Source organism: Arthrobacter sp. SE2 (assembly GCF_058244265.1).
Map to the genome: position 1 here is coordinate 57,672 of NZ_JBZAYA010000001.1, position 57,439 is coordinate 115,110.

Genomic DNA, 57,439 nt, shown 5'->3' on the forward strand with positions numbered 1-57,439 from the left:
GGTCTTCGTCCGGCATGCGCAGGCGCAACACGGCATTGCGGCCCTCGGCCTTGTACTGGGCGAGCTGTTCCTCGGTGACGTGGCGGTCAAAGCCGTCGTACCCGAGCTTCGGATCCCGGCCCGCAGCCCGGTGCCGTGCTTCGATCTCCTCGGGAGTGGAGTACGACTCATAGATGTGACCGCCGGCTTTGAGCTTGGCGATGACGTCCTGGTACATGTCGCTGCGCTGCGACTGGCGGTACGGTTCGTGCGGGCCGCCAACCTCGACGCCCTCGTCCCAGTCGATGCCGAGCCACTTCAACGCGTCAAGCAGTTGGTGGTAGCTCTCCTCGCTGTCGCGGGCCGAGTCCGTGTCCTCGATCCGGAAAACCAGTTTGCCACCGGTGTGCCGTGCGTAGGCCCAGTTGAAGAGGGCCGTACGGATCAACCCAACGTGCGGAGTTCCCGTGGGTGAGGGGCAGAACCGGACGCGGACCGGGGTTTCAGCGTTCACGGCAGGAATGGCGGCAGAGTTCGACGCAGCAACAGTAGTCATAATGGTTCCAACTTTACCCCGTGCCGCCGGACGGAAAGCCCAGTGCCCGTGGGGGCAAAGCGGTTGACGGGGCGGACCGCCAAACCTCTACCGGCGGACCACCGGGTTGGACAAGCGGCCGATGCCTTCGATCTCGATCTCATAGCGGTCGCCCTCCTGGACCAGGCCGACGCCGGCCGGAGTCCCGGTCATGATGACATCCCCCGGAAGCAGGGTGAAAGCCTGCGAAACGATGGACACCAGCTCCCGAACGCTGCGAATCATCTGGTTCGTGCTGCCGTCCTGGCGGAGCTCACCATTGAGCCACCCCTTGATGGCCAGGTCCTCGGGGTCGAGTTCCGTCTCGATCCACGGGCCGAGCGGCGCGGAGGTATCAAAGCCCTTGGCACGCGCCCACTGCAGGTCCGTCTTCTGGACGTCGCGGGCCGTGAGGTCGTTTCCGCAGGTGTAACCGAAAATGACATCGTCCACGCGATCTTCGGGCACATCCTTGCAGATGCGGCCAATGACAACGCAGAGTTCCGCCTCAAAGGAGACTTCCTCCGAGAACTCAGGCAACACGATCGGATCGTTGGGGCCAACGACGGCGGTATTCGGCTTCAGGAACAACAAGGGGTGCTGCGGAACTTCGTTACCGAGTTCCCGGGCGTGCTCGGCGAAGTTCCGTCCGACGCCGATGACCTTGCTGCGCGGAATGATGGGTGCCAGCAAGCGCACGTCCTCCAGCTTGTGGCGGACCGAGGTCCGCTCAACGCCGTTGAAGAAGGGGTCGCCGTGGATGACAGTGATGACTTCACTGCCGGGCTCACCTTCGACGACGCCGTAGACGGGATCAGAATCAACAACAAACCGGGCGATACGCATGGTTTCTAGCGTACCGTCCGCCGGCGGCCACCACGCGCGCACTGTGGTGGACGTCCGCTAGCCTCGCAGATAGTCCAATTGCGCCGCCACCGAAGTTTCAGCGGCCCACCGCACGGAAGGATCGACGTCGGGATACACCGCGTCGGTGACGGCCTGGACCCCGGCTTGGGGCCCGAGCCGCGCGAGTGCTTCGCGGATCTGGTCCAGTCGCATCTCCCTGTGGGCCCGGTACTCGCGGCATACGACGTCGACGGCCGGCAGCACGGGACCGTGAGCGGGCAACAGTGTTGCGGGGCCGAGGCCTTCGAGAGTGTCGAGGCTGGGGAGGTAATCCCCCAGCCGTCCATCGGGATAGTCCAGGACCGTGGTTCCGCGTCCCAGGATGGTGTCGCCCGTCAGCACGGAGCCATCTGGTCCGTCGCCGGGAAGGTGGAAGCAGACTGAATCCGAAGTATGGCCCGGCGTGGCAAGCACGCGGATCTCAACACCTGCAGCCTCGATGACCTCGCCACCCCGCAACGGTTCGCCTCCGTGGCAGTGCGCCGGATCCGCCGCGCGGACAGGTGCGCCGGTGATTTCGTGAAAGCGCGCAGAGGCCTCGGTATGGTCCTTGTGGCGATGGGTGATGAGAACGAGCTCTACGGATCCCGCGGCGGCCAGGGCCGCGAGGTGCGATTCGTCCAGCGGCCCGGGATCGACGACGACGACTGCGGGAGCGTCCGGCGCGGCAATGACGTACGAGTTGGTACCGTCGAGGCTCATCGGACCCGGATTGGGAGCGAGCAACGATCGGGTGAGGGGACTGCTGTTCTGGAAAGTGGCGTCATTGACCGGATTCACTTCTCCATCTTGGCACACGCCAATGAGCCGGACCCGGCAACGGGAAACCCGGTTCCAAGAGGCAGGAACGGCACACGACGTAGCATGGTGCCAAGGAACTGGGACGGATACATGTGGACAGTTGCGGAGGAGTCGAATGCGGAGTCAAACCCGACGAAGAAAACCTCTCTTGATGACGATGGCGATCGCCGCCGTCTGCCTCTCCGTCTTCGCAGTCCTCAGCGCTTGTTCCTCCGACACTGGACCCCGATCCGCCGTGGGCCAGTCCACCGTGGTGATCATCGGAGACTCCCTCAGCACAGGTCACGGCACCTCCCCTGACAATGCCTGGCCTCATCTAGTGGAGAACGATCCCGGCTTTCAACAGTTCCAAGCGACCATCGTCAATGCCGCGCATGACGGCAGCGGCTATGTCAGTGTCGGCGAGGACGGATCGACCTTCGGTTCCCAGGTGGACACAGCGGTAACCGACGAGACCCGCTTGGTGCTGTTCTTTGGGTCCGAAAATGACATGGGCACCTCCCCCGGAGAAACCGAGGCTGCGGCCGCACGGGCGTTCGCCTCAGTCAAGGCCCGAGCTCCGCAAGCCGACATCCTGGTGATAGGGCCGCCGTCGTATACACGCACACCCGAGGCGGAAAGGCTCGACATCCGCGACCAGGACAAAGCCGCTGCCCTGAAAGCCGGGGCCGATTTCATCGATCCGATCGACCTCGGCTGGATCATGGACGATGCCTCGGACCTCATTGGTCCCGACGGCGATCACCCGTCCGCGGCCGGCCAGCAGTATCTGCAGGCCAAAATGGAAGCGCTCATCGGACCGAGGATCCAGCAAGCCAGCCCCGGGAGCACCCCGTTCGCCGGTTAAACTGCGACGGCGACCCGCCCACCAAAGTGGGAGGCCGCCGTCGGGCGCTCTGCTGAACCTTAGGCCAGGCGGGTGAGCCAGCCGTGCTTGTCCTCGACCGTTCCGGTCTGGATGCCGAGCAACTGCTGGCGGATGGCCATGGTGGTTTCGCCCGCTTTGGCGTCCTCGGAGCCGATGAACTCGGTCTTGTCCTTGAGCACGCCGATGGGCGTGATGACAGCCGCGGTTCCGCAAGCGAAGACCTCGGCGATGTCGCCGGAGGCCACGCCGTCGCGCCACTCGGCGAGCGTGATCTTGCGCTCGGTAACCTCGCGGCCCATGTCCTTCGCCACCTGGATGACGGAAGAACGGGTCACGCCTTCCAGGATGGTTCCCGTGAGTGCCGGGGTGACGAGTGAGCCGTCCTTCATGACGAAGAAGACGTTCATGCCGCCCAGTTCCTCGACGGCGTCGTCGTTGAAGTGGTCCAGGAAGAGGACCTGCTTGCAGCCGTTCTCCTCGGCTTCCATCTGGGCAATCAGGGATGCGGCGTAGTTTCCACCGCACTTGGCTGCACCGGTTCCGCCACGGCCGGCGCGCGCGTATTCACGGGAGATCCAGATGGATACCGGCTTGAGTTCGCCGCCGAAGTAGTTGCCGGCCGGAGAAGCGATGACCCGGAAGGAGACCTCGCGGGCAGCGCGGACACCCAGGAACGCCTCCGTCGCGATCATGAACGGGCGCAAGTACAGGGCCTCGCCGTCGCCGGACGGAACCCATTCCTTGTCCGCCTGCACGAGTTCGCGGATGGCGCCGAGGAAGTATTCCTCGGGCAGTTCCGGGAGAGCCAAACGACGGGCCGACTTGTTCAGCCGGGCGGCATTGGCCTCGGGACGGAACGTCCAAACGGAACCGTCGGCATGGCGGTATGCCTTCAGCCCTTCAAAGATCTCCTGGCCGTAGTGCAGCACTGCCGCCGAAGGATCAAGGGAAATCGGTCCGTAGGCCTCGACGCGGGCACTGTGCCAGCCGCCCTTGCCCTCGGTGTCAACGCTGTAGTCGACAATGACGGTGTTGTCGGTGAAGTAGTCGCCAAATCCCGGGTTTGCCAGGATAGCTGCACGCTCCTCAGCAGACTTCGGGGTCTCCGAGAGCTGCTGGCTGAATTCGACGCCGTGGGCAGTCTGAGTCATGTTTCCTCCAGTCGGCTACCAGGCAGAGCGAACCATCTCTTGGAGGATATGGTTCAGCGACGGACCACGGCAGCAGGTAAATAATTCAAGTAAAGCTTACGCCCGGGTACAGACCCTAAAGTGCGGCGGCGATGGCGTCGCCGATGGCCGCGGTACTGCGGCTCTCGCCATTGCGGCTTTCGATGTCAGCGACGACGGCGGCCTCGATCCTGCGGGCGGCGGTCGTGTAGCCGAGGTGGTCCAGCAACAAGGCCGCGGACAAGATGGCGGCGGTCGGATCCGCTTTTTGCTGTCCGGCGATATCCGGGGCGGAGCCGTGGACGGGTTCGAACATGGAGGGCGCGGTGCGGTCCATGTTGATGTTGCCCGAGGCTGCCAGACCGATGCCGCCGGTGATGGCCGCTGCAAGGTCTGTGATGATGTCTCCGAAGAGGTTGTCAGTGACGATCACGTCAAAGCGGGAAGGGTCGGTCACCATGAAGATCGTCGCGGCGTCGATGTGCAGGTAGTCGTGGGTGACCTCGGGGAATTCCTTGGCCACGGCCTCGACGGTGCGCTTCCACAAGTGGCCTGCGAAGACCAGGACGTTGTGCTTGTGCACGAGGGTAACGTGCTTGCGGGGACGCTCGCTGGCGCGGCGGAAGGCGTCCCGGACGACGCGCTCGACGCCGTGGGCCGTGTTGAGCGACACTTCGGTGGCAACCTCATGGGGGGTGCCACCGCGCAACGTACCGCCGTTGCCGACGTACGGACCCTCGGTGCCTTCGCGGACCACGATGAAATCGATGTTGCCAGGGTTGGCCAGCGGGCTGCCCACCGTGCCATAGAGCCGCGAGGGGCGCAGGTTCACAAAGTGGTCCAGGCTGAAGCGGAGCTTCAGCAGCATCTCGCGTTCAATGATCCCGGAAGGAATGCGGGTGTCCCCCGGGGCCGCACCGACAGCGCCGAAGAGGATGGCATCGCGGGTGCGCAGATCGGCCAGGACCTCATCGGGGAGCGTTTCGCCGGTTTCAAGCCAGTGCTGGGCTCCGAGCTTGTATTCAGTCTGTTCCAAGGTGACGCCTTCTTCGGCGACAACTTTTTCCAGGACCTTGAGGGCTTCGGCAATAACTTCGGGGCCAATGCCGTCGCCGGGAATGACAGCCAGGTTGATCGTTGCGGCGGGTTGCGTTGCGCTCATGTTTTCAGACTGCCAATGCATCCATATGTTGGTCAAAATCGTCTCAGCATTTGAGCGCCCGGAGGTCTGTGAGGAGCGCCTCCGCAAGGAGCTACCGGCCTGGAACAGGTGAAGCGACCACGGCCACATTTTTGCCCCAGAGATCCTGCGTATAGCAGCTGATCAGGACCAGTCGATTGGGCACCGCTGTCCAGACGGGACTGTCTTTCAAAGTCGATTTTGTGTACGTCGTGACGGAATCGACCTTGTATGTCATCGTTCCCGTTGCCGTGACGACTTTGAGTTCATCCCCGGGGGCCGCTGCATAACTGAGCTGGTTGAACGGCGCGTCGAGCCCTTCCCAGCTATGCCCGATCACGTAGGTGGTGTTCGTCGAGCCGGCTCCAGGGGCTCCGAACGGAGTGAGCCAATATCCATCCATCGTCTCCGGCGGCTCAATGCTCTGCCCGCCGGCAGGGTCTGGTCGCAGCGGGTGGACCACCACATCCAGGCCAACCGCCGGGTAGGTAATCTGCAACGGGGCCGACGCCGCGGGGAGAGGCGTTCCCGGCGCAGTGGCAGGAGCCACCACCGTTGCACGGCTCGGCTCGGGCCTGATCGCGGGGGCCGCCGTCGAAAGCGCCCTCTGCCCTGCGTCGAAAGTGGCCGGACTCCCTGGGGCGGATGCACCGTAAACCAGCCATGACGCTAGCAGTCCCACGACACAAATCGCCACCAGGAGAAGATCCCTGGAACTGATGAGTAGTGTGCGGGTTCCGGCTGAGCGAGGCTGCCGCGTGTAACGGTGACTTGCCATGACCACTCCCGGAGACGGCGAAGAAGGTGGATGGGTGCCGCACATTGTCTGGCGGCACCCATCGTGGTTTGTCTAGCGGTGGGCCCCTCTCGCCCTCGCACCGCTCCTCACGACGACGAACGCGGCCACTGCACTAAAGAGGCCAGTCAAGCCGACAAGCCAACCGGGGATACCCGCGTCCGCCTTTCCGCCGACGGCCGTCTGCACGTTGTAGCCCACGTTGGTGATCGGGGCGTCCGGTGTGGTTGCGGCGCCGGCCACTGCTGGCGCAGCGGGGGTGGCCGCTGCGGGAACGGGCGCTTGCGGCGTAGCGACGGGTGGAACCACGGGCGTGACGGCCGGTGGCACCACTGGCTCCAGCTGCTCCACAGGACCGCCCGGACTCGACGGCGGGCTCGACACGGGCGGGGTGACCACCGGACTCGACGGCGGACTCGTCACCGGCGGGGTGACCACAGGATCCACCGCCGGACTCGTCACCGGCGGGGTGACCACCGGACTCGACGGCGGACTCGTCACCGGCGGGGTGACCACCGGATCCACCGGCGGACTCGTCACCGGCGGGGTGACCACCTTGCAGCCGGCGTTAAGGATGGCGATGTTTTCCGAGGTGAGGTTTTGCCCCTTGGGCATAAGGTCGCCCGCGTTGGCAGGAACGATGTCGTTAGTGTCGGCGACATGCCCGGACAGCGCCGACAAGCTTATCGTCAGCGCGACGTACGGGTTCGCGGCCGAATGAGTGGCGTGGCAGATAGTGATCTTGTCTGAGGGAGCAGCATTCGCCGACACCGTGGCACCCAACAATCCCAGGCCCACGACCCCCAAGGTCGCAATAGCTCGTTTCATCTCGGTCCCTCCAACCACATCAGGTTCGAGCTGACCAAACCTTGCGGAGTAACCGTCTTCGAGACCCAGGAAAGACAAGTACGGGAGACCTCAACCAGCGAGATGAATCTTGACAGTTACTCCCCAGAAAGTGTCATCAGTTCGCTTGCTTTTCAGGCTAGGTTTCCGTCTACTAATTAACGCGAGTGGCGGGTACGCGTTTACAGCTAGGATCCAGGCGGCTTTGTCCCGGCCGCTACCTGCTCCGGCTGGATCTACACTCGCCGGCGGGAAGGTACCACTTGGAAGTCCAGCGACCCGTCGGATCCGTGGCCGGACACCGATCGGTCGTGCGACGGGAAAAGGAACACCCCCTCACCCGGTGAGGTGAAGGGGTGTAACGCACGGCTTAAGTGAGCGGGCGTCCGCCCAAAAGGCCACATAGGTGAGCGGGCGTCTAGGACTCGGCGGGCTCCTCGTAACGCGGGAAAACCGGGGCCGGGGCCGGGAGTTCCGTGCCGGGGACGATCGGCGTCGCGATGGCCGCGAACTGGCGGGCCTCCCCTTCCAGCTGTCCCAGGACCTCGAGCAGCTTGGCCGCCGACGTCGGCATCACCGGCTGGGCGAGGATCGCCACGATGCGGACAACCTCCAGGGTGACGTACAGGACGGTGTTCATGCGCTCGACGTCGGTCTTGCGCAGCACCCACGGGGCCTGCTCGGCGAAGTACGCGTTGGTGTCGCCCAGCACGGCCCAGATTGCCTCGAGGGCACGGCTGAATTCCTGCTTCTCGAAAGCAGCGCGGGCCACGTCCAGCAGTCCGCTGGCCTGAGCCAGCAGAGCGGTGTCCGCCGCAGAGAAATCACCGGGAACCGGAACCTTGCCTTCGCAGTTCTTCGCCACCATGGACAGCGAACGCTGTGCCAGGTTGCCGAAGTTGTTGGCGAGGTCTGCGTTCATGCGGCCCACGATCGCCTCATGGTTGTAGCTGCCGTCGGCACCGAAGGGCACTTCGCGGAGGAAGAAGAAGCGCACCTGGTCCAGGCCGTACTGCTCCACGAAGTCCTTCGGGGCCACCACGTTGCCGAGGGACTTGGACATCTTGACGCCATTGTTGGTCAGGAAGCCATGGATCATGACGCGCTTCGGCAGTTCCAGGCCGGCGCTCATCAGGAAGGCGGGCCAGAAGATCGCATGGAACCGTGAGATGTCCTTGCCAATGACGTGGACGTCCGCGGGCCAGAACTTTCGGAACGCCTCCGATTCGGCGTCCGGGTAACCGACCCCCGTCAGATAATTGGTCAGGGCATCGACCCACACGTACATGACGTGTTTGTCGTTCCCCGGCACCGGGACGCCCCAGTCGAAAGTCGTGCGGCTGATGGACAAGTCCTGAAGGCCCTGCTTGACGAAGCTGATGACCTCGTTGAAGCGGTACTGGGGAGCGCCGAATTCCGGTTGCCCCTCGTACAACGCCAGCAACCTGTCCTGGTAGGCGGACAAGCGGAAGAAGTAGCTCTCCTCCGCGGTCCAACTCACCTCGGTGTCGGTACCGCGCGAGTAGCGGACGCCGTCGTCCTTCAGTACGGTTTCGTCCTCGGTGTAGTAAGCCTCGTCGCGGACCGAGTACCAGCCCTCGTACTTGGACAGGTAAATGTCCCCTTTGGCTTCCATCTTCTTCCAGATGGCCTGGGAAGCGGCGTAGTGGTCGGCGTCCGTGGTGCGGATGAACCGGTCGTAGGAGATGCCCAAGGCCGAATGGGCGGCCTTGTAGATTTCGGCATTCCGGTCCACGAGTTCCTTGGGCGTGACGCCTTCCTTCTCCGCCGCCTGGGCGATCTTCATGCCGTGCTCGTCCGTACCGGTCAGGAACATCACGTCATAGCCGTCGAGGCGCTTGAACCGGGCCATCGCATCGGTGGCGATGTACTCGTAGGCATGCCCGATATGCGGCTCGCCGTTCGGGTACGTAATGGCGGTGGTGATGTAGAACGGGGGTTTATCTGGAGACGTCACTCTACGAAGTTACCTTCTCTTGGAGATGGAAAGACCGGACCGGCCGCATGTGACGGCCGGTCCGGAAGCATCGGCTACTAGTTCAATTCAGTCAGCGTATCGCTGAGCCTGACAAGCTCGTGGTCGTGCGACGCCACCAGCACGGCGATGCCGTCGCTGGTGGTGTCCTTCAGGATGCTGATGATGCGGTTTGCCGAAGTGCGGTCCAGGCTGGCCGTTGGCTCGTCCACCACCAGGACACGGGTGCCCAGGATCAGGGCCCGGGCGATCGCGACACGCTGGCGCTCACCGCCGGACAGCTGCGCCGGACGGTGGCGCATGCGCCTGCCCAGCCCCACCAGGTCCAGCAGGTCCTTGGCCATTTCGGTGCGCTGCTCCACTTCGCCGTCGGGAACGGCCGGCAACAGCACGTTCTCCAACGCGCTCATGCCGTCGATCAAGGCGCCGCCCTGGTCCACGTACCCGATCAGGGCGCGGCGACGGTCGGCGATTTCGTCGTCGCCCATCTTCTCAAGGGAATCGCCCTCCCAGAGGACGCGGCCCGACGTCGGAAGCGTGAGTCCCGCTCCCACCGTCAGGATGCTGGTCTTGCCTGAGCCGCTTCGCCCGGCGACGCAGTGCATCTCACCGGCGTGCAGGGTCAGGCTGAAGTCCTCGACGACGGTGACGGGCTCCGCGCCACCCTTGTCACCGCCGTAGCGGATGGTGATGTTGCTCAACTGCAGGGGCATACCGTGGTCAGCGGCGCGCACGATGGTGTTGGCGCGGGTCTGGAACGACTCGTCGGTGGATTCCGTGGTCGCGGTCAGATCGGGTTCGAGGTTGTCAGTCATTTGACCACTTTCGTTGCAATGGGAATCCAGCAAATTACGGCCACCACTCCGGCCAAAGCGGCCCAAAGTGCGGCATAAGGAGCGAGCAACAGGCCCAGGCCCAGCGCCCCCACGACGCCCAGGATCAGGGCCACTGCTCCGACCAAGGCATTTTCGAAGAACCGGACCTGCCCCAGCATGTCCGGGTTCCAGCCCATGGCCCGGAGAGTGCCGAGCTGCTCCCGCCTGGCCTGGAGTTCGAACCGACCCGTGACCAAGGTCAGTACGAGGCCCACGAGCACTCCGGAGACTGCCAGGATGACGCTCGGCAGGGCTACGGTAGCTGAGGCGAGACCGCTGAGGGCGCTCGCTCCAGCTGCGCGCGGGATGTCAATGAGCAATGCGATCAGGGCACCGACGGCCGCCCCGAACACTCCCACAGCCACAGCCAGCGCGACTGAGCTGAAGCGGTGGGTGACCAGTTGGCGGTACGCAAACGTCAGCGGCGAATCCACCGGGATCAGGCGTTCATCGTGTTGGGGTTCCTGGTCAACGATGTCGCGGTGCCGCAATTGCTGGGCCGCGATGTAAGCGGCGGCGCAGTAAATGAGCAACACGGACGCGGAAACAATGACCGTGGCCAGGTTCCAGCTCAGAAGGCTCAGCGCAATGCCTGCCACGGCGACGATCCCCGCACCGATGCCGAACTCCTCGAGGACCCAACTTCGGATTTTCCTCTGGGTCCAGCCCATGGCGCGGAGGATCCCCGCCTCGTTGCGTCGCTGGCGGATATAGCTGACTGTGGAAGCGCCGGTCAGGAGAGTGGCCCCGCACAGCGTCAGGAAGAGAAGGGTGATGTTGGTGCCGGTCAGGGAACCGGAAACGGCATCGGCGGCATCCTGTCGAACCCACGACTGCTGGACGGTGCCCAGCGCAGATTCCTTGCCGGCGTCGTCCTTGGAGTATCCCGGGACGAAGATGTTGGCGTCTTCACGCGCGGAGCCGGCCACCACTGTGGCTTGCAGACCCATGTCGCGGATCTGGGCTGCGAGCTTGTCGACCTCCGGTTGGGCTTGTTTCCAGTTGCCCGGTGCGCTGGCGCGGACCCGGACGGCATCGATCACATTGGCGTTGGAATCGTAACCGCGCGCTGCGGCAAGGCCGTAGTAGTCGGTAATGGCACCGGCAGACTGGCTGACGAGGCCAGTATCGCTTAGCGAGGGCTTGAGGCCCTTGGCGGCGGTGTCATTGCCCGAAGCGTCCTTCTGGAGCGTCATCGGGGCCGGGTCGTAGCCACCCAAGGGCAGCTTGTTGACGTCGCCGGCCGCTTTCTGGATCTGGGCAGGATCAAACGTCCCGTAGACCATCGGCAGCGGGGTAGCGGGCTTCGATCCCGTGGCAAGGTTCTCCCGGTAGGAGCGCTCGTCGACCGGCTTGCGCTGGCTCTGGTCCACGATCGCGCCAAAGGCCGACTTCTCAGGCAGCTTGTTGACGGTAACCCAGTCCCCCGGTGTGGCGGACTTGGCGACGGCTCCATTCGCAGAGGTTTCGCCGTCCTTGTACTTGGGTGCGGCTGCGAAGTCCGTGCTCCACTGGGCCGGCTGGTACAGGCCTTGGCTGAAGTTGCCCATGTTACCGAGCAACTGACTGTGGTCGGTGGACCCGGGCCATGACAGGGCGAACGGCGACTTTGACACGAACGGCAGGTAGTCCTTGTCCAAGGAACGTGAGACAGTGCCGACGTCGTTGACGACCTTGCCCGAATCATCGATTTCCTGGATTTTGACCGAGTACTTCAGGTCCAGCGAGGTTCCCTGCCGGACGATCAAAGGAATGGCCTGCGAGGCATCCGTGATCTGGCCGGAGAGCTTTGCCTGCTGGTACTGGGTCATGAGGGGTGCCCAGTATTTGAGCTTGACGCCCATGAAATCCGGGCCTTGTTCGAGTTCCTGCTGCGTAGGACTCTTGGCGAAGAGTTGTTCGAAGTAACGGCCGATTGCACCGGCATTGCGGGTGTCGGCCGGCGGCGCCTTTTGCAGCGGTGCGAGGAAGTCTCCGGCCGAGCCCAAGAGGGCGCGTTCAGCGGTCGGATCGACGGCGACGACCGACTCGGTGACCTGCGGAGCCATGGGCAGCGCCACCGACAGATTAAAGAGGTTGTGTTCTGAGCCACCGGCAGGAGCGGGGAACTTAATGCCGGTCTCCCCCGCGGGACCGGCGATGCGGATGCTCTTGCCTCCGGCAGTCTGCTGCTCCACGACCTGCCCCTTGCCGAGCGTGCCTTCAGCGCTGGTCTGGAAGAGGGTTTGCTGGGACACCCCGTCGGAGCTCACGGCAGTGGCGGTGAGGCGGTACTTCTTGGGCTGCGCGGGGAGGACGGACTCCGGCGCGGGCCAGCTCTTGGAGTCCGTTCCGGTCGGATCTCCCGCGGTGGCTCCACCAGCCAGCCCCGCGTTGTAGCCAAGGTAATCCATAGCATCAAGCCGCGGAGTTTCCAGGTTCTGCGTCACCCGGGACACGAGGCTGATGGGCGCGGCTACCGACGCACCGCTCAGCCCCCGGATCTTCTCGAGTTGCGGGAAGCTGATGCCGCCCTGGCCGTTCGCGATGTCCGGCTGGAGGAGTGCCCCGCCGTCCTTGGTATTCGCGGACTTGGCCTGGACCAGGATGTCGTACAGGCCGCGTGAGTTCTCATCCACTGTCCGGTTCAGCGCGGCCTGCGACTGGCTCTGGATGAATACGGACAAACACATGGCGACGATCAAAATGGCCGCGGTCAACAGAAGCACACGGCTTCTGATGAACCTCTGGACGGCGTTCATAGGGCTCCCTGAGTCCTGGATTGCGGGTGTGCACACTGCTCTCCCTGGAACCATGCCGAGAGGCAATAGGAATCCACCGGGTGCGTGCAAAAGTTATTGGCCGGCCTGCCGCCGGTTCCGAATTTCGGACCAAGCCATTGTAGGCAGACCGGCCAATGATATGTGGCCGATGTGAAGTGCGGCACACTTTTCTAGCTCAAACGGTGAGGATGCTAGTCCTCCAGATCCACTTCGCGAACCATGTCTGCACCGATGCCGGCCTTGATTGCTTCGAGGACCTGCTGCGGCACCGAAGTGTCGATCGTCAGCAGCGCCAAGACCTGGCCGCCTTCGCTCTGGCGTGCCACCTGCATGCCACCGATATTGATGTTGTTCATGCCCAGGATGTGGCCGATGGTGCCGATGACACCGGGACGGTCCGCGTAGGAAACAACCACCAAGTGTTCGCTGATCGGGATTTCGACGTCGTAGCCGTTGACGCCCACGAGCTTCTGGACCTGCTTGGGTCCGGTGAGCGTGCCGGCCACGGAAATCTGTGAGCCGTCACTGAGTGCCCCGCGGATGGTCAGGACGTTGCGGTAGTCCTCGGCTTCCGGCGTCGTGATCAGGCGGGTGTTGATGCCGCGCTGCTCCGCGATGACGGGCGCGTTGACGTAGGAGACCTGCTCGGTCACGACGTCGGCGAACACGCCCTTGAGCGCCGCCAGTTCGAGGACCTTCACGTCCAGGCTCGCGATTTCGCCCGCGACCTCGACGTCGATCTGCGTCAGGGATGCGTGGGTCAGGGCCGTGAAGATCCGGCCGAGCTTCTCGATCAGCGGGATTCCGGGGCGAATCTCGGAAGCGATCACGCCACCGGCGACGTTGACTGCATCCGGAACGAGTTCGCCGGCGAGGGCGAGGCGCACGGACTTCGCCACGGAGACGCCGGCTTTTTCCTGGGCTTCATCGGTGGAGGCACCAAGGTGAGGCGTCACGATGACGTTGTCCATGCCGAAGAAGGGAAGGTCGGTGCTCGGCTCCTTGACGAACACGTCGACGGCGGCGCCGGCGATCTGACCGTCTTCCAAAGCCTCGTGGAGGGCTTCTTCGTCGATCAGGCCGCCACGGGCGACATTGACAACGTAGGCCGTTTCCTTCATCTTCTTGAAGGCGTCGGCGCCCAGCATACCCACGGTTTCCGGGGTCTTGGGCATGTGGATGGTGATGAAGTCCGACTTCTCCAGCAGCTCGTCCAGGGTGACGAGCTTGACGCCGAGCTGGGCGGCGCGTGCCGAGGTGATGTAGGGGTCGTAGGCGAGGATCTCGGTCTCGAAGCCTTGCAGCCGGGCAGCCACGAGCGCCCCGATGCGTCCGAGGCCGATGATGCCGATCTTCTTCTCGAAAAGTTCGATGCCCGTGTACTTGGAGCGCTTCCACTCGCCGCCCTTCAGGGCGGAACTGGCCTGCGGGATGTGGCGGGCGAGGCTGAGGATATGGCCGACCGTAAGCTCGGCAGCGGACACAATGTTCGACGTCGGGGCGTTGACCACCATGACGCCGGCCTGGGTGGCGGCCTTGATATCCACGTTGTCCAGGCCGACGCCGGCACGCGCGATGATCTTGAGGTTCTTGGCTGCGGCAATTGCCTCGGCGTCCACCTGGGTGGCCGAACGCACGAGGATGGCGTCGACGTCGACGATTGCGGAGAGCAGCTGGGAGCGGTCCGCGCCGTCGGTTTGGCGGATCTCGAAGTCCGGACCAAGGGCCTCGATCGTGGCGGGGGAAAGTTCCTCAGCGAGGAGTACTACTGGTTTGGTGCTAGTCACCGGTGACCTCTTTAGCTCTCTTTTTCAGGTGGGGTTTTGGTGAAACGATTCTTTGACGACGAAGGCCGGACCCGGTATACCGGGTCCGGCCTCCATGCCGGGCGGCTTCATTTCGAGCCTATCCCGAACGGCGTTCTGTGTTGAATTGCTACGGCTCCTGCCGCGGCTTCAACGAGTGCCTTGACTAGCGGGCTGCGGAGCCTTCGACGTAGTCCTCGTCCTGCTGCTGCCAGGAGAACAGGGAACGCAGCTCGCGGCCGACACCCTCGATCGGGTGCTGCTCTGCCTTGGCCCGCAGTTCCTTGAACTCGACTGCGCCGTTGTCCTGGTCGTCGATGAAACGCTTGGCAAAGGCACCGGACTGGATGTCGGCGAGGACGCCGGCCATGTTTTCCTTGACCCGGGGGTCGATGACGCGCGGGCCGGAGACGTAGTCGCCGTACTCTGCTGTGTCGGAAACGCTCCAGCGCTGCTTGGCGATGCCGCCCTCCCACATGAGGTCAACGATGAGCTTGAGCTCGTGAAGAACCTCGAAGTAGGCGATCTGCGGCTGGTAGCCGGCTTCGGTCAGGGTCTCGAAGCCGTACTGGATCAGCTGGGAGACACCGCCGCACAGGACAGCCTGCTCGCCGAAGAGGTCGGTTTCGGTCTCTTCGGTGAAGGTGGTCTTGATGACGCCGGCGCGGGTGCCGCCGATTGCCTTCGCGTAGGACTTGGCCAGTTCCCAAGCGGAACCGGAAGCATCCTGCTCGACGGCGATGATGTCCGGGATACCGCGGCCGGCTTCGAACTCGCGGCGGACCGTGTGGCCGGGAGCCTTCGGGGCGATCAGGATGACGTCAACGCCCTCGGGCGCCTCGATGTAGCCGAAGCGGATGTTGAAGCCGTGGGCGAAGGCAAGGGCCTTGCCGGCGGTCAGCTTGTCCTTGATGGAGTCGTTGTAGATCGCGCGCTGGTGCTGGTCCGGTGCCAGGATCATGATGACGTCGGCCCATTCGGCGGCGTCGGCAACGTTCTTGACCGTGAAGCCTGCGTCCGCGGCCTTGGCGATCGACTTCGAGCCTTCCTTGAGCGCGATGACAACCTCGACGCCGGAGTCGCGCAGGTTCAGCGCGTGGGCGTGGCCCTGGGAACCGTAGCCGACAATGGCAACCTTGCGACCCTGGATGATCGACAGGTCTGCGTCGTCGTCGTAGAACATTTCAGTCACTTGCGTAACTCCTCTTGAGTGGTTTTGTAGATATTGTCTGTGGTTCGGTATCGGGCTACTACGCAGTACCTAGGACAGTGCCTTAAGCGCTGCGCAAAGCCCTGTCACTCATGGAGCGGGATCCCCGCCCAACGGCCAAGGTGCCGGACTGCACTATTTCGCGGATGCCGAACGGCTCAAGCACTGAAAGCAGCGCTGCGAGCTTTTCCGGGGTACCGGTTGCCTCAATGACCACCGAGTCTGTGGAAACGTCAACCACTGAGGCACGGAACAAGTCTGCAGCTTGGGTGACCTGCAGGCGTGTCGCGGCATCCGCACGTACCTTGACCAGGATGTGGTCACGTTGCACGGAAGATTCTGGGGTCAGCTCGACAATCTTGATCACGTTGATCAGTTTGTTGAGCTGTTTGGTGACCTGCTCGATGAGGTCGCCATCGGCGTCGACGACGACGGTCATCCGGGAAATCCCGGAGACCTCCGTGGGGCCGACGGCCAGGGAGTTGATGTTGAAGGCGCGCCGGGCGAAGAGGCTGGCCACGCGGGTCAGCACGCCGGGCTTGTCTTCGACCAGAACGGACAGTGTGTGGCGGCTCATGGCTAGTCCTCCTCTTCCCATTCCGGGGTCATGTTGCGGGCAACCTGGATCTGGTCATTCGAGACTCCGGAGGGGACCATCGGCCACACCATGGAATTCGGGCTGACCACGAAGTCGATGACCACGGGACGGTCATTGATTTCCAAGGCCTTCTGGATGGTTGCGTCGATGTCCTCGTCCCGCTCGCAACGGAACGCGGCACAGCCGTAGGCGTCTGCCAGTTTGACGAAGTCCGGGATACGGACGGTGTCGTGGCCGGTGTTCAGGTCGGTGTTGGAGTAGCGGCCTTCATAGAAGAGGGTCTGCCACTGGCGCACCATGCCCAGCGAGGAGTTGTTGATGATGGCAACCTTGATGGGAATTTTGTTGATGGCGCAGGTGGCCAGTTCCTGGTTGGTCATCTGGAAGCAGCCGTCGCCGTCGATCGCCCAGACCACGCGGTCGGGTTCGCCGACCTTGGCGCCCATGGCTGCCGGCACGGCATAACCCATGGTGCCGGCGCCGCCGGAGTTCAGCCAGGCGTGGGGACGCTCGTACTTGATGAACTGGGCGGCCCACATCTGGTGCTGGCCAACGCCTGCAACGTAGATGCCTTCAGGACCCGTGAGCGCACCAATGCGTTCGATGACCCGCTGGGGGGCACTGAGTCCGTCTTCCGGTTCGGTCCAACCCAGGGGGTAGGTATCGCGGAGGTTGTTGAGGAACGCCCACCAACTGTCGAGGTCCGGGGTGCCGGATTGTTCGAAAGCGGCCCTGACGGCTTCGCTCAGTTCCGGAATGATCTCCTTGACGGAGCCCACGATCGGAACGTCAGCCGTGCGGTTCTTGGAAATCTCCGCGGGGTCGATGTCCGCGTGGATGATCTTGGCGTGCGGAGCGAAGGTGCTGAGGACGCCCGTCACCCGGTCATCGAAGCGCGCACCAAGGGTGATCAGCAGATCGGACTGCTGCAGTGCGGTGACCGCGGAAACCGTGCCGTGCATGCCCGGCATGCCGACGTGCTGCGGGTGGGAATCCGGGAACGCGCCGCGGGCCATGAGGGTGGTCACCACGGGTGCGCCGGTCAGCTCTGCGAGTTCGCGCAGTTCGGCCGAAGCGTGCGCCTTGACCACACCGCCACCGACATACAGGACAGGCTTGCTTGCCGCAGCAATCAGCCGGGCAGCCTCGCGCACCTGCTTGTTGTGGCCACGGACCACCGGCCGATAGCCCGGCAAATCAATCTTGGGCGGCCAGGAGAAGGTCATGGTGCCCTGCTGGGCGTTCTTGGCGATATCCACCAGTACCGGACCGGGACGCCCGGTGCTGGCAAGGTAGAAAGCTTCGGCCATGACATGCGGGATGTCATTGGGATCCGTCACAAGGAAGGAATGCTTGGTGATCGGCATGGTGATGCCGACGATGTCTGCTTCCTGGAAGGCATCCGTGCCAATGACAGATGCCGATACCTGGCCGGTAATGGCCACGAGGGGTACGGAGTCCATGTGGGCATCCATGATGGCGGTAACGAGGTTGGTGGCACCGGGGCCCGAGGTGGCGATGCAGACGCCAACCCGTCCGGTAACCATGGCGTAGCCTTGCGCTGCGTGGCCGGCTCCCTGTTCGTGACGGACCAGGACGTGATTCATCTTGGAGGCCATCAAAGGGTCATAGGTGGGGAGGATCGCGCCACCGGGCAAACCAAAAATATCGTCCACGCCGAGTTCTTCGAGCGAGCGGACAATAGCTTCCGAGCCGGTCATCACCGTTGGGGGTACAACGTTGTTCGGCCCGAGTACAGGAGAGAGAGTTGCAGCATTGTCGACGACGGCGTCAGCCGTGCGGTCGACCTTTTCCGGAGCCTTGGGGGCTCCAGCGGACTTTGCAGCCATCAGCGAGGGGCTGATCGGCGATCCTTTGCTCATCGGACTCTTCCTTTGGGGATCTTCAATTAGTGAAAGTTACTGCTTGGGTACTGCGTTCATGCGGGTTCTTGCTCAATGCGCCGTCCCCTGCGGGAAATAAAAAAACCCCTCAGCCTTGCGGCTCTTCGAGGGGTTGCGCGTGACGGTTCGTTACCAGTCGGGCTAGGAGGCCACGCGCTTGGTAAGTACGACAGTGCCCACGGTGGCGCCGACAGTAACGAATGCGATCATGCGTTCAGTGTTCCCTCTCAGTGAGATAGGTGTCAAACGATAAAGATGTCATCTCACTATGTGGACCCCATTGTCCACGGGTTGGTCCTACCTGACCACCCAACTGACTAGCAGTTGTTGTCGTTATGAGGCGTCAAAACGACAACAACTGCGAGCCAGTTGGGCCGGAACCCGGAATCACCCGCAGTAGGCGCCTGTGGAGGCGCTGTGCACCAGCTTGGCGTACTTCGCGAGGACGCCCTTGGTGAACTTGGCCGGGAGGGGCTCCCAGCCAACCTTGCGGGACTCGAGTTCGGCTTCGTCCACCAGGAGGTCGAACGAACGGGCAGCAATGTCCACGCGGATCTTGTCGCCGTCCTTGACGAAGGCGATAGGACCGCCGTCGACGGCTTCAGGCGCAACGTGCCCGATGCAGAGACCCGTGGTTCCGCCCGAGAAGCGACCGTCGGTCAGCAGGAGCACGTCCTTGCCGAGGCCCGCGCCCTTGATGGCGCCGGTGATGGCGAGCATCTCACGCATGCCCGGGCCACCCTTGGGTCCTTCGTAACGGATCACGACGACGTCCCCGGCCTTGATCTCACCCTTGTCCAAAGCGTCGAGGGCACCCTGCTCGCGTTCGAACACGCGGGCGGTTCCTTCGAAGACATCGGCATCGAAGCCGGCGCTCTTCACGACGGCACCTTCCGGGGCCATGGAACCGTGCAGGATGGTGATGCCGCCGGTCTTGTGGATCGGGTTGTCCAGGGCACGCAGGATCTTGCCGTCGAGGTCCGGCGGGTTGATGGAAGCCAGGTTCTCCGCAAGGGTCTTGCCCGTGACCGTCAGGCAGTCGCCGTGCAGCAGGCCGGCGTCGAGCAGCGCCTTCATGATGACCGGCACCCCGCCGATCTTGTCGACGTCGGTCATGACGTAGCGGCCGAAGGGCTTGAGGTCGCCCAGGTGCGGAATCTTGTCGCCGATGCGGTTGAAGTCGTCCAGGGTCAGTTCGACCTCGGCTTCCCGGGCGATCGCGAGCAGGTGCAGGACGGCGTTGGTGGAACCGCCGAAGGCCATGGTGACGGCGATGGCGTTCTCGAACGCCTTCTTGGTCATGATGTCCCGGGCGGTGATGCCGAGGCGCAGCAGGTTGACCACTGCCTCGCCGGACTTGCGGGCAAAGTCATCACGACGGCGGTCTGCCGAGGGCGGGGCAGCCGAGCCCGGCAGGGACATGCCGAGCGCTTCGCCAATGCACGCCATGGTGTTGGCCGTGTACATACCGCCGCAGGCACCTTCACCGGGACAGATCGCACGTTCGATGCGGTCCAGGTCGCCCCTGCTCATCTTTCCGGCAGCGCACGCGCCCACGGCTTCGAAGGCGTCAATGAGGGTGACTTCCTTCTCCGAGCCATCCTCGAGCTTGACCCAGCCCGGCATGATGGAACCGGCGTAAAGGAAGACGCTGGCGAGGTCCAGACGGGCGGCCGCCATGAGCATGCCCGGGAGGGACTTGTCGCAACCGGCCAGCAAAACGGAGCCGTCGATGCGTTCGGCCTGCATGACCGTTTCAACGGAGTCGGCGATGACTTCGCGCGAAACAAGGGAAAAGTGCATCCCCTCGTGCCCCATGGAAATACCGTCCGAAACGGAAATGGTGCCGAACTGCATGGGGAAACCGCCGCCGGCGTGAACGCCTTCCTTGGCACCCTGGGCGAGGCGGTTCAGCGAAAGGTTGCAGGGCGTAATTTCGTTCCACGAGCTCGCGACGCCGATTTGGGGCTTGGCGAAGTCGTCATCGCCCATGCCTACGGCCCGGAACATGCCTCGCGCGGGGGCGGCATGGATGCCGTCCGTTACGACCCGGCTGCGTGGCTTGATGTCCGGCTGGTTGTCTGTCGCAATTGGGGTGTGGTCACTCATGGGCACGAGTCTATGACTCTTGGGCTGTGGCCAACGAACATGTTTGGCGGGTTAAGGCGAATTTAGGGCTATTTCATTCAATATTTCATTCAAATAATGGACAGTCGTCTCGATATGTGAGACATCAGTCTCATCGTCGACCGCAGTTCCACCCGACAGGACCACGGGAGCGCTGAACGCCGCGAATCGATTGACTAACCTAGACAGCCCCGTGACACGGACGTAACGTCAAATCACGACCACTGCGCCACTCGAACAGACATGCGCCAATTGAACAGACAGAAGGGCTCCTCCCATGGAATGGTTGATCGCTGTCATCATCATCGTGTTGATCGTCGCGATTGTCTGGTGGCTCCTGAGCCGCAATAGAGCGAAGTCTTCCCCGGGCGCCATGGCCCCGGCCTCGCCGTCACCGACTGCTGCCTCTCCACAGATGGACGTCACAGCCGCCGCCCTGACAGGCTCCGCCCCTTTGGTCGCCGCAACTGCGACCGCCCATCAAGACGTGGCCGGGTCGCAGGCGGCCGCACCCGAAGCCGAGCCGGAGCCGGAAGCGGAACCTGAGGCGGGGGGCCTCGACGTCGACGATTGGGAGCGACCTTCCCCTCCCCGCGACACCGGAATGGCCGCCCCGGAAGAGTCCCCCGCGGCCGGAACCTCGGCGGAGGAGCCCATGTTCGAGGAGCCCACGCTCTCGGAACCCGTGCTGTCCGAGGACGCGGTTTCGGAGGCCACCGGGCCGGTTGCTGCCGAGCCCGAACTTGAAGGGGGCGTGACGGCCGACGACGTTACGGCGGCCGACGCCGGACCCTCCGTTCCCGCGGCTGCCGGCGTTCCGGCCTCGTCGACTACGGAACCAGCAACCCCCGAACAGTTGGCCGACAGCGCCGAGTGGGAAGCTACCTGGAGCGAAGGCGGCGCACCCGTACCCCCCGCTCCGATCCACCACCGCGAATACACGGACGCCCATGCACCGACGCTTCCCGGTGCGGAATCAGCCGCGGCGGAGGCAGTCGACTCTGCTGCGGAAATGCAAGAAGACCGGGCCGAAACTCCCGATGCGGTCCCGGCGCCTATTGAGTCAGCCACCCTGGACCAGGATTCCACCGGCGCGCCGCCGCTGGGCGGGCATCTCGCCGCCGAGCAGCCGTACGGTGAAGGCTCGGCTGCGGCCGGCGCTGACGGGAGCGGCCCCGATGGCTACACGGTCAAAGGCAACGCGGACACCATGACCTACCACGATGAAGACAGCCCGTCCTACGACGAAGTCAAGGCCGAGGTCTGGTTTGTTTCCAGCGCCCACGCAGAGGCTGCCGGTTTCCGGCCGCCCCGCAGGAACCGCCGCTGAGGGCCCCAAGGACCTGAGGATTCGCGGCGGCAAGCGGCCCTGCAACCAGGACAAGCAATGAACCACACAAAGGCGGGATCGGGGAGCGTTTTCCGGTCCCGCCTTGCGCTTGCCCGGGCTCTGATAGCGGTGGCCTTCCTCGTGGCTTTGCTGCTAGGCGCCTGCACAGGGAGTGCTCCCGGCCCGGGGCCCACCCAAGGCAACGGACCGGAGCTGCTTCGGAAGCTTGACCTGAATCTGACACTCCCGTGGTCCATCGTGTTCCTCGGCGACGGAACTGCCATCATCTCCGAACGCGACACCAAGCTCATCAAATCGGTCCGGAACGACCGGGCCACGACGGTAGGCGAGTTTCCCGGCGTCGTACCCCAGGGCGAAGGCGGACTGCTGGGGCTGGCACTCTCCCCGACGTTCGCCAGCGACCGCTTGCTCTACGCCTATTTCACCGCCGAATCGGACAACAGAATTTCGCGCACCCGCCTGGAGCAGGCCGCGGACGGGCGGCTGAGCCTCGGTACACCGGAAGTTATCTTCTCAGGCATCCCCAAAGCCTCGACCCACAACGGCGGCCGCATCCGCTTCGGCCCCGACGGGTTCCTCTATGTCGGCACGGGAGACGCGCAGCACCCCGAGCGGGCGCAGGACCGTAATGCGCTCGGCGGGAAGATCCTGCGGCTTACCCCCGAGGGGAAAGCCGCGCCGGGCAACCCGTTTGGCAACCCCGTTTACAGCTACGGGCACCGCAATGTGCAAGGGCTCGCCTGGGACAGCTCCGGCAGGCTGTGGGCGAGCGAATTCGGCCCTGACGTCAACGACGAACTCAACCTCATCGAGTCGGGCGGCAACTACGGCTGGCCGGAAGTGACCGGGGCGCCCGGCCGCGCCGGCTACATCGACGCCAAAGTGGTCTGGCCGTCGACGGCGGATGCCTCGCCGAGCGGGCTGGAGATCGTGAACGGAACGGCGTTCACGTGCGCGCTGCGCGGGCAGCGTTTGTGGGCGGTACCGCTCAACGGAGAAACGGCGGGGAATCCCGTGGCATACCTCACGGCGGACTACGGGCGACTCAGGGACATTTCGCTTGCGCCGGACGGCACGCTTTGGGTCCTTAGCAACAACCAAAACCCTGACTTTGCGCTGGTCCTGAAGCCTCCCCGCCAGTGACGCGCAGGAGGCCCGGGCCGATTTCACACTTCGGCAACTGTCGTGTAGAGTTACATGTCGTTGCGGAGATCAACGAGGGAAGAAAAGCCCTCCGTTGATCGAAATCGACAAATGCACCTCTAGCTCAATTGGCAGAGCAATTGACTCTTAATCAATGGGTTCCGGGTTCAAGTCCCGGGGGGTGCACCAAAGGGAAGGACCCTTGAGCGGCAGCAGCCGCTCAAGGGTTATTTCTTTGCGTTGCGAGCAACAAACAATTGCACCTCTAGCTCAATTGGCAGAGCAATTGACTCTTAATCAATGGGTTCCGGGTTCAAGTCCCGGGGGGTGCACCAAAGGGAAGATCCCTGGATGGCTGAATGGCCGTCCAGGGATCTTTTTGCTTTTCCGCCGGCTCCGCCGCGAGCCGGACTTTACCGGACCAGCTTCACCGGACCGGGCCCCAGAAGCTTAGTTGGAGGCTTCGCCCGGCGCCGCGCCTGAATCCGCTGCGGCCACAATGTCGTTTACGACTGCCGAGGAATGATTGTTCGCCAGTTCGCGTACCAGCGACTGGAGCTCCCGCCGCAGTTTGGCAGTGTCCACGGGCACAGGTGCAAGCACTTCGCGTTCCAATTGCGTGGCGAGCCCGAGGGTGTGCTCCCCCGCCTCGGTCAAACTGACCACTTGGCTCCGGCGGTCGGACACGCTGCGCGCACGGCTGACGTGGCCGTGGGCCTCCAGCCGGGTGAGCGTCTTCCCCATTGTCTGAGCCTGAACCCGGACGATCTGTGCGAGCGTCGACTGCGTGGTCGGTCCGTTGACGGCAAGTACTTCCATGACAATGACCCCGGCATGGGTCAGGTCCATACCGCGTAGTTTCTCGTTCCAGGCATGCTCCACGAGTCGCGCGGCCGTGGAGAGCAGGCGCCCGGTGGGCCACCGTTCCATATCAGGCATAAGGGCCAGTATATAGACCGCTGCGCGCAGATCAGGACCGACGTTCAATTCGTGAAGCGGCCAGCCCGTCACTAAGCTAAGTGATCGCGAACGCTAGCAAGGAGCACAAATGGCCGAACGACTCATTCCAGGCGGCACTGCCCCGGACTTCACCCTCAAGGATCACACTGGTCGCGAGGTCAGCCTGGCCTCGTACCGCGGCCGCAATACCGTTATTTATTTCTACCCCGCGGCTTCCACGCCGGCATGTGCCAAGCAAGCCTGCGACTTCCGCGATTCGCTCGCAACCCTTCAGGCTGCCGGTTACGAGGTCCTTGGCATCTCTCCGGACACGGTGAAGGACCTGGAAAAGTTTGTGGCCGAAGAATCACTAACCTTCCCCCTGCTGTCCGACGAAGGGCATCATGTGGCTGAGGCCTACGCGGCTTGGGGCGAAAAGAAGAACTACGGGCGCACCTACCAAGGGCTGATCCGCTCAACGATCGTGGTGGACCCCGACGGCAAGGTGGCCGTGGCCCAGTACAACGTGCGGGCCACCGGCCATGTCGCCAAACTCCGCAGGGACCTCAAACTCGACAAGTAGCCACCGCATCGCCGCATAGGCGCGGCTGGAATGGGTGGCGCGAAACCGCGGGTACAATGGAGGCCGGTATATGACCCGAGCGGGCATCCCTGGATGCCGCTCCGGATACCAACACCAGCGCGAGTGGTGAAATTGGCAGACACGCAGGATTTAGGTTCCTGTGCCTTCGGGCGTGGGGGTTCAAGTCCCCCCTTGCGCACATTCAGGAAGTGCCCCGGTCCTTGGCCGGGGCACTTCCGGTTTCCAGCCGGGACTCAGGGCCCTGAACTAGACTGGACCGCGGTCCGGCTGCCGCGGGCCTCAGCCCGTCCAACTGCCTTGAGGGGACAAGAGTGGTAAGCAGCAAGCTTCGCCGAGTCACGCTACAAATCGGCGCAGGCCTTCTGGCCGTGGCCTTGACCTCGTGCACGGTAAGTCCCGGACCGGCACCGTCGACATCTGCCGCGGGCGGCACCTCGGCAGAGCCGAGCAAGACCTTCAACTTTGGCACCCCGTCGATGCCGCTTGGGCTCGATCCCGCCGTGACGAACGACTCCGAGTCGTATCGCGTCACCCGGCAAGTGATGGAAGGCCTCGTAGGGGTCGACGCGTCCACCGGCCAGCCAACTCCCCTGCTGGCCACCTCTTGGTCGCAAGGGAATGACGGACTTAGCTACGACTTCAAGTTGCGGTCAAAGGTCACCTTCCACGATGGAACCGTCTTTGACGCCGCGGCCGTCTGCAGCAATTTCAACCGTTGGTTCAACTTCCCGGCGGCCGTGCGTCAGCAGGCACCGGGCATCGCATTCAAGAGCGTCTTCAAATCCTTCTCGGACGAACCTTCCCTTTCGCTCTTCAAGAACTGCAAGGTTGTCTCTCCCGACCACGTCCAAATCAATCTGGCCAAGCCCTTCACGGGCTTCCTTCAGGCCTTGACGCTGCCGGCGTTCGCGATGTCGTCCCCGAAAGCGATGACAGACGGCAAGGCCGACGTCCTGGACAAGAAACTGTCCGGTCAGCCGGCATCGGCCTACGCCTCCCACCCCGTGGGCACGGGCCCTTACGTTTTCTCGTCATGGACCCAGAACCGCATCACGCTCAACAGCTACAAGGGCTACTGGGGCGACCGCGGAGAGATAGCCACGGTCAACTTCATTCCGTTTGACTATCCGCAGGCCCGGCTCTCGGCGTTGCTCGCAGGAACCATCGACGGATATGACCTTGTCACCGCCGGCACCTTCGACCAATTGGTCAAGAAGGGCATGCAAATCGTCCAACGGGATCCGTTCTCCGTGATGTACCTGGGGATGAACGAATCCGTGGCGCCCCTCCAGAACCTTGGCGTGCGCCAGGCAATCGAGATGGCCATCGACAAAGACACCCTCATCCACAAGTTCTTCATCGACAACACCTCGCCGGCGACCCAGTTCGTTCCCCCCAAGCTGAGCGGCTTCAACAACAACGCACCGTCCCTGGGATACGACCCGGACAAAGCCAAGCAACTGCTCGCGAAGTCCGGCTACAAAGGCGAGGAACTCAAGTTCTACTACCCGCTCAATGTCACGCGCGCCTACCTTCCCACTCCGGAGAAGATCTACGCGGAGATCAGTGCGGAGCTCACCGCCATCGGGCTGAACATCAAGCCGGTACCCGTGAACTGGGACGACGGCTACCTCCAGAAGGTCCAGTCCCCCGGTGACCATGCGCTCCATTTGCTCGGCTGGAATGGCGCCTACTCGGACCCGGACAACTTCGTGGGCACGCTCTTCGGCGAAAACAACGGCGAGTTCGGCTACAGCGATCCACAGGTGTTCTCAAAGATCGACCGGGCCCGGGGACTCCCCGACGGCGCTGACCGCAACTCCCAGTATCAGACCATCAATGCCCAGATCGCTGCCACCGTCCCTGCGGTACCCATCGCCTTCCCCATCTCGGCGTTGGCCCTTTCCGACCGCGTCGAGAAGTACCCGGCGTCGCCTGTCTTAAACGAAGTTTTTACAAACGTTCGCCTGAAGTCTTGACGTCCCGCCGCAATTTCAGTTATGCGCCCACGCGGGGATATTCTGTGACAGCCAGTGCCGCCGCTATCGGAGATTGATCGTGACCTTCATTTCCAAGACACACCACGCTGACGTCGTCCTTATTGGGGGCGGGATCATGAGCGCAACCCTGGGTGCGTTCATCAAGCAACTCGAACCCAGCTGGACCATCTCCCTCTTTGAGCGACTCGACGAAGCCGGCCTGGAAAGCTCCGGACCGTGGAACAACGCGGGAACCGGGCACGCAGCGCTGTGTGAGCTTAATTACTCACCTGCAGCGAAGGACGGCTCCGTTGACCCGTCCAAGGCCCTCCACATCAACGAGCAATTCCAGCTCTCCCGGCAGTTCTGGTCCCACCTCGTGGACAACAAGTTGATCGGCTCCCCCAAGGGCTTCATCAACACCGTCCCGCATATGAGCTTCGTCATCGGCGACAAGCACGCAGACTTCCTCAAGACCCGCTACGAGGCACTCAAGCCCAACACGCTCTTCCGCAGCATGGAATACACGGAAGACCAGGCACAGATCGCCAAGTGGGCTCCGCTCATCGTCAGGGGCCGCGACGCCAAGCAGCGCGTTGCCGCCACCCGCGCGGCGGAAGGCACCGACGTCGACTTCGGCGCCTTGACCCGCGAACTGACCGGCTACCTCGCTGCCAACGGCGTTGAAGTCAACTATGGCCACGACGTCACCAATGTGAGCAAAGCCTCCGACGGCGGCTGGGACCTTTCGCTCAAGCACCCCGCTTCCGGCGAACACGGCCAGATCCACGCCAAGTTCGTCTTTGTCGGCGCCGGCGGCGGAGCGCTCCACTTGCTCCAGGCATCAGGCATCCCGGAAAGCAAAGGCTACGGCGGTTTCCCGGTTTCCGGGCAGTTCTTCCGCTGCACCGACGAGGCCATTGCCGGCCAGCACAGCGCCAAGGTATACGGCCAGGCCTCCGTGGGTGCCCCGCCCATGTCCGTGCCGCACCTGGATACCCGCTACGTTGGCGGCAAGCGTTCCCTGCTTTTCGGCCCGTACGCCGGCTTCTCCACCAACTTCCTCAAGACGAGCAGCTACCTTGACCTGCCGCTGTCCATCCGCCCCGGCAACATCATCCCGATGCTGGCCGTGGCCAAGGACAACATGGACCTGACTGCGTACCTCATCAAGGAAGTCGCCAAGCGCCACGACGCCAAGGTGGAGTCCCTCCGCGAGTACTACCCCCAGGCCGACGGCGGCAATTGGGAGCTCATCACCGCGGGCCAGCGGGTGCAGATCATCAAGAAGGACTCCAAGAAGGGCGGCGTGCTGCAGTTCGGCACCGAAGTCATCACCGCTCGTGACGGCTCCATCGGGGCACTGCTCGGCGCCTCCCCCGGAGCCTCAACCGCTGTCCCGATCATGATCGAGATGCTCCAGCGGTCCTTCCCGAAGAACTTCAAGGGCTGGCAGTCCAAGCTCAAGGAAATGATGCCAGGCTACGGCGTCAAATTGAACGACAATCCGGACCTTGCCGCCGAGCTGGAATCGAGCACTGCCCGTTCGCTCCAGCTTGAGCCTGCCGACGCCGTTCAGCACTAGCAACCGTCCGGGCTGCGGCCGGTTCGAGACAAGAAACAGACCGTAGATCCCAGGAGACAGTGCAATGTTCCGTCTGGCAAACCTTTCACTGGCGAACAGGGCATTGATTGCGCTGATCACCGTCTTCGCGGCGGTGTTCGGCGTGATCACCATGTCTTCCCTCAAGCAGGAGCTCATCCCCTCGATCGAGTTCCCGCAGATCTCGGTGATCACGGCGATGCCGGGCGCGTCCCCGGAAGTTGTCGACAAGCAACTGAGCCGTCCGCTCGAAGCGGCACTGAACAGCGTCGAGGGCCTGGAATCGACCACGTCGACGTCGCGGAACGGTGTTTCGCAGATCTCCATGGTGTTCACCTACGGTTCAAACCTGGACCGCGCACGCAACCAGATCGATCGCGCCATCTCCAACGCCAAGCGTGTGCTGCCGGCCGACGTCGAGCCCCGGTCTTTTGCCGGCAGCATCAGCGACTTCCCGATCGTGTACCTGGCGGTTTCTTCGGACAAGTCCCTCAGCGAGCTGAACACGGACCTGCAGCGCTTGAGCGTCCCCCGGCTCCAGAAACTGGACGGGGTCCGGAGTGCCGACGTGACGGGCGGGGCCACCCAGCACATCCTGATCCAGCCGAATACCCAGGTCATGGCCGCGAACGGCGCCACGGTTCAGTCGCTCACGAATGCCCTCAAGAACAACGGGACACTGGTCCCCGCCGGAACCATCGAGGACCAAGGCAAGACGCTCTCCCTGCAGATCGGCAGCCCGGTGGACTCGCTCGACGTCATCAAGGGCTTGCCGCTCACCGGGGCGAAGGCCGGAACCACGATCGGCGCGGTTGCCGACGTGAGCATCAAGGACGACGCCGCAACCTCGATTACCCGGACTAACGGGAAGCCGACGCTGGCCCTGTCCATCACGAAGAAGCCCGACGGCGATACCGTCGCCATTTCGCACGCTGTCAAGGATTCCATTCCCCAGATGGAAGCTGAACTCGGGTCCAATGCGCACTTCACGCCAGTGTTCGACCAGGCCCCGTACATCGAGAAATCCATCAAGGACCTCACCACGGAAGGCCTTCTTGGACTTGGCTTCGCGGTGGCAATCATCCTCGCGTTCCTGATGTCCGTACGCTCCACGCTCGTGACGGCGGTATCCATTCCGCTGTCGCTCCTGATCACGTTCATCGGCATATCGGCGACCCACTACTCGCTCAACATCCTCACGCTTGGCGCACTGACCATCGCAATTGGCCGCGTTGTGGACGACTCGATCGTGGTGATCGAGAACATCAAACGGCACCTCAGCTACGGCGAGCACAAGCTCGCGGCCATCCTCAATTCGATCCGGGAAGTTGCCGGGGCCATCACGGCGTCCACCCTCACCACGGTTGCCGTCTTCCTGCCGATCGCCTTTGTGGGCAACCTGGCGGGCGAACTGTTCCGGCCCTTCGCCCTGACGGTGACCATCGCCCTGTTGTCCTCGTTGCTCGTGTCCCTCACCATCGTTCCGGTGCTGGCGTACTGGTTCCTCAAGTCGCCGTCGCAGGCCTCGGCTACAGAGGACGTCCGTGCCGCGGAGGATGCCCGAACCAAGGCGCACGAGGCAGAGCAACGCAGCCGACTGCAGCGCGGCTATCTGCCCATCCTGTCCAAGACCCAGAAGCACCCGGTCATGACGATCGTCGCCGCGGTCCTGGTATTGGGTGGAACAGCTGCCATGTCCCCTCTGCTCGCCACGGACCTGCTCGGCAACTCCGGCCAGAACAGCATGACCGTGCGCCAGGTCCTTCCTGCCGGCACCAGCCTGGAGCAGACCGGCGCCGCCGCCGCGCAGGTGGAATCGGTCCTCCGCGGGATCGACGGAATCAAGGACGTGCAGGTCACGTCGGGCAACGCCCAAACGGGATTCGCCGCCCTCACCTCAAGTGGCGCTTCCAACTCGACTTTCACGGTGGTGACGGACGATAAGGCTGACCAGCAGAAACTGCAGGACACGGTCCGGTCCCGCCTCGCCAGCGCCTCGGCTCCCGGGAAGGTCACTGTTGGTGCGCAGCAAGGCGGCCTGGGCACGTCCTCGAGCGTCGACATCACCATCAATGCTGCCAACTCGGCGGATCTCAAGACGGCAAGCGACGCGGTGGCCAAGGCCATGGACGGCGTGCCCGGGAGTGCCGAGGTAGCCACAAACCTGGATGCCAGCCAGTCGGTGGTGCAGGTGAAGGTTGATCGTGCCAAGGCCGTCGCCGCCGGGCTGAACGAAGAACAAGTTGCCGGCGTCCTGGCGTCCACCGTCAGTCCCGTCCCCGCAGGCACTGTCCGTATCGACACCACGGACTTCCCGGTACAGATCGGCGAAGGCACGCACTTCAGCAGTATCGCCGATGTCAGGGCCATCAATCTCCCGACGCCGGCGGGGCCCGTTCCGCTGTCGAGCATCGCGTCCGTAGACCAGGTGGACACTCCGGTCTCCATCACCAGCAGCAACGGCCAGCGGAGCGCGAAGGTGACCGTCACGCCGTCGGGCTCCAACCTTGGCGCCGTCAGCACGGCAGTCGGCGACCGGCTGGCCTCGGTGCAGCTGCCTGCGGGCGTTACCGCCACGATCGGCGGCGCCACGACGCAGCAGGCGGACTCGTTCCGCCAGCTCGGCCTCGCGCTACTAGCCGCTGTCGCCATTGTCTATGTCATCATGGTGGCCGCGTTCAAGTCCCTCATCCAACCCCTCATCCTGTTGGTCTCCGTGCCTTTTGCGGCGACCGGCGCCATCGCTTTGCTCCTGGTCACGGGCGTTCCTCTCGGACTACCTTCCCTGATCGGCATGCTGATGTTGGTGGGAATTGTCGTGACCAATGCGATCGTCCTGATCGACCTCATCAACCAGTACCGCAAACCACACGATGGCAGCCCCGGAATGAGTGTGGCGGATGCCATCACGCACGGCGCCAGGCAGCGGCTACGTCCTATCCTCATGACGGCGCTTGCTACCGTATTCGCCCTGACGCCCATGGCTTTGGGCCTCACGGGAGGCGGCGGGTTCATTTCCCGGCCCCTCGCGATTGTGGTCATCGGCGGCCTTGTTTCGTCCACAGCTTTGACGCTCGTCCTTGTGCCCGTGCTCTACAAACTGGTCGAAGGCCGGCGGGAGAAGAAGTCGCTGCTCAAGGCACTCATGCAACGCCCCGACGTCGCGAAGGATGGTATCGCCGGACACGGCGAGGGCGAGCACGCGGACTGGACCACCGGAATGATCCCGAAAGTCACCGGCCGCCGGTCTGCCTCCAGCCCCGCCGAGTAGGGCGATACACCGGGAACAAAATGATGCCGTACCCTGTTGCAGGCAGTGATACATGCAAATGCATCTATTTTGGGATAGACTGTTGGCAGAGCCCGCACACCAATCGGGCAGGCAGAAAGGCACATCATGGAGATCGGCGTATTCAGCGTCAGCGACATCACCACTGACCCCACCACGGGCCACACCCCCACGGAGAACGAACGCATCAAGGCCGCCGTGGCGATCGCAAAGAAGGTCGAAGAGATCGGCATGGACGTCTATGCGATCGGCGAGCACCACAACCGCCCCTTCTTCTCATCGTCACCCACCACCACACTGGCCTACATCGCAGCACAGACTGAGCGCATCACGCTGTCAACGTCAACGACGCTCATCACCACGAACGATCCCGTCAAGATCGCCGAAGACTTCGCGATGCTCCAGCACCTCGCGGATGGCCGCGTGGACCTCATCATGGGCCGCGGCAACACCGCCCCCGTCTACCCCTGGTTCGGCAAGAACATCCAGGACGGGATCGAACTCGCGGTGGAGAACTATTCCCTGCTCCGCCGGCTCTGGGATGAGGACACCGTCAATTGGAGCGGCAAGTACCGCACGCCGCTGCAGAACTTCACCTCCACGCCCCGCCCGCTTGACGGCGTCGCGCCCTTCGTCTGGCACGGCTCCATCCGCAGCCCGCAGATCGCGGAACTCGCCGCGTACTACGGCGACGGCTTCTTCGCCAACAACATCTTCTGGCCCAAAGAGCACTACCAGCAGCTGATCGGACTGTACCGCGAACGCTACGAGCACTACGGGCACGGCAACGCTGACCAGGCCATCGTGGGACTCGGCGGGCAGTTCTTCATGCGCAAGAACTCCCAGGACGCCGTGAAGGAATTCCGCCCCTACTTCGACAATGCACCGGTGTACGGCCACGGACCCTCGCTCGAGGACTTCACGTCCCAGACGCCCCTGACCGTTGGCAGTCCGCAGGAAGTCATCGAAAAGACCCTGACTTTCCGCGAGTACTTCGGCGACTACCAGCGCCAACTGTTCCTTGTGGACCACGCGGGCCTGCCGCTCAAGACCGTCCTGGAGCAGCTGGACCTCTTCGGCGAAGAAGTCCTGCCGGTCCTGCGCAAGGAATTCGAGGACCGCAAGCCGGCCCACGTGCCTGACGCACCCACCCATGGATCCCGGGTGGCAGCATCCGTCATCGCCTCGGCCAAGGACGACGCAGCCGATGCTGTCAGTGGCGGCATAGGGCGGACCCCGTGACCACCGCGGCACCCACCTCGTCCGCCGTGCGCCTCGCCGCCGAAACCTGGGAGTCCTTGTTCCGCTCCCAGGTGGCGGTGATGCGCCGCCTCCAGGCCGGGCAGGCATTCAAGAAGCTGCCCATCCGGGAGTACGACGTCCTGTTCACTCTTTCCCGTTGCCCCACGGGCAAGCTGCGGCTGAACGAGATCAACGATCACGTCCTGCTCAGCCAATCCAGCCTGAGCCGGCTGGTTGACAGGTTGGAGAAGCGCGGTCTCGTGGAGCGCAGCATCGCCCCCGACGACGGGCGCGGGATCCTGCTGGGGCTTACCGCGGCCGGGCAGGAACTTCAGAAAGAGATCGGCCGCGAGCACATCCGCGACATCGCTGAACTAGTGACCCCGGCCCTGACAGCCGAAGAGCAGCGTGAGCTGCTTCGCCTGACGGAAAAGCTGCAAGCGTTCGTCGCACACAAGCAACCGCGCGAAGGCTAGCGGAGGACGACGAGCTTTGCCGGATCCTCATCCGGCAGCTCGTCGGCCACTATCGCGGTGACCTTCAGGCTCTTCAAGGACAAGCTGCCGCCCACCGTGGACAGGAACGCGGTGTCCGAGGAATCGCGTCCGGCCGTGATGCGCAGCATGGATTCGCGCGGAGCCAGGCCGGTGGGATCGATCACGTACCAGGTTCCGTCGATGTGGGCCTCAGCCACGGCATGGAAGTCCATGGGGCTCAACCCGGGAGCATACACCGCGGCGAGACGGGCGGGGATGTCCTTGGAGCGCAGGAGGGCAATGGCAAGGTGGGCGAAGTCCCGGCAAACACCTTTGCGGTGCAGGAGCGTTTCCACTGCGCCGTCCGTCCCCCGCGAGGAACCACTGACGTAACGGAGCTCGTTGTGGACCCAGTTCCGGACTGCCTGCAACAGCTCCTCGCCGTGCAGCCCGCCGAACTCGGCGTACGACGTCGGAAGAAGCCGATCGGACTCGGCATAGCGGCTGGGCCGGACATAACGGATGAGCTCCATCCGGGAGGACTCATCGGGGACACCCAAGCCCTCCACCGAGGCGCGGTAATCAACAGTTACCTCGCTGGGTTCGTCGAACTCCATGTACTGGAAACGTCCACCGTGATGGTCCGTCAGCTCGGTGAGCGGAACAGCTTCGCCTTCCACCGTGACTGACAGCTCTTCGGTCAATGATTCATAGCCAGGATTGCTGGCCACGGCTATTGCCATGGCCACCTTGGTGTTGGCTACGGTCTTGAAAACGAGCTGGGCAGCAACGTTGCGTTCCATGGATCTCCGGAGTGTTGCGGCTGGACAACCCATTAAATATGCAGAGTTGGCGCCGACGAGTGCGTCTGTCAATCGTGGTTCTACAGATTGACCTTCAGAGACAATAGCATCCGCTGGACGTTGGCGAATTCCGAACTCTGGTCAACGTACTTGGCCGCTTGGTCCAAGGTGTCAAAGGACTTCGCGGGAGCAACAACCTCGTCCGTGGCGAAGGCATGCACGGCTTGCATGTCCCCGAAGTAGTAGTTGCCCTTTCCGGCGGGTCCCACCACAAGGTTCCGCAACTGGCAGGCCTGGCCATCAGTGCCGGCCACCAAGTTGGTGATTCCGTATGAACCGAAGAATTTGTAGCCTTGGATGACCCGGAACACCACGTGCGGGGGGATCATGGAATCACCGTCGGCATGGGGCAGGTCTATGGGCACGCTGCTGACCACCGTGTAGGGGCGCTTGGCGGCCGGATTGCAGTCTGCCGGACTCGCCGAGGGCAGTCCCGTGTGCAGGGTCGCAAGATAGCCGCCCTTGGCGTCTTTGACCTCGATCTTCAGTGCGCCCGGCATGGAACCGGCGTCGGGCGTCACCGATTGCGCAATCCAGTCACTCGGAAGATCAAAGCTGACCTTCTTGGCCGGATCCGAGTATGTCTTCCACGCCGAGGCGGTCGCCCCCGCCGTCGCGGTACTGCCGGCAGAGGGGCTCCCAGTGGAACTGCCCGACGGCGGTGCCGTACCCGAGCCCGACGGCGTCGCGCTCCCTGGTGCCGCACTGTTGGACCCGGCCGTCCATACAGGTCCGCCCTTGCCCTCGGAACTACAGCCAGCCGTGGCGACCACGATGAGGGCACCGAGGACGGCGACTGAAAACTTCAACGGGATCCGCTTTGCTCTCATGCGCACCAGCCTAGCGGCGCCGAGCCACCGCCTGCCTGTCTCGATCGGCGTTTCGCACGTGAAACCCAACCGATGCACTTGCGGCGCCGCTTCGGCCCGCATCGTAGGGCTAGGCTGGACGCATGGCCCCCGATCAGCTTGATGAGGACGAAAACAATGTGGCGGACATCTCCGCGGTGGACATCGCGGACTGGCGTTTGCGGACGTTTGCCTTGTATGACGACGTGCGTAAGATCGCGATGGACGACCCCTTCCAAGCCCATGTCTACTGGCGCCAGGAACGGGACCGCATGTTCGGAACCCACCCGGCCTCGGCACTGACTCCCGCCAGCAAGCGATCTTTCTCGGGCCTGCGCACTGCGGACTACGATTCCCGGTTTCGCCGTTACGCTTCCCTTTCTCCGGAAGGCGCGGGCCAGGAGATGAACGTCCAGACCGGAACCGACGGCGTGGTGCCGTTTGTCCGCCTCGGCACCTTCGACCTCGACGAGCTCGGCTCGCTGGCCGTGTGGCGCCTGCGCAGCTACGGCGGCGGCATCTTCGTGCCCTTCCGCGACGCCACGGCCGGCAAACGCGGAGGAAGCTACGGCGCCGGCCGCTATTTGCTGGACACCATCAAGGGAGCCTTCCACGGCCTTCGCGGATCCGGGCAACAAGAGTTCGTGCTCGACTTCAATTTCGCCTACAACCCGTCCTGCGCATACAACGAGGCCTGGGCCTGCCCCCTGGCCGGTCCGGCGAATCGCCTGGCCGCGGACATCCCCGTGGGGGAACTCTACCTGCCCGTCTAAACCGTTCCGTCTCAATAGGGGCAAGGACGTAGGATGTCTTCATGACTTCCACACGTGCTCACCGGATCGCCCGGGTCCGCCCGCTCTCCCCCGCCTCGCCGGACGAACACTTCTTCGTTGCGAACGACGCCGCCGACTTCGCCTCCGCACAAGGCCGGAACTGGACTGTAGTGGACAGCCCGTTCCCCGGCTCGTCGGCAAACAGCAGCAGTGCCGGGCGACCCGGGTGGGTTAGGGGCACCGAGGTTTCCGAGGAAGCGTTCACGTTCCTTGCGCCGTCTGTGCCCGCCAACGTGTTCGGCATGGCGCACAACACCGGGCAGCCGGGCCGGGATCTGCCCGCGCAGGCGTTCCACAAAGCCGCCACAAGTGTCATCGGACCGGGCGACGCCATCGAACTGGCCTCGGATGTCGGTTACGTGGACCCCGAAGCGGAACTGACCGTCGTCGTCGGGCGAAAGGTCCGCGGGCTCACGCTCGACAATGCGCGCGACGCGATCCTCGGTTTCACGATCGGCAACGACGTCTCGGCGCGGGACCTGCAAAAGACCGACGAACTATGGATCAGCGCGAAAAGCCAGGACACCTTCACTCCTGCGGGACCGTGGATCGTCACCGACCTCGCTGAGGGCGACCTTTCAATCGGTATCGTGCACAACGGCAAGGAATTGCGGACGGCCAGCACGGCCGACCTCGGATGGAAAGTGGACGAGATCCTTGTCTACCTCACTTCGTTCATGACCTTGCACCCCGGAGACCTGGTCCTCACAGGCTTCCCGGCCGAGTGCGCCAGGATCGAGCCCGGAGACCTTGTGACCTGCCGGGTTGAGGGCATTGGAGAGCTCAGCAACCCCGTCATCGCAGCATCTTGGGAGAAATTTCCCAGCTTGATATGACAGGCTTGAGCCATGGAGCCTCCTGCCGTGCCGGCAATTGAGACGCGGCAGACGTCCCCTTCCAGGCCAAATACAAGCAAGCGCCGCAAAGGCGTGCTGCGCTATCCGGTTGTCAGGCAACTCATCCGTTTCACCGGCGTCGGTATCATCTGCACCGTCACCTCGCTGGCGCTGTATGCTCTGTTCCGGCCGTGGATAGGACCCCAACCTGCCAACGCCGCAGCACTGATCATCACCTCGCTCATGAACACGGCCCTGAACCGGCGGCTGACCTTCAAGATCAGCGGCAACCGGAAGAGAGCCCGGGACCACCTCAACGGGCTGATCGTGATCGCCGTGGCACTGGTCATCACCGGCGGGAGCCTGGGCGTGCTGCACGCGTTCCGGCCCGAGGCCACCCTCGAGGAGGACCTCTGGACCACAACGCTGTCCGGATTCGTCGCGACGGCGGTGCGGTTCACGATGCTGCGGCACTGGATTTTCCGCCGGGCCCGCCACGTTTGATTCCCAACTGGCTCGCATTTAATGTCGTTTTGAGGGCTCAAAACGACATTAAATGCGAGCCAGTTGGGCTCGGGACGGTCAGCGGCGACCGAGCCCCTGAACGCTCCCGACGGCGGCAGCCACGGCTTCCGCGGCTTGCTCCAGTTCCGCTGACGTCACCGTGGAGTCGAAGCTGAAACGGACCGCAGTGTGGGCCACCTCGGGCTCGATTCCCAAGGCCAGCAGGACCGGCGAGGGAGCGTCGGATCCAGCGGCGCAGGCCGATCCGCTCGAGCACACCACGCCAAGCCGCTCAAGCTCAAGCAAGACCGACTCCCCGCTCGTGCCAGGGAAGCAGAAGGACGCGACCGACGGCAAGCGCTGCGACGGGTGGCCGGTCAGCACAGCACCGGGCACGGCGTCAAGGACAGCGCGGATGAAGGCATCCCGCAATTCCGAGACACGCCCGGCCAGTTCCGACTGCGCTGCATGGGCAAGAGTCAGTGCCGTGGCTAGCGCAACCGCACCCGCAACGTTTTCGGTCCCGGAGCGCCTCCCGCGCTCCTGGCCGCCGCCATGGACCAGCGGTTCAAGGCGCAGCCTTCCCTTGGCGTAGAGCACGCCGCTGCCCTTCGGCGCGCCAAGCTTGTGGCCCGAGATACTCAGGGCGTCTACTCCGAGTTCCTTGACGCTTATGGCTAGCCAGCCCGCGGCCTGGACGGCGTCCGTATGGAACGGCACGCCATGTTCCGCAGCCACCTCCGCGAGTTGGAGCACGGGCTGCACCGTCCCGATCTCGTTGTTCGCATACATGATGCTGACGAGGGCTGTCTCCGGACCCAGCACAGCCCGGAGCGCCTCGGCCGTCACCACGCCGTGCCGGTCCACGGGGACCACGTCCACCTCGAACCCATGGACGCGTTGCAGATAGAGCGCGGATTCTTCGACGGCGGGGTGCTCGATGGCGCTGATGACAACTCGGTTCAGGGCAGGGTCCGCCGCACGTCTCGCGAGGGCGATTCCTTTGACTGCCAGGTTGTCCGCCTCGGTGCCGCCGGATGTGAAGGTGATCTCGCCGGGCCGGCAACCCAAGGCTTTCGCAACCGCCGCCCGTGCACCCGACAACGCGTTCGCAGCAGCTTCGCCGAGGCTGTGATGGCTTGAGGGATTGCCGAACTCGCCCGTCAGATACGGCCACATCGCTTCGAGGACTTCCCTGCGGACGGGTGTCGTCGCCGCGGCGTCGAGGAAGATCATGGCCTCAGCCGAGACCCAGGGAAGGGTCCGGTGTCACGTCGAGTGTCACATCCAGGCCCAGGTCCAGCGCGTTGACGCTGTGCGTGAGTCCACCGATGGAAATGACATCGACCCCCGCGGCGGCGATGTCCGCCACGGTGTTGATGTTGACGTTGCCGCTCGCCTCGACGACGGCGCGGCCAGCCACCTGCTTCACACCGGCGCGGAGCTCCTCAAGGGAAAAGTTGTCCAGCATGATCGTGTCGACACCGGCAGCCAGCACAGGTTCGATCTGCTCGGCATTGTCCACTTCCACTTCGAAGTGCGTGGTGTGGCCCAGCTGGGCTTTGGCGGCCTTGAGCAGTGCGGTGAGCTTGGCGGAGTCCCCACCGGTCATCACGGCCAGGTGGTTGTCCTTGGCCAGAACGGCATCGGACAGACTATAGCGGTGGTTGGCTCCCCCGCCGCAGCGTACGGCGTAGCGTTCCAATACCCGCAGCCCGGGGGTTGTCTTCCTCGTGTCTGTAATACGGGCTTTGGTGCCGTCGACCAGCTTGACGAACTCGGCGGTCTTGGTGGCAATGGCGCTCATGCGCTGGGCAAGGTTGAGCCCGACGCGTTCGGCGAGCAGCACCGAGCGGGCGCGGCCGCTGACCCGCGCGAGGTGGGTTCCGGCGTCGAACGCTTCACCGTCCGTGAGCAGCAGCTCCACTTCGGTGTCCGGGTCGACGAGCAGCATGGCGTCGCGGAACACCGTGCCGCCGCTGAAGACCCCCGGAACCCGGGCATTAAGCACGGCGGTGGCCCGGGCTTCCGCGGGAATGAGCAACTGCGAGGTGATGTCGCCGCTCGGCGCGTCCTCCGCGAAAGCCCGCTCCAAAATGTCCCGGACGGGTGCTGCGGGGAGGGTCAGGCTAGTCATTGACGAGGCTCGCTTTCCGGCGGATCGTGTATCTCTGAACAATTTCTTCGCGATGGGTTTCGACGGCGTCACTCCGATAATGCGCCCCGAGGGACCCCCGCCGCGCCCCCGCAGCCTGCACCAACAACTGCGCGGCAAGGAGCAAATTAGCATCCTCGTGCACGCACGGATCCGCAGAATCCTGCGCATTCTCAGGAAGCACGACGTCGGCCCAAGCGTCGAGCGACTCAGCAGCCTCCCGCAGCAACCCCCCGGTCCGAAGCACCCCCGCCTTGGCAGTCATAAGCCGCCGAAGCGCGGTCCGGCTGAAGGGCTCGGGGACCAGCTCGGGCTGCCACGCGAGGGCCCCGGCCGGCTCGGTGACCAGCTCAGGCTGCCACGCGGTGAGACGGCTTTCGTCTGACGGTGTCCCGGCAGCGTGCGTAAAAGCGAGGCCGCCCGCGGCCGAGTTAGCACGCAGAGGGATGCCGTCAGGCGACGCCAAAGGTGACCCGGCGGTGGAGTCAGCAACGAAAGCCTCGACAGCCCGCCGCCCGAACACAAGCCCTTCGAGCAAGGAGTTGCTGGCCAAACGGTTCGCGCCTTGGACCCCGGTGCAAGCAACTTCACCGGCGGCAAGCAACCCGGGAACGGAAGTACGGCCGAACAGATCGGTAACTACGCCACCCATCCAGTAGTGGGCGGCAGGGGCAACCGGAACGGGTTCGATGGTCCAGTCGATGCCGGCTTCGCGGGTCCGGGCGCTAAGCGTGGGGAAGCGCTTCTCAAGGAAGCCGTCCCCCTTGTTCGCTTCCACGACCCGGGCGTCAAGGAAGACGTGGCCATTCGGATCACCAAGCGAAGCCAGGTGGAGGGCGATGCTGCGGGAGACGACGTCGCGCGGCGCCAGTTCGGCGTCCGGGTGGTAGCTCGGCATGAATCGCTGGCCATTCGCGTCCACCAGGATGGCGCCTTCGCCGCGGACCGCTTCGGAAATGAGGAGCGGATCGGCGCCGAGGGGAGCTGGTCCTGAGGCAGCAGGGAGGACCATGCTCGTGGGGTGGAATTGGAAGAACTCCAGGTCTGCGAGCTCGGCGCCTGCCCGCCATGCGAGCGCGAGTCCGTCTGCCGTTGCCACCGAGGGATTGGTGGTCTGGGCAAACAGCTGCCCCGCCCCGCCGGTGGCCAGCAGCACGGCATCGCCGAATACGCTCTCGAGGCGGCCGTTGCGCAGGAATTCGACGCCTGTCACGCGCCCTTCGGACTGGATCAGGGACGTCGCCTGGGCATGTCCCACCACCTGGATCTTCCCGGCGTCCTGCGCGTCGAGGACCGACAGGATGAGTGCGTTGGCGACCCCGGCACCGGTGGCGTCTCCGCCGGTGTGCAGGATCCTCGGCGCGGAGTGGGCGGCTTCGAGACCCAAGGCGGGATCGCCGTCGTCGTCCGCGTCGAATCGGACACCGAAACGCTCGAGCCCCATGATGTCGAGCCGCGCTTCGGTGCACAGTACCCGCGCGGCCTCCTCATTGCAGTGGCCCGCGCCGGCCTTGAGGGTGTCCGCGATGTGCGCGGCGACGGTATCCCCGGGGGCGGGCTCGTCCAGCACTGCCGAAATCCCGCCCTGGGCGAAGAAGGTGTTGCTGTCCGCCAGCGCGCCTTTGCTGAGCAGGAAGACGTCCGCACCGGCATCGGCGGCCAGCAACGCGGAGTAGAGGCCTGCGATACCGCTTCCGACGACGACGAGCCGCCGCCGCGCCGGAGCACCGGGAATGCGTTCTGCAGTCATGTGAGGCTCGATTCGACTGGTTGGTACAGGGTGTGGCCTAGAGCGGCCGTGCTGCGAGCATGCGTTCGAGGGCGATCTTGGCGTTGTCCTTGATCGAGTCGTCCACCGTGATGCGGTTAACCACGCGGCCTTCCACCAGTTCCTCGAGCACCCAGGCGAGGTAGCCGGGATGGATGCGGTACATCGTGGAGCAAGGGCAGATCACCGGGTCGAGGCAGAAGATGGTGTGCCGAGGGTTCTCGGCGGCCAAGCGGTTCACCATGTTGATCTCGGTGCCGATCGCGAAAGTGGTGGGCTCGGTTGCGGCGGCGATGGCCTTCTTGATGAAGTCGGTGGAACCCGCGCCGTCCGCCGCGTCAACAACTTCCATGGGGCACTCGGGGTGCACGATGACGTTCACGCCGGGGAATTCGGCGCGCGCCTTCTCGATCTGGCCCACGTTGAAGCGCTTGTGCACGGAGCAGAAACCGTGCCAGAGGATGACGCGGGAATCCAGCAGGGTCTGTTCGTCGTTTCCGCCGAGTTCCTTGCGGGGGTTCCACATGGGCATCTGCTCCAGCGGCACACCGAGGGCCTTGGCTGTGTTGCGGCCCAGGTGCTGGTCAGGGAAGAAGAGAACCCGCTGGCCACGCTCGAAGGCCCATTCGAGCACCGTCTTGGCGTTGGAGGACGTGCAGACGATGCCGCCATTGCGTCCGCAGAAGGCCTTCAGTGCCGCCGAGGAATTCATGTAGGTCACCGGGATGACCGGGGCACGGCCTTCGGAATCGGGGGCGGTCCCGAAGAGCTCTTCGAGCTGTTCCCAGCATTCCTCCACCGAGTCCTCGTCCGCCATGTCCGCCATGGAACAGCCGGCGGCCAGGTTCGGCAGGATCACGGCCTGGTCCTCGCTGGACAGGATGTCGGCAGTCTCGGCCATGAAGTGCACGCCGCAAAAGATGATGGCCTCGGCGTCGGGCTTGGTCAGGGCAGCGTTGGCGAGCTGGAAGGAGTCACCCACGAAGTCCGCGTACTGGACAACCTCGTCGCGCTGGTAGAAGTGGCCCAGGATGACGGCCCGGTCCCCCAGCGTCTCCTTGGCGGCGCGGATCCGGGCGTCGAGCTCGGCGTCGCTGGCCAACTTGTACTCTTCGGGCAACTGGCCTTGGCGGGGCGTCGCCTTAGGAGCGTCGTCGGAGCTGGACGCTCCGGGACCGTAGGCCGGTATGCCGGCGAGGGCTTCAGCGAGGTCATACTCCCAGGGGCCCTTGGCCAGAGCGGGACTGCACGTTGAGCCGGCCGCGGAACGGCCGCTTTCGGCTTCTTCCCGCGTGATCAGCTGGATAGCTGTGTTGACGCTGCTCATGGTGTACTCCTGTTGTCTGGCCCGAGTCCGGGCGTCCCGGTGAAGCGGTAGAGGCGGGGCGGGCGGTGTTTTCCGCCCTGGAGGTATTCACCGGTTTCCTCGATTTCCGGTGTTCCCTTGATTTGCCGGCGGAAGTTCGCCGGATCCAGCTGACGGTCCAGGACAGCCTCGTAGACTTCGCGGACCTGTGCCAGGGTGAAGAATTCTCCCAGCAAGTGATAGGCGATGGACCCGTAGGCCATCTTGTTGCGCAGCCGCCACAAGGCGTAGTCCACAATCGCGTTGTGGTCGAAGGCCAATTCCGCGAGCCGGTCTGCCCGGAACCAACGGACGTTCTCGGATTCATCGGCCAAGGCGGCTTCCGTGGGCTGCACCAACGCCCAGTAGACAATCGAGACGACCCGCTGCGCAGGCGAGCGGTGCAAGCCGCCGAAGGCGTAGAGCTGCTCGAGGTATTGGGGAGCCAGCCCCGTGGTCTCGCGGAGGTTCCGGGATGCGGCATCCTGGAGGGATTCGTCGTGCTGCAGAGGGCCGCCGGGCAGTGCCCACATGTCCTTGAACGGTTCGCGGATGCGGCGCACGAGCGGCAACCACAGGGTGGGGCGGCCGGAGCTTTCACTCGGGCGGAGGGCGAAGATCACCGTTGATATGGCCAACGACGGCGGCGCGAGCCTGCGCTCTGCGACATTGGCGGAGGTGGCGTACACGGTATTCACCCCGCTTCTTTGCCGTAGGGACGAGAAAGTTAGTTATAGTCAAAATGACTAGAACTAATGGTACGACTGTCAGCGCACAGTATCCAAATGTTTCAGCCCGCGTTCTCCTTGGCCGCAGCTTCCAGGAGGGGCAAAGTGCGGCCTTGGAAATGGGTATTCAGCACGATCACCGAGGACGAACGAAGCACGGTCTTGGTGCCGATGAGCTTGTCCAGCACACGTTGCAGGTCCGAGTTCGACTTACCCACCACGCGCACCATGAGATCCGAACTGCCGGAGACGGTGTGGACCTCAATGAGTTCAGGGATCGCGGCGAGGGCTTCGACGACCGCATCGTGCCCCAGGTCCTGGTTGATCGTCAGGGAGCAAAAGGCGACCACGGGATAACCGAAGCCTGCAGGATCGGGCTGCGGAACCCAAGGAGCAACGACCCCGCGCTCGGCCATCCGGTCCAGCCGCGACTGGACCGTGGCGCGGGCGACCTTCAAGACCCTGGATGCCTCGAGAACAGAGGCCCGGGGGGAGTCGGTGAAAAATCGGACAATCTTGGCATCCAACTCGTCCACAACCATCAGTTTTTCCCACTTCCGCCCAGGAGCTATACAAATCGGCACTCGATGCCGAGATGTCACACCAGCTTGTAACCATCCTCTCACGAGTGTTTTTCGCCACTTTCGCTCGGAAGCGGTAAATTCGATAAGTCCTACGAGGACCAGCTGACAAACCATCCACAAGAAGGCAAACACGAATGACAACGAAGTCCACCGCTGTTCGACCCGCCATTCCTTCGCAAGGCCTCGGCCATTCGATGAAGCCGCGCCAGCTCACCATGATGGGCCTGGGCAGCGCGATCGGAGCGGGACTCTTCCTGGGATCGGGTGCCGGAATCCACGCGGCCGGCCCCGCAGTACTCATCTCCTACCTTGTGGCGGGCACCCTGATCATCGTGGTGATGTGGGCGCTCGGCGAGATGGCAGCCGCCAACCCCAACAGCGGCGCCTTCTCGGTCTACGCGGAAAAGGCCATGGGCAAGACGGCGGGATCCACGGTCGGCTGGTTGTGGTGGCTGCAGCTGGTAGTGGTCATCGCCGCGGAGGCACTCGGCGCAGCAGGGCTGCTGTTCTCCGTATGGCCGGTCATCCCTGTGTGGGCGCTGGCCCTGGTGTTCATGGTGGCCTTTACCGCGATCAACCTCGCCGGGGTCCGGAACTTCGGTGAGTTCGAATTCTGGTTCGCCATCCTGAAGGTTGCAGCCATTGTCGCCTTCCTCGTCATCGGGGCGGCCTTGCTGTTCGGCTGGTTGCCCGGAGTGGCTTCCCCCGGCCTCGGAAACCTGACCGGCAACTTTGCACCGTCCGGCTGGTCTGGAATTGCAGCGGCGCTCTTCGTCGTCATTTTTGCCTTCGGCGGCACCGAAATCGTGAGCGTGGCCGCCGCGGAGACGCAGAACCCCGCACACAGCGTCGGCAAAGCAATCCGCACGGTGGTGTGGCGCATCCTGGTTTTCTACATCGGTTCCGTCTTCGTCATTGCAGCAGTGCTGCCCTCCGACTCCGACGGCTTGAAGTCGCCGTTCGCCGGTGTCCTGAACCTTGCCGGCATCCCGGGAGCCGGCACGGCCATCACCCTGGTTGCCGTCGTGGCGCTGCTTTCCGCGCTCAACGCCAACCTCTACGGCGCCTCCCGCATGGTCTTCTCCCTGTCTGAGCGCGGCGAAGCACCGGCCTTCTTGTCGCGGCTGCGCGGCCCCCAGGTGCCCATGGCCGCCGTCGGGATTTCCGTTGCCTTCGGCTTCATCGCCACCATCCTGGAACTGCTCTTCCCCGACCACGTGCTCCCGGCCTTGCTCAACCTCGTAGGCTCCACTTGCCTCGTGGTCTGGGGAACGGCACTCGTGTCCCAGTTCATCCTGCGCCGCCGAGCCGACCGCGAAGGAACGGAGCTGCCGCTTCGCATGAAGGGATTCCCCTTCCTCACGGTATTCGGCCTGGTGCTGCTCGCCCTGATCTTCGTGGTGGGCTTCTCGAATGCCGAGAGCGCGGGCCAGCTCATCGGCACGTTCCTGTTGATCGCGTGCATCGCCGTGGCCTGCAGGATCGGCGCCAAGGTCAAGTCCGCACGAAACGCCTAAGCAAACCCAACTAGCTCGCAGTTGTTGTCGTTTTGGGCCCTCATAACGACAACAACTGCTAGTTACTTGGGTGAGGGAAACTTGCACAAATTGCTATGTGTTCCCACGGGAAAGCTGGCAGTCCATGGCAGTTTGACTAGCCCCGAATAGGCGGATTGCCTACGATCCAAACAGTGACTACGGTCACGTCCATGGACTCATTTCTTCCCGTCATGGCCGCAGCCGACGCCGCGCCCCTGTCCCCCGGACAGCTCAGGGAGCTTTATTCCCTGATGGCTGCCGTTCGGTACCTCGATACCTCGGCCGTCGCCTGGCAGCGACAGGGAATCATCCCCGGCTACGCTCCGGAACTCGGCCAGGAAGCCGCCCAGGTCGGCAGCGCCTACGCCCTCGACACTGCCCGCGACTTCGCTTTCCCGACGTACCGCGAAATGGGCGTCGCGAGGACCATGGGCGTGGACATGGTGGCGTACATGTCCACCCACAAGGCAACGTGGCACGGCGGAATGTACGATCCCCTGGCAAGCCGCCTCGCGCCCATCCAGGCCGTGGTGGCAGGCTCGGTGCTTCATGCGGTCGGCTGGGCCCACGGCCAGACCCTGAGCGGCGAACACGGAGTGGCCCTCAGCTACTTCGGCGACGGCGCTTCCTCCCAAGGCGACGTCCACGAAGCCATGAACTTCGCCGCCGTGATGAATGCACCTGTTGTCTTCTTCATCCAGAACAACGGCTGGGCGATTTCTGTGCCCACCGAACGGCAGGTGGCCGGCGGCTCGGTAGCTGCACGCGCCGCGGGTTACGGAATCCCGGGTATCCAGGTGGACGGCAACGATGTGGTCGCCGTCTACGAGGCCACCCGCAACGCCTTCGCCCACTGCCGCGCAGGGAACGGTCCGGTTGTGGTCGAGGCCATGACCTACCGCCGCGGGCCGCATTCCACCGCCGACGATCCCGGCCGCTACCGGAGCCTCGATGACGAGCGCATCGATGCCGGCGAGGATCCGCTGGAACGCCTCCGCAAGCGTTTGCTGGCCGAAGGCGTAGCCGACGAGGCATTCTTCACCGCCGCCAACCAGGCAGCCCGGGCGGAAGAAGAAGCGATCCGCACCGGAATCGAAGCCCTCGGCCCCCGGCCCGGCAACGAAATGTTCGATTTCGTCTTCCAGGAAACCACCCCCGCACTTGAAAACCAGGCCGCCCGTTGGCGCGAGGAGTCCGAACATGTCTGAGAGCACCACCGCCATCCTTGAAGCCGAGGCAGCGGCCGAGACCCAGTCCGTAAAGCTTTCCATGCAGCAGGCACTCAACCGCGCGTTGGACGAGGTCCTCTCCACCGATCCAAAAACGGTGGTCTTCGGCGAGGACTGCGGCCAATTGGGCGGAGTCTTCCGTATCACCGACGGACTGCAGGCCAAGCACGGAGAATCCCGGGTCTTTGACACGCCGCTCGCGGAATCGGGCATCCTGGGCATGTCCGTAGGGCTGGCCATGGCCGGCTTCCACCCGATTCCGGAAGTACAGTTCGATGGCTTCGCGTATCCCGCCATCAACCAAATCGTGTGCCAAATCGCCCGGATGAACTACCGCAGCCGCGGCACCTTGCCGATGCCGATCACGCTCCGGGTCCCCAGCTTCGGCGGCATCCGCGCCCCCGAACACCATGGCGAAAGCCTCGAGGCACTCTTCGCGCACGTTCCAGGGCTCAAGGTTGTCTCACCGTCGGACCCGCACGATGCCTACCATCTGCTCAAGTACGCGGCTTCGCGGCCTGACCCGGTGATCTTCATGGAACCGAAGTCCCGGTACTGGCAAAAGGGCGACGTCGACACAGCCGACGGCGGTACCCTCACCGGCGCCCGCATTGTCCGGCCTGGTCGCCACCTGACCCTCGTTGCCTGGGGTGCCATGGTGGCCCGGTGCCTGCAGGTTGCCGAACTCGCAGCGGAAGACGGAATCGACGTCGAGGTCCTTGATCTGCGCTGGCTCAAGCCGATCGACGCCGAAGCACTGGCGACTTCCGTCGGAAGGACGCGGCGCGCCGTCGTCGTGCATGAAGCTCCGCTGACCTCCGGGCTTGGGGCCGAAGTGGCCCAACTCATCACGCAATGCTGCTTCGACACGCTCAAGGCGCCCGTCGAACGGGTCACCGGCTTCGACGTGCCGTATCCCTCCGGCGACCTGGAGGACGAATACATTCCGAACATTGACCGCATCCTCCTGGGGATCCAACGAGTACTGGAGTATCGACGTGGCTGAAATCAGCTTCCCCCTGCCCGATCTTGGCGAAGGCCTCATCGAGGCGACTGTGCTGGACTGGCTCGTCTCTCCGGGCGACCAGGTGGAGCGGAACCAGCCGCTCGTGGAGCTGGAGACGAGTAAATCCGCCCTCGAGTTGCCGAGCCCGCAGGCGGGTAAAGTGATCCGTATCCACGGCGCTCCGGGCGAGACCATCAACGTAGGCGAGCCGCTGGTGGTGTTCGAGGTGCCGGACAATACTGCCGGCATCGTGGGCACCGTTCCCAAAGATGACGCACCGAAGCGCCGGGTCCGCCTGAGCGCTGTACTTGATGAGGACTGACACCATGAGCGGCAGGCACACGGAAGAGCACATCCACACGGTGGAGGGCACAGACCCGCATCTGTTCGTGGAAGTCCATGAGCCCGCCGAAGGCACCGACGCCGGGTTGCGCCCTGTCCTGCTGCTGCACGGTTTCTCCTCGTCCACCAAACTCAATTGGGGCGACACCGGCTGGATTTCCACCCTCAAAGCCGCCGGCCGGCGTGTCATCACGGTGGACCTTCCAGGGCATGGCCAGAGCAGTTCACCCGAGGACCTGGACTCCTACTCCCCGAGCCGGATCCGCGCGGACCTTCTCCAGATAGTCGCCGACGCCGGTGCGCGCCCCGTGCGCGCCGGTGACCCTACCAGCGGGCTCGACGTCATCGGCTATTCTTTGGGCTCCCGGCTCGCCTGGGAATTCGGGGCAACCCAGCCCGAACTTGTGCACCGGCTGGTGTTGGGCGGTCCGAACAAGGAAGACCCCCTGGCGTCCTTCGATCTCGCGGCAGCCCAACGCTACCTCGCGGACGGCACACCCATTGAAGACGAGTCCACCGCAGGGTTGCTCAAGATGGCACAACTCTTGCCGAGCAACGATCTCTTTGCGCTCTTGTCCCTCATCGAGGCCATCAAGGGCGAACCATTCGATCCCGCCGAAGCCGTGCCCCACATGCCGATGCTCCTGGTGGCCGGCGAAAAGGACGAACGCGCCGTCACGATGCCGGAGCTCGCTTCGATCGCTTCCCACGCCGGGGGCATGGTTGAACAGCTGCTCGTGCCGGGGCGGAACCACAGCAACGCCGTGACTAGCCGGGTTTTCAAGGACGCTGCGGTGGCGTTCCTGGGCGTCTAGAGTGCCGGTGGAACGGCGGGGTTAGCCGGCCAGCCGCTCCGCATTGAGCGTCATGCGCTCCAGCACGCTGACAGCCATGGCGTATTCGTCGATACCGATCCCCATCGAGAGGTCCCGGCGGGAGTCTTCAACGAGCCGCAGGGCTTCAGTGTGTTTTGCGTGGCCCAGTTCGCTGAGGCTGAGGCGATCGTCCACCATGATGATCATGCCCCGGCCTACGAGCGCGGCGAGTTCGCTTTCGCGACGCCGCGTGTCGCCGCCCCAAAACGGGCCGAGTATTCCGTCAAGATCCTCGGGGCTGAGGGGTGTCTCAGCGAGGACATTGAGGGTCTGCCACTGCCTGCGGCTGAGTTTCAACCTCGCCAAGGTGCTGTCCAGATGTGCCTCCAATGCCGCATCCAGCCTTTTGGTCCAGTAACCGATGGGCTTGTTCACATGGCCCATCGTGGCAGCGCAGAGCGGTCCCGGCAACAAAGGTAGGCTTGATTCAGCGCTGGATGACGTGGAAGTGAGACGAATGGGCATGCGCTTCAAGGACCGTGCGGACGCCGGACGCCGCGTGGCCGCAGGACTTCCGCAGCTCCGGCAACGGCCGGACACCATCTTGCTGGGCCTCGCCCGCGGTGGGGTCCCCGTGTCGGCCGCTGCCGCCGTCGAGCTCCACCAGCCATACGGCGCCATTCTGGTACGTAAACTCGGCATTCCCGGGCGTGAAGAAACAGCGTTCGGCGCCCTGGCCTGGTCCAACGGCAGGATCGTCCGCATACTCAACCGGCCCCTCGGCGAACGCATGCTGCGGCACGGAATCACCCAGGCTTCCCTTGATGCGGTGGAGGTACGCGAGCGGGGAGAACTACTGCGGCGTGTGAAGACCTACCCGGGTATCAGCTTTGACCTCACGGGCAAGACCGTGGTTCTTGTCGACGACGGACTCGCCACGGGCGCAACGATGCGCGCCGCCGTCGAGGCCGTCCGCGCAGGCGGGGCGGCGACTGTGGTGGCCGCCGTCCCCGTGTCATCCCTCGAAGCCCAAGCGTCCATCAGCCGCGTGTGCGATTTCATGATGTGCCTGCACACGCCCGGCAAGTTCCACGCCGTTGGCGCGTTCTACGAGCACTTCGAACAACTGACCGACGACGACGCGGTGCGGCTTTTGGAGCAGGCGGGGTAGGGCCAGGTCTCAATGGAAGGTGCTTCTATCACCACGGTAGCTACAGCCGGGGAAGAAAACTCAATTGGCTGGCCAGCAAGCAGGTAGGTTCACGGTTCCGAAAGCAAGCTCCTTAGTTGTGCTCGTGCCCGGCTCAGACGTTTCCACATTGCTCCTTCACTGCACCCGCAGAGGATCGCCGCCTCTGCCGCGGACAGACCGAGCCAATAGGTCAGAACGATGGCCGCCCTGTCATCAGAGTGAAGCCCTTCCATTGCCATCTCCAGATCCGTAGGCTCCCAAGGGTCCAGGGAACTTCGGGAGATCCTGCCTATCGCAAGGATCAGCCTGTCCTTCTGGGCACGGCGCCGATATTCGGTGCCAATCAGATTACGGGCCGTCACATAGAGCCATGAGGCTGAATCCGTGCATTCGCACCCGAGGATCTTCCAGGCCAGCAAGAATGACTCGCTGCAGATGTCCTGAGCCGTCTCATGATCATCGACCCTCCGCTTCACGAACGCTAGTAGTCGCGGATAGTGGATCCTAAAGTAATCAGCAAAATCGTCTTCGGGATGTTCCCCCACAGCGCCCCAAGCCGCCTTCCCGAGCTCACTTGCATACGCCGCCGTACATCGGCACGGATATGGTGGATGTCGTCCCCGCCGCGGGGTCGGTGACCCTGATTACAACGCAGGCGGGTCCACGGACAAGAATCATCCCCGGAAACTGTGTTCTGCGGCCCTGGCACCCTTTGATGGAGTAGGACCGGTGGACACCCAGGTTCCCCTCCTGCAAGACAGGATTGGTTCCCCAATCCTTACTGGAGACAACCATTAGAACAGCGTCGTCCGGCCCGTCAATGCTCACAACACGCTCACCGATGCCCGGCTCCAGGGTCAGAGGCGCTTTCCATCCGCCGTATTGGATGCCCGCGATGGTGAAGGCAAAACCGCTCAGATTGTCCTTGATCGGCCACCCATAACTCGGCGGGCTGCCGGACCAAGATCTCGCCGAGACTCCCAGCGCTCGGGGCGTGTCTGATGCAGGAGACTCGGGCTCGTGATCCGCGTCTGCGCTAAACGCATCGGGACACTCAAGGTTCGACGCCAATGTGAGCGTCTTGGGTGCAGAGGATTCCGTTGCTGGTGATGTGTTTAGGGGCTCGCACGCCGAGAGCCCCAACATCGCGCACAGTGCGAGCATCATCCTTTGGCCCGATTTCACTCGATTAGTCTCCCTCGTCATAGGCAAACGGCGATCGGTCTATACCAAGATCAGCACGCCGGTCGCCGCGCCCGCAATGCCTTCGACAACTCCAAACGGTGAGACTGCGCGCACGATCTTGTCGGCTGCCGATGTATCGCAGGCGAAGGATTCATCAAAGGTTGTCGCGACTGTGGTCACCAATCGACCTGCCGCGAAGGCGAGAAAGGTGAGTATCGCTACCGGCCAATGCCCTTGTGAGAGGGTCCATAAGGCACACGCGACAAGCAGAGGAGAGGCCATCGTTGTCACGAATCCCAGGCCTAGGAACCATCCAAAGACCGCCATGTAGCGTGTAGTTCCCCAGCGTTCCCATTCCCGTCGGACTTTCCATCCACCTGGCGCGACCGTCGTTGGGCGGGCAATCCGGAACGGAGCCAACACCAATAGCAGCAATCCCACAACCGCAGCGGGGACCTGTATCCAAAATGCCAACGTCATCATGACCGTAGCGGTCGAAAGCGCTCCAAGCACAAGTCCGATGGAATGGGCCAAGATCGTGACCTCGGATTGTCCAGGCTTCCCGGCCAACCGGATTGCGGCATTCCATCCACAGTCCGTTCGAGCGCCCTGAAGGCCAACCAGAAATGCCACGGTCGCTATCCCGACAACCGCTGCTGCGTTTGAACCGCTGGCGAGAATAGTTAACGAACCAGTTGTGACAACGGCGGCCACGATTAAGGTTACTAACGCAAGGCCGAGCGCAATAACTCTCGGTCGCATATCGACAGGGCGCTGGCGAGTGGTGATCTCGGTCATGATAATCCTTTCTCATCCATAACAAATGCAATTGACGGTTCCGCTACCGCCCCCATACCACGAGCACCTGCAGTCGCAGCATTTCCCACCCTGGGACGTCCAGCAGTAGTTGCCCGCGGAAGAGCAGCCAAGGTTGAGAGGACTGCAGCCGTGGTAGGTTCCGCTCGCGCAATTGCTACCTGAACAAAACGCGCGGTTAGTGGCGCGACAGTCAGGGAGTCCGTAACAAGGAATCGCGGCGACGGCCGCCTTCTGGCCCAGGCTTACGCCAGCGACCGCCCCGAACACCGCGGCCAAGCCACCGCCGATGGCCTTACGTCGGTTGATGGAGCGGGTGAATTTCATAATCGCTTTGCTCATGGCTGTTCCTCCTGTTCGGAATGCGAATGCTTGATACCAGAGACTTCCAAGCTTGAGTCCGGATCCTCGGCGATTCGGACAGCCCAGTCGAGACCAGCCCTACCGTTGATGATTGATTTCCCCACTACTCTTGCTTTCGAATCCACCGCTACAGCAAAAGGCGTTCCGTTGACCTCGTACCTTGCCGTCAGCGCTGAGTTGTGGTCCCAAATGACATCTGCGTGTCCGGCGAGGGGCCGCGCCCAGGCCACGACGTCGCTCTTCCGCCCCGTACACAGGAGGACAAATCGAACAGAACCCGCCTCGAATCGGATCAGCTCGTCTCGAATCTGGGCACAGTACTCACAGTCGGTATCAGCAAACACCATTACGGTAGGACGTCCGTCGGGAAGGTAGACGTCCCGCCCGTCAAGGCCTTTTTTGCCAAGAGACAGGACCGAACTGCCGAGGGCCGGGCCGTGAGCAGACTTGTTTTCGCTGGTATTCATATAAAGCTGCCCGAAATGCCGATATAGCGCCAGTACAGCGAGCGTGAGCAGGATCAGCAGCACCCACGTGGCAAGATGACTGATGATGAGCGGTGTCATGCCGGATCTGTCCTTTCCGGCGCTGCCTGGCCGCTCCTTGGATCCCAGTTGAGTTCTTTGCGCAACCTCTGCCGATAGTCGACCAAGCGAAGCAATCCGTTCACCAATCCGAACGCCTGAATAAACGAGATTGCCGCCAAAATGCCGACTAGCAGCTGATGCCAGTCCGTGTAGCTGCTCTCGATGTCGCCCAAGAGAACTGCTGAAGCCGCTAGAAGGAGTACTGCCCGAACCACCCCAACTCCAGGCATTTGATGATCATCTATATGTCCGAAGCAGGAGCACGCTCCTGAGCGCCGTCTCAGCCCAACCAGTTGGAGGATTACGAATCCTAGGCCCAGCGCGGTCGCGCTGACCGGGCCCACGGGATCCAGTTCAGGTAGCAGCAGGAGACCAGCAGTACTAAGTTCGGCGACGACGACGGTAGCGAACAGAGCGCCAATCCATGTGCCTCCTACCCCTAACCCCCGCAGATAGTTGCTGAAGCCCCGAGGGGCGGTGAGTTTGCCCGCGACCGCAAGCAGATAGACCATCGTCACTGCGATTCGTAGAACGGTCATACAACTGCCTCGACGACCGGAACGGATCGCGCGACTCCAAGCAGGGAAGCCAACCCAGGAAGGTACTGAGGGCTTGATCGAATCGCCAAGGAAGCTCCACTAGGCAGGCTAACGGCAAGGGAATGCTGAGAATCAGTGTCCCAGTGGACAGGACCCACGATTGTGTCCCACTGGCCGGAACCGGGACCCGGCACCCAGTGACCGTCGAAGTAGAGGGCGCTAAGTTTTCCCAACTTAATCTTGATGGGCGGCTTCGTCTCCACGCACGTCAACGTGGCGCCGGCCGGTGAGTAGCAAATTGAGAGCATCTTAGCCTGGGCGAATCCAGACCCAGTCTTGTACCTCACGATTAGCTGATCAGGGTCATCATGGAACTCGATAGTCGAGTCGCCCTCCGCGACGCCGAAATATACGTAACCGTCGGGGATAGTTCTCAGCTTTAAAGAACTGACGGAGATCATTGTCACATCCTTCCCTTGCTTGTCCCGCCGCCCAAAGGGTGGCGGGACAACATAATTGCCGGGCTTTATGACCTAGTAGTTGCGCCGGACAGCAGATTCCTGACTCCTTGTCGTAAAAGCGCCACCCGCTATCTTTGCCAGTCGACTCATGGAGAAGGGACGGGGTGTGGGCATGCCGACTTGGTGCCGCACTTGGTGGCCTGCCTTGGCCCGGTGCAAAATAGAGGCCGGGGCGACAGTGCGAACACCCTGCGCCTCCCGATCCCGAGCGCCGCGAACCGAGGTCAACAGGGACAGCAGCCCGTAGCCGGGATCCCGCCGACCGGACCCGGACGGCACGAAAACGACGACGGCGAAGATCGCCGCCGTCGTCGCACACACGGGGACCTGGGTTCAGTCCTGCCGCTCGAGGAACTCCCGCACGCGGGCGCGGGCCGGCTCGCGGTCGTAGCTGTTCACGAGGGCGGTTGCCATGCGCACAGGGTCACCGAAGAAGAAGTACTCATACAGGGCCTGGCGCCCGGCGAACGCGGAAATGCTGGCATCGAAAGCGAGCTTGAAGAGGCGCACGCGCTCCGGTCCGGTCAGCGTCTTCGCCTGCAGGTACAGCTCGATGTCCGGCAATGCCTCACTCGCCAAGTCCGCTTCGCCCGGCAGGGCCATAAGGCCGGAGGCCGAGAACTTCCGGATGATGGCGGGGAAACGCTGGGCAACCTTGGGGTACCAGTTGCGTGCCGCATTCAGGGTGGGCCAATGCGGCAAGAACACGCCATCCGGGCTTGGAGCCGCCTGGGCTTCAGCCGCCACCATGAGGGCCTTGCCGATTTCAACGGTTTCGATCAGCTCCGCCAGGTCCTCCTGGATATGCTGGAAACCGTCAACCCCGATCGATGCCGCAATTTCCGAAGCAAGGCCAAGGAAGAACTCGCTCTTCGCGATGGTCCGCGTGACCACCTGGTGGGTCATGAGGGCCCCGGCGCCGGTCTCGGAGTAAAAGGCATTGCACAGTTCAGGATGGCCGAGCATGAAGATGCGCTCGTTGGGAACGAACACATGGTCGAAAACGACGACGGCGTCCATCTCCTCGAAGCGGCTGGCGAGCGGCTCGTCGTGGGTGCCTCCGCCATTGTAGAGCGAGGTCCGGCACAGGTAGCGCATGCCCGGCGCATCGTTCGGGAGGGCGAACGCGTAGGAGTACGGAGCATCTTCCGGCGTCGAGCGCAGGAGCGTCGAAGGGAACACGAGGAGCTCGTCGGCGATCGGCGCGATCGTGGCGAGCATACGAGCGCCGTGGACCACGATTCCGTCTTCGCGTTCTTCCACGACCCTCGCCGAGAGCTGCCCGCCGAGCTGTTCGGAACCTGACACCGAACGGTTGACCTGTGGCGGGATCAGCGTGTGCGTGGCCAGGAGATCGTTCTCGCGGCAATGCTCGTAGTATTTGCGGATGTTTTCGCCGAACATCGGATCGGCCTGGGCAAACCATTCTTCTGCGGCCGCGAGCGCCGTGAGGGCGCCGTTCATGTAGTCACCCGTGCGGCCCAGGAAACCAAGGGAGTACTCAGCCCAGGTGCGGATGGCCGCATGCCTGTGTTCGAGGTCTTCTTTGCTGCGCGGCACCAGGAAGGAGGCACTCACCCGGTCACCCGTCGTCGGGGATTCGTAGGTGAGCGCGTCGGCATACTTCGGGTCATGTTGCATGTCGAAGAGCTTCGCGTACGTGCGGGCCACGTTCCTGAAGGACGGGTGGTCGGCGATCTTCTCGGTGACCATTTCGCCGTCGATCAGGACGTGGGGGTTCATCGAGTTGAGCTTGTCCAGGTACTGCTGTCCGGTCCGGATTCCCATGGTTGTCTCCAATGATGGTTGAGCTGAAACGGCATATGGATGCGGCGTCGACGGGCGCCGGCAACTACAGAAGATCCTCCATTCCCAATTGGCTTTCCGGGATGGTGGTGAAGGAGCTGTTGGCGAAGGCAAGCGCATCGCCGCTGCGGTAGTTGAAGTCCACCACTTCACCCAGGTAGAGGGTGTGGTCGCCGCCGTCGTAGGCCGCCCATGGAGTGCATTCGAAATAGGCGAGGACGTTGGATAGCCGCGGCGCGGTCTCGCCTTCGACCCACCGGGGCTCGGGCCCGGGCCGGCCCGCGAAATGCAGGGCGAGCTGCTTCTGTTCGGCGCCCAGGATATTGACGCTGAAGGGGCGCCCGGCGAGCTCGTCGTGCGCTTTGGTGTTGCGGGCGATGCTGACCAGGACCAGGGGCGGTTCCATGGACACAGAGGTGAAGGAATTGACGGTGATGCCATGCCGCTTGGTGGCGCCGTCGAACGTCACGATGGCAACGCCCGTGGCAAAGCGGCCCAGGCTGCCGCGGAAGTGATGTGCCCGCGGCCGAGAAGTGCGGCCCAGGGGTCCCGGCTCCGCGTTCTGGCTGGACTTGGCAATCATCGTTGATTCCTGGTTGGAGATTGTTCTGTATGTGAATTTGTTCTATATTTGAACAACAAATTCTCATACAGAACCATAGTCTTTTGCGTGCTACAGCACAAGACGGCGGGCCGGCCGCGTCAGGCCCCAACATAGGATGGAGCGCATGATGTCTCCCAGCGCCGCGAAGAGTCTGCAGGAAACGACGGCGACGGTCTCGCCGTCGCAGACCCTCTCCCGCGGAATCCAAGCCTTGGAAATCCTCGCGGCTGCCGAGCGCCCCCTGACCATCGCAGAACTCGCCGGCGCCTTGGGCGTCCATCGTTCAGTGGCCTACCGGATCCTCCGCACGCTGGAGGATCACTCCCTGCTGGTGCGCGACGACGCCGGGCGCGTCCAGCCAGGTCCGGGCCTTGCGGTGCTGGCTCGGGGCGTGTCCCGCGACCTCCAGACGGCCGCCCTGCCGGAGCTGACCCAGCTTGCCAACACCCTGAACATGACGGCCTTCGTAGCGGTCTGGGACCATCAGGATTGCGTCACACTGGTCACGGTCGAGCCTCGCCACTCGGCCGCGACCCTGGCTCAACATCCCGGCACGCGCCACCCCGTGAACACCGGGGCACCTGGAATCGCGATCCAGTCCACCATGAGCGAAGAAGAATGGTCCGCCCGCGCTCCGGGCCTGCCGTATCGACCGGAAGCGGCAGAAGCGCGCCGGCTCGGCTATGCGGCAAGCCACGACGAAGTCATCGCCGGTTTGTCTTCCTTGGCCGCCCCCGTCCATGTGCCGGGCGGCCGGCCCGCGGCGATCGCCGTCGTCTACATCCGCCGCGAACAGGACCAGGCCGCCGTCGGCGAAGCACTGGCAGCGACCGCGGCCCGCATAGAGTCCCAGCTGGCGTAGGGACCCGCGTTTCACCCTCTGGTGCGTGCGTTCATCCAGTTTCTTCCAACGCTCGCTCACTTTTAAGGCCAAAACCGCCAACCCTTTTGCAGATGATCTGAGCGAGGGTTGCCAAAAAGCGGCCCATAAGTGAGCGAGCGTTGTTATTGCTGCGTGCTTGGCCGGCGCCGGAGGACCAGTCCTGCGACGATGCCGAGCACCAGAAGGGCGCCCGAAGCGGCCGTGGACACCACAAAAGCGGCGGCGGGACCTTGGGTTTGGGCCAACTGGCCGGCAAGGTAGGCGCCCAGCGCGGTACCCGCCACGATGCCACTCGCCAGTGCGGTCATCACGGTTGCCATACGCCCGGCAGGTGCCACGACTCCCCCGATGCTGAAGACTGTCACCATGACGGGTCCCACGGGAATTCCGAGCACCAAAAGAACAATGACCATCGGCCAGATCCCGGTTGGAAGGAACAAGAGGAGAGAGAACGCCGTCATCGCGGCAGCGGCGAGCACCCAACGGATCGCCAGCCCGAAGCGCCGCGGCCAATAGGCAACGGACAG

Annotated in this window: 52 protein-coding genes and 3 tRNA genes (2 of these 55 only partly in view); 22 read left to right on the top strand and 33 right to left on the bottom strand. The window is 63.5% G+C overall.

Annotated features, from left to right (window positions below; all coding sequences use genetic code 11):
• From gltX to AC4CS3_RS00305, 3 genes are all read right to left on the bottom strand, one after another.
• Positions 1-535, bottom strand: the start of a protein-coding gene (gene gltX, locus AC4CS3_RS00295; RefSeq protein ID WP_490781724.1) for a glutamate--tRNA ligase. Its footprint begins 980 nt before the window's first position; only the first 535 of its 1,515 coding nucleotides appear in the window; the start codon lies at positions 533-535; the stop codon falls past the left edge of the window.
• 87 nt (positions 536-622) lie between these two features.
• A complete protein-coding gene (locus AC4CS3_RS00300) occupies positions 623-1,399 on the bottom strand; it encodes a fumarylacetoacetate hydrolase family protein (protein ID WP_241707477.1) in 777 nt (258 codons plus the stop codon).
• Between the two features lie 57 nt (positions 1,400-1,456).
• On the bottom strand, positions 1,457-2,239 hold the full coding sequence (locus AC4CS3_RS00305) for an MBL fold metallo-hydrolase (RefSeq protein ID WP_490781725.1): 783 nt from the start codon (positions 2,237-2,239) through the stop codon (positions 1,457-1,459).
• A 172-nt stretch (positions 2,240-2,411) separates the two neighbouring features.
• On the opposite strand from AC4CS3_RS00305, the gene AC4CS3_RS00310 reads away from it, so the two are divergent.
• Positions 2,412-3,107 (top strand): SGNH/GDSL hydrolase family protein, encoded by a 696-nt coding sequence (locus AC4CS3_RS00310; protein ID WP_490781726.1) that lies wholly within the window; start codon positions 2,412-2,414, stop codon positions 3,105-3,107.
• Between the two features lie 59 nt (positions 3,108-3,166).
• On the opposite strand, the gene AC4CS3_RS00315 is transcribed toward AC4CS3_RS00310, so the two are convergent.
• The 12 genes from AC4CS3_RS00315 to ilvD all read right to left on the bottom strand — a co-directional run bounded on the left by AC4CS3_RS00315 (position 3,167) and on the right by ilvD (position 20,378).
• Positions 3,167-4,279 (bottom strand): branched-chain amino acid aminotransferase, encoded by a 1,113-nt coding sequence (locus AC4CS3_RS00315; RefSeq protein ID WP_490781727.1) that lies wholly within the window; start codon positions 4,277-4,279, stop codon positions 3,167-3,169.
• A 115-nt stretch (positions 4,280-4,394) separates the two neighbouring features.
• Entirely contained in the window at positions 4,395-5,459 is a 1,065-nt protein-coding gene (locus AC4CS3_RS00320) for a 3-isopropylmalate dehydrogenase (protein ID WP_490781728.1), read from the bottom strand.
• Positions 5,460-5,550: 91 nt separating this feature from the next.
• A complete protein-coding gene (locus tag AC4CS3_RS00325) occupies positions 5,551-6,255 on the bottom strand; it encodes a class F sortase (protein WP_490781729.1) in 705 nt (234 codons plus the stop codon).
• 72 nt (positions 6,256-6,327) lie between these two features.
• Positions 6,328-7,101, bottom strand: a complete 774-nt coding sequence (locus AC4CS3_RS00330) for a hypothetical protein (RefSeq protein WP_490781730.1) — start codon at positions 7,099-7,101, stop codon at positions 6,328-6,330.
• Positions 7,102-7,537: 436 nt separating this feature from the next.
• Entirely contained in the window at positions 7,538-9,097 is a 1,560-nt protein-coding gene (metG, locus tag AC4CS3_RS00335; RefSeq protein ID WP_490781731.1) for a methionine--tRNA ligase, read from the bottom strand.
• A gap of 77 nt (positions 9,098-9,174) precedes the next feature.
• Positions 9,175-9,930 carry an ABC transporter ATP-binding protein gene (locus tag AC4CS3_RS00340; protein WP_490781732.1) on the bottom strand — a complete coding sequence of 252 codons (756 nt, stop codon included), beginning with the start codon at positions 9,928-9,930 and terminating at the stop codon, positions 9,175-9,177.
• Positions 9,927-12,731 carry an ABC transporter permease gene (locus AC4CS3_RS00345; protein ID WP_490781733.1) on the bottom strand — a complete coding sequence of 935 codons (2,805 nt, stop codon included), beginning with the start codon at positions 12,729-12,731 and terminating at the stop codon, positions 9,927-9,929. Before AC4CS3_RS00345 ends, AC4CS3_RS00340 begins: the two co-directional genes overlap by 4 nt.
• 212 nt (positions 12,732-12,943) lie before the next feature.
• Positions 12,944-14,539: a phosphoglycerate dehydrogenase gene (serA, locus tag AC4CS3_RS00350; protein WP_490781734.1), complete on the bottom strand. Its 1,596-nt coding sequence runs from the start codon at positions 14,537-14,539 to the stop codon at positions 12,944-12,946.
• A 184-nt stretch (positions 14,540-14,723) separates the two neighbouring features.
• The gene (ilvC, locus tag AC4CS3_RS00355) at positions 14,724-15,749 is read right to left on the bottom strand and encodes a ketol-acid reductoisomerase (protein WP_490781735.1); all 1,026 of its coding nucleotides are present in this window, start codon (positions 15,747-15,749) and stop codon (positions 14,724-14,726) included.
• Positions 15,750-15,831: 82 nt separating this feature from the next.
• Positions 15,832-16,344, bottom strand: a complete 513-nt coding sequence (gene ilvN, locus AC4CS3_RS00360; protein ID WP_236811607.1) for an acetolactate synthase small subunit — start codon at positions 16,342-16,344, stop codon at positions 15,832-15,834.
• A 2-nt stretch (positions 16,345-16,346) separates the two neighbouring features.
• A complete protein-coding gene (locus AC4CS3_RS00365) occupies positions 16,347-18,248 on the bottom strand; it encodes an acetolactate synthase large subunit (protein ID WP_490781736.1) in 1,902 nt (633 codons plus the stop codon).
• Between the two features lie 408 nt (positions 18,249-18,656).
• Entirely contained in the window at positions 18,657-20,378 is a 1,722-nt protein-coding gene (gene ilvD, locus AC4CS3_RS00370; RefSeq protein ID WP_345449920.1) for a dihydroxy-acid dehydratase, read from the bottom strand.
• Between the two features lie 295 nt (positions 20,379-20,673).
• On the opposite strand from ilvD, the gene AC4CS3_RS00375 reads away from it, so the two are divergent.
• The 4 genes from AC4CS3_RS00375 to AC4CS3_RS00390 all read left to right on the top strand — a co-directional run bounded on the left by AC4CS3_RS00375 (position 20,674) and on the right by AC4CS3_RS00390 (position 23,225).
• Complete coding sequence (locus AC4CS3_RS00375; RefSeq protein ID WP_490781737.1) at positions 20,674-21,726, top strand: sunset domain-containing protein; 1,053 nt, start codon at positions 20,674-20,676, stop codon at positions 21,724-21,726.
• 57 nt (positions 21,727-21,783) lie between these two features.
• A complete protein-coding gene (locus AC4CS3_RS00380; RefSeq protein WP_490781738.1) occupies positions 21,784-22,890 on the top strand; it encodes a PQQ-dependent sugar dehydrogenase in 1,107 nt (368 codons plus the stop codon).
• Positions 22,891-23,003: 113 nt separating this feature from the next.
• Positions 23,004-23,079 (top strand) — tRNA-Lys (locus AC4CS3_RS00385).
• 70 nt (positions 23,080-23,149) lie between these two features.
• Positions 23,150-23,225, top strand: a tRNA-Lys gene (locus tag AC4CS3_RS00390).
• A gap of 115 nt (positions 23,226-23,340) precedes the next feature.
• Here the strand turns inward: AC4CS3_RS00390 and AC4CS3_RS00395 are convergent.
• The gene (locus AC4CS3_RS00395; protein WP_437770708.1) at positions 23,341-23,829 is read right to left on the bottom strand and encodes a MarR family winged helix-turn-helix transcriptional regulator; all 489 of its coding nucleotides are present in this window, start codon (positions 23,827-23,829) and stop codon (positions 23,341-23,343) included.
• A gap of 109 nt (positions 23,830-23,938) precedes the next feature.
• Between AC4CS3_RS00395 and bcp the strand changes: the two genes are divergently transcribed.
• The 7 genes from bcp to AC4CS3_RS00430 all read left to right on the top strand — a co-directional run bounded on the left by bcp (position 23,939) and on the right by AC4CS3_RS00430 (position 33,022).
• On the top strand, positions 23,939-24,412 hold the full coding sequence (bcp, locus tag AC4CS3_RS00400) for a thioredoxin-dependent thiol peroxidase (protein ID WP_490781739.1): 474 nt from the start codon (positions 23,939-23,941) through the stop codon (positions 24,410-24,412).
• Positions 24,413-24,529: 117 nt separating this feature from the next.
• Positions 24,530-24,611: transfer RNA gene (locus AC4CS3_RS00405), tRNA-Leu, on the top strand.
• 133 nt (positions 24,612-24,744) lie between these two features.
• Complete coding sequence (locus tag AC4CS3_RS00410) at positions 24,745-26,412, top strand: ABC transporter substrate-binding protein (protein ID WP_490781740.1); 1,668 nt, start codon at positions 24,745-24,747, stop codon at positions 26,410-26,412.
• 79 nt (positions 26,413-26,491) lie between these two features.
• Positions 26,492-27,997: a malate:quinone oxidoreductase gene (locus AC4CS3_RS00415; RefSeq protein WP_490781741.1), complete on the top strand. Its 1,506-nt coding sequence runs from the start codon at positions 26,492-26,494 to the stop codon at positions 27,995-27,997.
• A gap of 64 nt (positions 27,998-28,061) precedes the next feature.
• Entirely contained in the window at positions 28,062-31,286 is a 3,225-nt protein-coding gene (locus AC4CS3_RS00420; protein WP_490781742.1) for an efflux RND transporter permease subunit, read from the top strand.
• A 126-nt stretch (positions 31,287-31,412) separates the two neighbouring features.
• A complete protein-coding gene (locus AC4CS3_RS00425; protein WP_490781743.1) occupies positions 31,413-32,546 on the top strand; it encodes an LLM class flavin-dependent oxidoreductase in 1,134 nt (377 codons plus the stop codon).
• On the top strand, positions 32,543-33,022 hold the full coding sequence (locus AC4CS3_RS00430; RefSeq protein ID WP_490781744.1) for a MarR family winged helix-turn-helix transcriptional regulator: 480 nt from the start codon (positions 32,543-32,545) through the stop codon (positions 33,020-33,022). The genes AC4CS3_RS00425 and AC4CS3_RS00430 overlap by 4 nt, the downstream gene beginning before the upstream one ends.
• On the opposite strand, the gene AC4CS3_RS00435 is transcribed toward AC4CS3_RS00430, so the two are convergent.
• Together AC4CS3_RS00435 and AC4CS3_RS00440 are read right to left on the bottom strand one after the other, a co-directional pair.
• Entirely contained in the window at positions 33,019-33,825 is an 807-nt protein-coding gene (locus tag AC4CS3_RS00435) for a transglutaminase-like domain-containing protein (protein WP_490781745.1), read from the bottom strand. The genes AC4CS3_RS00430 and AC4CS3_RS00435 overlap by 4 nt on opposite strands.
• 80 nt (positions 33,826-33,905) lie before the next feature.
• Complete coding sequence (locus AC4CS3_RS00440) at positions 33,906-34,715, bottom strand: hypothetical protein (RefSeq protein ID WP_490781746.1); 810 nt, start codon at positions 34,713-34,715, stop codon at positions 33,906-33,908.
• 122 nt (positions 34,716-34,837) lie between these two features.
• On the opposite strand from AC4CS3_RS00440, the gene AC4CS3_RS00445 reads away from it, so the two are divergent.
• The 3 genes from AC4CS3_RS00445 to AC4CS3_RS00455 are packed head-to-tail and all read left to right on the top strand — an operon-like array spanning position 34,838 to position 36,906.
• The gene (locus AC4CS3_RS00445; RefSeq protein WP_490781747.1) at positions 34,838-35,506 is read left to right on the top strand and encodes a DUF1684 domain-containing protein; all 669 of its coding nucleotides are present in this window, start codon (positions 34,838-34,840) and stop codon (positions 35,504-35,506) included.
• Between the two features lie 41 nt (positions 35,507-35,547).
• Positions 35,548-36,402, top strand: a complete 855-nt coding sequence (locus AC4CS3_RS00450; RefSeq protein WP_490781748.1) for a fumarylacetoacetate hydrolase family protein — start codon at positions 35,548-35,550, stop codon at positions 36,400-36,402.
• A gap of 12 nt (positions 36,403-36,414) precedes the next feature.
• Entirely contained in the window at positions 36,415-36,906 is a 492-nt protein-coding gene (locus AC4CS3_RS00455; RefSeq protein WP_490781749.1) for a GtrA family protein, read from the top strand.
• Between the two features lie 78 nt (positions 36,907-36,984).
• On the opposite strand, the gene AC4CS3_RS00460 is transcribed toward AC4CS3_RS00455, so the two are convergent.
• The 6 genes from AC4CS3_RS00460 to AC4CS3_RS00485 all read right to left on the bottom strand — a co-directional run bounded on the left by AC4CS3_RS00460 (position 36,985) and on the right by AC4CS3_RS00485 (position 43,444).
• Positions 36,985-38,142, bottom strand: a complete 1,158-nt coding sequence (locus AC4CS3_RS00460; protein ID WP_490781750.1) for a cysteine desulfurase family protein — start codon at positions 38,140-38,142, stop codon at positions 36,985-36,987.
• A gap of 4 nt (positions 38,143-38,146) precedes the next feature.
• Positions 38,147-39,043 carry a carboxylating nicotinate-nucleotide diphosphorylase gene (gene nadC, locus AC4CS3_RS00465; RefSeq protein ID WP_490781751.1) on the bottom strand — a complete coding sequence of 299 codons (897 nt, stop codon included), beginning with the start codon at positions 39,041-39,043 and terminating at the stop codon, positions 38,147-38,149.
• Entirely contained in the window at positions 39,036-40,811 is a 1,776-nt protein-coding gene (gene nadB, locus AC4CS3_RS00470; protein ID WP_490781752.1) for an L-aspartate oxidase, read from the bottom strand. Before nadB ends, nadC begins: the two co-directional genes overlap by 8 nt.
• A 37-nt stretch (positions 40,812-40,848) precedes the next feature.
• Entirely contained in the window at positions 40,849-42,156 is a 1,308-nt protein-coding gene (gene nadA, locus AC4CS3_RS00475) for a quinolinate synthase NadA (protein WP_490781753.1), read from the bottom strand.
• On the bottom strand, positions 42,153-42,863 hold the full coding sequence (locus AC4CS3_RS00480; RefSeq protein ID WP_113990543.1) for an NUDIX hydrolase: 711 nt from the start codon (positions 42,861-42,863) through the stop codon (positions 42,153-42,155). Before AC4CS3_RS00480 ends, nadA begins: the two co-directional genes overlap by 4 nt.
• A 101-nt stretch (positions 42,864-42,964) precedes the next feature.
• Positions 42,965-43,444, bottom strand: coding sequence for an Lrp/AsnC family transcriptional regulator (locus AC4CS3_RS00485; protein ID WP_345449901.1), 480 nt, complete (start codon positions 43,442-43,444; stop codon positions 42,965-42,967).
• Positions 43,445-43,620: 176 nt separating this feature from the next.
• Here AC4CS3_RS00485 and AC4CS3_RS00490 point away from each other — a divergent pair, with 176 nt between their 5' ends.
• From AC4CS3_RS00490 to AC4CS3_RS00510, 5 genes are all read left to right on the top strand, one after another.
• Positions 43,621-45,003 (top strand): amino acid permease, encoded by a 1,383-nt coding sequence (locus AC4CS3_RS00490; RefSeq protein ID WP_490781754.1) that lies wholly within the window; start codon positions 43,621-43,623, stop codon positions 45,001-45,003.
• Positions 45,004-45,194: 191 nt separating this feature from the next.
• Entirely contained in the window at positions 45,195-46,232 is a 1,038-nt protein-coding gene (locus AC4CS3_RS00495) for a thiamine pyrophosphate-dependent dehydrogenase E1 component subunit alpha (RefSeq protein WP_490781755.1), read from the top strand.
• Positions 46,225-47,259 carry an alpha-ketoacid dehydrogenase subunit beta gene (locus AC4CS3_RS00500; protein WP_490781756.1) on the top strand — a complete coding sequence of 345 codons (1,035 nt, stop codon included), beginning with the start codon at positions 46,225-46,227 and terminating at the stop codon, positions 47,257-47,259. The genes AC4CS3_RS00495 and AC4CS3_RS00500 overlap by 8 nt, the downstream gene beginning before the upstream one ends.
• Positions 47,252-47,581 (top strand): biotin/lipoyl-containing protein, encoded by a 330-nt coding sequence (locus tag AC4CS3_RS00505; RefSeq protein WP_234747729.1) that lies wholly within the window; start codon positions 47,252-47,254, stop codon positions 47,579-47,581. Before AC4CS3_RS00500 ends, AC4CS3_RS00505 begins: the two co-directional genes overlap by 8 nt.
• A 4-nt stretch (positions 47,582-47,585) precedes the next feature.
• Positions 47,586-48,416 carry an alpha/beta fold hydrolase gene (locus AC4CS3_RS00510; protein WP_490781757.1) on the top strand — a complete coding sequence of 277 codons (831 nt, stop codon included), beginning with the start codon at positions 47,586-47,588 and terminating at the stop codon, positions 48,414-48,416.
• 21 nt (positions 48,417-48,437) lie between these two features.
• Here AC4CS3_RS00510 and AC4CS3_RS00515 read toward each other — a convergent pair whose 3' ends face one another.
• Complete coding sequence (locus tag AC4CS3_RS00515) at positions 48,438-48,851, bottom strand: MarR family transcriptional regulator (protein WP_490781758.1); 414 nt, start codon at positions 48,849-48,851, stop codon at positions 48,438-48,440.
• Positions 48,852-48,933: 82 nt separating this feature from the next.
• On the opposite strand from AC4CS3_RS00515, the gene AC4CS3_RS00520 reads away from it, so the two are divergent.
• Positions 48,934-49,587 carry a phosphoribosyltransferase gene (locus tag AC4CS3_RS00520; RefSeq protein ID WP_490781759.1) on the top strand — a complete coding sequence of 218 codons (654 nt, stop codon included), beginning with the start codon at positions 48,934-48,936 and terminating at the stop codon, positions 49,585-49,587.
• An 89-nt stretch (positions 49,588-49,676) separates the two neighbouring features.
• On the opposite strand, the gene AC4CS3_RS00525 is transcribed toward AC4CS3_RS00520, so the two are convergent.
• The 7 genes from AC4CS3_RS00525 to AC4CS3_RS00555 all read right to left on the bottom strand — a co-directional run bounded on the left by AC4CS3_RS00525 (position 49,677) and on the right by AC4CS3_RS00555 (position 56,008).
• A complete protein-coding gene (locus tag AC4CS3_RS00525; RefSeq protein ID WP_490781760.1) occupies positions 49,677-50,153 on the bottom strand; it encodes an RNA polymerase sigma factor in 477 nt (158 codons plus the stop codon).
• A gap of 679 nt (positions 50,154-50,832) precedes the next feature.
• Entirely contained in the window at positions 50,833-51,591 is a 759-nt protein-coding gene (locus AC4CS3_RS00530; RefSeq protein WP_490781761.1) for a hypothetical protein, read from the bottom strand.
• A gap of 356 nt (positions 51,592-51,947) precedes the next feature.
• Entirely contained in the window at positions 51,948-52,538 is a 591-nt protein-coding gene (locus AC4CS3_RS00535) for a TlpA family protein disulfide reductase (protein WP_490781762.1), read from the bottom strand.
• The gene (locus tag AC4CS3_RS00540) at positions 52,535-53,098 is read right to left on the bottom strand and encodes a MauE/DoxX family redox-associated membrane protein (RefSeq protein WP_490781763.1); all 564 of its coding nucleotides are present in this window, start codon (positions 53,096-53,098) and stop codon (positions 52,535-52,537) included. The genes AC4CS3_RS00535 and AC4CS3_RS00540 overlap by 4 nt, the downstream gene beginning before the upstream one ends.
• Positions 53,095-53,559 carry a hypothetical protein gene (locus AC4CS3_RS00545; protein WP_490781764.1) on the bottom strand — a complete coding sequence of 155 codons (465 nt, stop codon included), beginning with the start codon at positions 53,557-53,559 and terminating at the stop codon, positions 53,095-53,097. The genes AC4CS3_RS00540 and AC4CS3_RS00545 overlap by 4 nt, the downstream gene beginning before the upstream one ends.
• 393 nt (positions 53,560-53,952) lie before the next feature.
• Positions 53,953-55,407 carry a 4-hydroxyphenylacetate 3-monooxygenase, oxygenase component gene (gene hpaB / locus AC4CS3_RS00550; RefSeq protein ID WP_490781765.1) on the bottom strand — a complete coding sequence of 485 codons (1,455 nt, stop codon included), beginning with the start codon at positions 55,405-55,407 and terminating at the stop codon, positions 53,953-53,955.
• Positions 55,408-55,471: 64 nt separating this feature from the next.
• Positions 55,472-56,008 (bottom strand): flavin reductase family protein, encoded by a 537-nt coding sequence (locus AC4CS3_RS00555; protein WP_284984658.1) that lies wholly within the window; start codon positions 56,006-56,008, stop codon positions 55,472-55,474.
• 148 nt (positions 56,009-56,156) lie between these two features.
• On the opposite strand from AC4CS3_RS00555, the gene AC4CS3_RS00560 reads away from it, so the two are divergent.
• Entirely contained in the window at positions 56,157-56,891 is a 735-nt protein-coding gene (locus tag AC4CS3_RS00560; RefSeq protein WP_490782092.1) for an IclR family transcriptional regulator, read from the top strand.
• A gap of 143 nt (positions 56,892-57,034) precedes the next feature.
• On the opposite strand, the gene AC4CS3_RS00565 is transcribed toward AC4CS3_RS00560, so the two are convergent.
• Positions 57,035-57,439 carry the 3' portion of an MFS transporter gene (locus AC4CS3_RS00565; protein WP_490781766.1) on the bottom strand. Its footprint extends 1,014 nt past the window's final position, so only the last 405 of its 1,419 coding nucleotides appear in the window; its start codon lies off the right edge, out of view — the gene reads right to left on this strand; it ends in the stop codon at positions 57,035-57,037.

Coding starts and splice junctions, on each gene's coding strand:
- AC4CS3_RS00300 (WP_241707477.1), bottom strand. CDS start 1,399: ATGCGTATCGCCCGGTTTGTTGTTGATTCTGATCCCGTCTACGGCGTC.
- AC4CS3_RS00310 (WP_490781726.1), top strand. CDS start 2,412: ATGACGATGGCGATCGCCGCCGTCTGCCTCTCCGTCTTCGCAGTCCTC.
- AC4CS3_RS00315 (WP_490781727.1), bottom strand. CDS start 4,279: ATGACTCAGACTGCCCACGGCGTCGAATTCAGCCAGCAGCTCTCGGAG.
- AC4CS3_RS00320 (WP_490781728.1), bottom strand. CDS start 5,459: ATGAGCGCAACGCAACCCGCCGCAACGATCAACCTGGCTGTCATTCCC.
- AC4CS3_RS00325 (WP_490781729.1), bottom strand. CDS start 6,255: ATGGCAAGTCACCGTTACACGCGGCAGCCTCGCTCAGCCGGAACCCGC.
- AC4CS3_RS00330 (WP_490781730.1), bottom strand. CDS start 7,101: ATGAAACGAGCTATTGCGACCTTGGGGGTCGTGGGCCTGGGATTGTTG.
- AC4CS3_RS00340 (WP_490781732.1), bottom strand. CDS start 9,930: ATGACTGACAACCTCGAACCCGATCTGACCGCGACCACGGAATCCACC.
- AC4CS3_RS00345 (WP_490781733.1), bottom strand. CDS start 12,731: ATGAACGCCGTCCAGAGGTTCATCAGAAGCCGTGTGCTTCTGTTGACC.
- ilvN (WP_236811607.1), bottom strand. CDS start 16,344: ATGAGCCGCCACACACTGTCCGTTCTGGTCGAAGACAAGCCCGGCGTG.
- AC4CS3_RS00365 (WP_490781736.1), bottom strand. CDS start 18,248: ATGAGCAAAGGATCGCCGATCAGCCCCTCGCTGATGGCTGCAAAGTCC.
- ilvD (WP_345449920.1), bottom strand. CDS start 20,378: ATGAGTGACCACACCCCAATTGCGACAGACAACCAGCCGGACATCAAG.
- AC4CS3_RS00375 (WP_490781737.1), top strand. CDS start 20,674: ATGGAATGGTTGATCGCTGTCATCATCATCGTGTTGATCGTCGCGATT.
- AC4CS3_RS00380 (WP_490781738.1), top strand. CDS start 21,784: ATGAACCACACAAAGGCGGGATCGGGGAGCGTTTTCCGGTCCCGCCTT.
- AC4CS3_RS00395 (WP_437770708.1), bottom strand. CDS start 23,829: ATGCCTGATATGGAACGGTGGCCCACCGGGCGCCTGCTCTCCACGGCC.
- bcp (WP_490781739.1), top strand. CDS start 23,939: ATGGCCGAACGACTCATTCCAGGCGGCACTGCCCCGGACTTCACCCTC.
- AC4CS3_RS00420 (WP_490781742.1), top strand. CDS start 28,062: ATGTTCCGTCTGGCAAACCTTTCACTGGCGAACAGGGCATTGATTGCG.
- AC4CS3_RS00425 (WP_490781743.1), top strand. CDS start 31,413: ATGGAGATCGGCGTATTCAGCGTCAGCGACATCACCACTGACCCCACC.
- AC4CS3_RS00435 (WP_490781745.1), bottom strand. CDS start 33,825: ATGGAACGCAACGTTGCTGCCCAGCTCGTTTTCAAGACCGTAGCCAAC.
- AC4CS3_RS00440 (WP_490781746.1), bottom strand. CDS start 34,715: ATGAGAGCAAAGCGGATCCCGTTGAAGTTTTCAGTCGCCGTCCTCGGT.
- AC4CS3_RS00445 (WP_490781747.1), top strand. CDS start 34,838: ATGGCCCCCGATCAGCTTGATGAGGACGAAAACAATGTGGCGGACATC.
- AC4CS3_RS00450 (WP_490781748.1), top strand. CDS start 35,548: ATGACTTCCACACGTGCTCACCGGATCGCCCGGGTCCGCCCGCTCTCC.
- AC4CS3_RS00455 (WP_490781749.1), top strand. CDS start 36,415: ATGGAGCCTCCTGCCGTGCCGGCAATTGAGACGCGGCAGACGTCCCCT.
- AC4CS3_RS00460 (WP_490781750.1), bottom strand. CDS start 38,142: ATGATCTTCCTCGACGCCGCGGCGACGACACCCGTCCGCAGGGAAGTC.
- nadC (WP_490781751.1), bottom strand. CDS start 39,043: ATGACTAGCCTGACCCTCCCCGCAGCACCCGTCCGGGACATTTTGGAG.
- nadB (WP_490781752.1), bottom strand. CDS start 40,811: ATGACTGCAGAACGCATTCCCGGTGCTCCGGCGCGGCGGCGGCTCGTC.
- nadA (WP_490781753.1), bottom strand. CDS start 42,156: ATGAGCAGCGTCAACACAGCTATCCAGCTGATCACGCGGGAAGAAGCC.
- AC4CS3_RS00485 (WP_345449901.1), bottom strand. CDS start 43,444: ATGGTTGTGGACGAGTTGGATGCCAAGATTGTCCGATTTTTCACCGAC.
- AC4CS3_RS00490 (WP_490781754.1), top strand. CDS start 43,621: ATGACAACGAAGTCCACCGCTGTTCGACCCGCCATTCCTTCGCAAGGC.
- AC4CS3_RS00495 (WP_490781755.1), top strand. CDS start 45,195: ATGGACTCATTTCTTCCCGTCATGGCCGCAGCCGACGCCGCGCCCCTG.
- AC4CS3_RS00500 (WP_490781756.1), top strand. CDS start 46,225: ATGTCTGAGAGCACCACCGCCATCCTTGAAGCCGAGGCAGCGGCCGAG.
- AC4CS3_RS00510 (WP_490781757.1), top strand. CDS start 47,586: ATGAGCGGCAGGCACACGGAAGAGCACATCCACACGGTGGAGGGCACA.
- AC4CS3_RS00520 (WP_490781759.1), top strand. CDS start 48,934: ATGGGCATGCGCTTCAAGGACCGTGCGGACGCCGGACGCCGCGTGGCC.
- AC4CS3_RS00530 (WP_490781761.1), bottom strand. CDS start 51,591: ATGACCGAGATCACCACTCGCCAGCGCCCTGTCGATATGCGACCGAGA.
- AC4CS3_RS00535 (WP_490781762.1), bottom strand. CDS start 52,538: ATGACACCGCTCATCATCAGTCATCTTGCCACGTGGGTGCTGCTGATC.
- AC4CS3_RS00540 (WP_490781763.1), bottom strand. CDS start 53,098: ATGACCGTTCTACGAATCGCAGTGACGATGGTCTATCTGCTTGCGGTC.
- AC4CS3_RS00545 (WP_490781764.1), bottom strand. CDS start 53,559: ATGATCTCCGTCAGTTCTTTAAAGCTGAGAACTATCCCCGACGGTTAC.
- hpaB (WP_490781765.1), bottom strand. CDS start 55,407: ATGGGAATCCGGACCGGACAGCAGTACCTGGACAAGCTCAACTCGATG.
- AC4CS3_RS00555 (WP_284984658.1), bottom strand. CDS start 56,008: ATGATTGCCAAGTCCAGCCAGAACGCGGAGCCGGGACCCCTGGGCCGC.
- AC4CS3_RS00560 (WP_490782092.1), top strand. CDS start 56,157: ATGTCTCCCAGCGCCGCGAAGAGTCTGCAGGAAACGACGGCGACGGTC.